A 55756-nucleotide genomic window follows, 5' to 3' on the forward strand; every position below is an offset into this window, starting at 1 on the left:
GCCTCGTCAGCGCCGCCGGTGAAGAGGGTTCTAAGGTTATCACCCAATACCCGCAAGCAGATTCTGAAAGAAATGTGGAACTTTTCTGGTTATTTTGATTTATCTTTGTTTATCAGCATGATGCAGGTCCAGCTGAGGGAGCAAATCCCGCATTTTTAGCCGCTTGAGCGCACTTCCGTTGGGTAAGGATGGCGGGTTTTGCGGCACGACCCGAGTCGGATCGGGCCGATATGCCCGAATCCGCCGAGTCAGCTTTCGCCGCGCGCGGCCTGCAGGACCGCCGGGTTGGGCAAGCGCAGCGCGAGAAGGAACAGGATCGCGCCGAGATAAAGCAGCGGCTCGATCTGCCAGCCCTTCACCAGCATCACCCAATGCACCGCACCAAGCACCACCGATACATAGACCAGCTTGTGCAGCCGCTGCCACGCCTTGGGCCCCAGCCGGCGGATCGACCAGGTATTGGATGTCACGGCCAGCGGGATCAGCAGCAGGAACGCCGCCATGCCCACCGTGATATAGGGCCGTTTGACGATGTCGGCCCAGATCTGGCCCGGCAACTGGACGTCCAGCACCAGCCAGACCAACAGGTGCAGAGAGATCAGGTAGAACACCATCAAGCCCAGCGCGCGGCGAAACTTGATGAGGTGTATGCCGAAAAAGCGGCGAAGCGGTGTGATGCAAAGCGATGCGATCAGCACCTGCAAGCCCAGCTCGCCCAAGCGATGTTCGAGGGCGCGAATGGGTTCGACCCCCAGGCCGCCGGTGAACCCGAGATAAAGCCACCAGAACGGCACCGCCCCCAGCACGACATAGATGGGCCATGTCGGCAGGGGTCGCAGCGCGCCGTTTATGCGTCGCGCCAGCGCCATCAGAAGTTGGCCCGAAGATCCATGCCGTCATAAAGCGACGCCACCTGGTCGCCATAGCCGTTGAACTTCTGCGTCTCGACCCGCTTGGCGAAGAACCCGCCACCGACCTTGCGTTCGGTCGCCTGGCTCCAGCGGGGATGGTCGACTTCGGGGTTCACGTTGCTGTAAAACCCGTATTCGCGGGCATTGGCCATGTTCCAGCTTGTCGGCGGCTCGGTCTCGGTGACGGAAATCCGCACGATCGACTTGATCGACTTGAAACCGTACTTCCACGGCACCACCAGGCGCAGGGGCGCGCCGTTCTGGTTGGGCATCGGTTCGTCATACAGGCCGGTGGCCAGAATCGTCAGCGGGTTCATCGCTTCGTCCAGCCGCAAGCCCTCGCGATAGGGCCAGTCGAGATAGCCGCGCGCCAATCCCGGCATCACGTCGGGCAGAACCGCGGTTTCGAAGGCGACGTATTTGCCCGCGGGCTGCACGCCGACCCGATTCAGCAGGTCGGCCAGTTCGAATCCGATCCACGGCACGACCATCGACCACGCCTCGACACAGCGGAGGCGATAGATCCGCTCTTCCAGATCGACGCCCTTCATGATGTCGTCGAAGCCGTAATCACCCGGCTTGTCGACCAGACCGTCGATCTTTACCGTCCACGGATCGGTCACCATCTTGCCGGCATAGCGCGCGGGATCTTCCTTGCCGGTGCCGAACTCGTAGAAGTTGTTATAGTTCGTGATCTCTTCCAGCGTGTTCAGCGGCGCATCCGTGGAATATGCCGACGGGCTTGCGTTCAACTGGGCCAACGCCGGACTGGCGATCGCCCCGAGTCCCGCGGCACCCGCACCGGCCATCCATTGACGCCGGTTCATGAACACGGATTTCGGGGTCACGTCGGACCAGTTCAGGTCACTCTTGTATCGTCCGGCCATGGTGGCTCCTTCTCTGAACAGTGATGCCTTCTGGTAACCTATATCGCGCGCCTGGCGGCACAAACGATCCCGCCTCACGAAAGCGTTCCGGCCTGAAACACGTTGGTTTCGGCATCTTCCTTGAAGATACGTGGCCGCCGCCCCCGCGGTTTCGCGCCCAACAGATAAAACAATCGTGACTGGAAGCGCGAAACCGCCACGGCTTAGGCCGCGCGCCCCGCCGGTCAAGGCTTCAACATGGCGCAGTGGCGGATTTCGCCGGTGAACCGACGCGGTGAAACGACCGTAGAGAACCCGATGCCAACAACGGCAGCACCAAACGGGAGAAACACCATGATCCGCAGAACCTTTGTCGCACTTGCCACGGCCACCGCCCTTGCATCGCCTGCCTTCGCGGCCGGCGGCTCGATGGACATCGTCGATACCGCTGTCGACAACGGCAGCTTCACGACACTCGCGGCGGCGCTGGAAGCGGCTGGACTGGTCGAGACCCTGAAGGGCGATGGCCCGTTCACCGTGTTCGCACCGACCGATGACGCCTTTGCCGCCCTGCCCGAAGGCACCGTCGAAGACCTGCTGAAGCCCGAAAACAAGGACCAGCTGACGGCAATCCTGACCTATCATGTCGTTCCCGGCGCCGTCATGTCGGGTGACCTGAGCAATGGAATGATGGCCACCACGGTTCAGGGCGGCGACGTCACGATCAACACCGAAGGCGGCGTCACGGTGAACGAGGCGAACGTGACCGCGGCGGATATCGAAGCCAGCAACGGCGTGATCCACGTCATCGACGCGGTGCTGATGCCCCCGATGTGATCACCACGCCTGCGAATGCAGATCGCGCGCCCCTTTGGCCGCGTTGCGCACGATGAGGAAAACGGGCGGTCGTTCTGCGGCCGCCCGTTGCCGTTCCACCGGCGGGACGCTGAGGTAAACCGCGCCCCGACCGGCAATCGGTTCAGGTATCGCCGCGCCAGATGTCCTTGTGAATGATCACGTCACAGCGCGGATATTGCGTCAGGATGGCCCGGCGCAGCGCCGCGCCGATGGCATGGGCCTCTTCCAGGCTTTGGTGTCCGTCCAACTCGATATGCAGATTGACGAAGACGACGCTTCCCGCGGTGCGTGTCTTGAGATCGTGAAAGCCATGGACGCCGGGCCAGTCCCGCACGATTGCTTCGATCCCGGCAACCATGGACGGATCGGCGACCCGGTCCATCAGCGCGTCGCAGGCGCCGCGCCCGATCCGCACGGCACCGACGGCCAGAAAGATCGCCGCCCCCAGCGCAACGAGGGAATCGACCTGCGTCAGACCGAATGCCGACGACGCCCAGAGAGACAGAAGCGCGCCGACCGTCGGGATCAGGTCACCGAGATAATGCATCTGATCGGCGCGCACGACGCGGTTGGACGTGCGCCGCGCCACCCGCCCCTGCCAGAGGATCAGGCCAAGCGTCAGGATCAGCGACAGCACCATGACGATCATCCCGTCGCCCTCGCGCGTCAGCGGCGCGGGCGTGTCGCGCCAAAGCCGGACCAGGGCGGCGACCGCGATCAGCCCGGCGGACGTCAGGATGAACAGCGCCTGGACAAGCGCGGCCAGGTCTTCGGCCGACGTGTGACCGAACGCGTGATCCTCGTCGGGCGGGCGCGCGGCATAGGTGATCGCCGCAAGCGCGCCCAGCGACATGATCAGGTCCATCCCCGAATCCGCCAGTGACGCGGCGACCGACAACGACCCGGTGGTGGAAAACGCCCAAATCTTCGCAAGCACGAGAACAACCGCGACGGCGACCGCGGCAAGGCCGGCGGATTGGTTCAGGCGGGTATGGGCGGGATCGTTCGACATTCTGTGGTGCTAGCCTTTGCACCGGGGCGATACAAGACGGATGGTCAGTCGCGCACTTCGTCCGCCATCACACCCCACAGCGCGGTCTTCTGGACCCACCCCTTGTGGCCATCCTTGCGGATCTCGCACCATTCGACCGTGCAGGCGCCAAGCCGCGCGATCACGCCCTTTTCCGCAATCGCCTCGACGTGGGAATCGCTCTGCGGCCGGGCCATCAGATTCGTGCTCGCCGACTCGACGATCACGGTGCGCACCCCCGACAACAGCGAATAATGCACCCAGCCGCCGGCGCCGTCGATATCGCGCACCTGGCGCCAATGGCCGAATTCGGCGGTGATGCGCAACGGCAGATCCTTGCGCCGATAGACCCAGTCGATGCGATGCGACAGCGACGGCCCACGCCGCACGTTGCCTTCCGTCGCCTTCATCGAAACAAAGCGCGGAATCGGCAGGTTCGTCACCTGCCCCCGCTTCACTTCGGCATGTGCCGCGCCGCCGACAAGCGACACCATCAGCGCCACCAGCGGCACAAGTGTCGAGAAAGCGGCGGGAACCGCGCGAAAAACCGTTTGAATGTAGATCATGTCCACCTGCCCGTTCAAAGAACGACTTGCCTGATTTTGCCCCTTGGATCCGCCGGGATTTCCGGCGCCGGGATCTGTCAGCCGCACTTGCGGCCCGCCCCGTTACACGGCACCTTGCAAGGACTGCACAACGAAGAAAAGAATGGAGACCCGACCATGCCATCAAAGCGCCTGAGTGTTGTCGTTACGCGACGGTTGCCCGAGGTGGTGGAAACCCGGATGTCCGAACTTTTCGACGTCAAGCTGCGCTCAGACGACACGCCCATGGGGCGCGATGAACTGGCCGATGCGGTGCGCCATGCCGACGTTCTGGTGCCCACGGTGACCGACCGGATCGATGCCGCGCTGCTGGCTCAGACCGGCGAGCGGCTGAAGCTGATCGCCCATTACGGCGCGGGGGTCGACCGGCTGGACGTGGCGACCGCACGCCAACGGGGCATCCTGGTGTCGAACACGCCCGGCGTCGTCACCGACGATACCGCCGACATGACGCTGGCCCTGATCCTGGCGGTGACGCGGCGGATTCCCGAAGGCCTGGCCGCCATGCAATCGGGCGATTGGGGCGGCTGGGCGCCCACGGCGTTTCTGGGCGGGCGGATCGGCGGGCGGCGCCTGGGGATCCTGGGGATGGGACGGATCGGCCAGGCCGTCGCGCGACGGGCCAGCGCCTTCGGGATGCAGATCCATTACCACAACCGCAAGCGCCTGCGTTCCTCGGTCGAGGACGATCTGGGCGCGACCTATTGGGAAAGCCTGGACCAGATGGTCAGCCGGATGGACGTGCTTTCGGTCAACTGTCCGCATACGCCGTCCACGTTCCATCTGATGAACGCGCGCCGCCTGAAGCTGATGAAGCCGACCGCAGTGATCGTGAACACCTCGCGCGGCGAGGTGATCGACGAGAACGCACTGACCCGCGGCCTGCGCGCCGGCGAGATCGCGGGCGCCGGGCTGGACGTGTTCGAACGTGGCCACGAGATCAACCCGCAACTGCGCGCCCTGTCCAACGTCGTGCTGCTGCCGCACATGGGGTCTGCCACCGTGGAAGGGCGGATCGAGATGGGCGAGAAGGTGATCGTCAACATCAAGACCTTCGCCGACGGCCACCGCCCGCCGGACCTGGTGTTGCCAGGGATGTTGTGAGCGCCGGCTCAGAGGCCGAAGCGTTCGCTGACGTCGTCCAGCATCATCACGATTCCGGCGGTCGCACCGTCGCTTGCGCGCATTGGCGCCATCTCGCACTCCATCACCCTCAACCCGATCCCGGGCAGGTCGAGCGGATAGGTGTAAAGCTGCCGCTCGCCGCCCATCGCCCTTTCCATCCGGCCGCGCGCCCGCGTCAGGTACCGGTGGCTGCCGACGAGTTCAGCGATGTGGCGGCCGATGATCTTGCGCCGTGGCAGCGTATAGAAGATGGCGTTGGGACGTGAAAATGCCATGACTTGGTGATCCGGGCTGTACAGCGAACAGCGGATCGTCGCGCCGTTCACGATATCGCCGATCGCGGACGCATCGGTCGTCCGGTTCAGCATCCGGTCGATCAGTTCACGCTCGCGCGCGACGGCGGCCGGTTCACAACACGACCGCCTGATGCACTTGCCGGCCAGCAGGTCCAGCGCGATCCGCAAATCGCGAAATGCCTGCGATCCCGCCACCCGTGCGCGCGCCCGATGCAGGAAGAAATCGACCTTGGCGCGCAACTCGGCTTCGCATTCGGGCGCCAGGCCCTCGATACGGTCCATCAAATCGGACGCATGGCGCGTCAGGTGCACCGTTTGTTCCAAGGGTGCACCGAACGTCAGGCTTCGGTTCAGACGTAATTCAGTCAGCCGGAAATCGGCGATCAGGCGCACAATACGCATTCGTGAAATTCACTTTGGCTCTATTTTCATAACGGTACCGTTATACATTGATTCTCACAAGAAAAAGGATCGTCCGCCCGACGAATGTGTGGGGGAACCAAACACCGCACCGCGTGTTGATCGCCCAAGGACGCACCAGCGTCGAATTGACAAAGAGGAACGCGTTATGAATTGGGATCAAGTCAAAGGTAACTGGAAGGTCATGAAGGGCAGCGCCAAGGCGAAATGGGGCGAACTGACCGATGACGAACTGGACGAAGCCGCCGGCGAGCGTGACAAGCTGGAAGGCAAGATCCAAGCAAAGTACGGCAAGACCAAGGAACAGGCCCGTGACGAAGTCGACGCCTGGATGGCCGAAAACGACCGGTGATCGAAACAGACATCTGACGTGATACGATAGGGGGGCATTTGCCCCCCTTTTTCGTGGCCGCGATCAGGTTCAGGTCGGTTTTTGACGCTGTTGCGTCGGCACCTGCGCGCGCGCGTTCCATGCGTCCTGCACAGTGGCCGCAGTCGCGCGAAAGGATCCCGCCCATGAAGACCCATGTCAAAGCTCTGGTTGTCGGCGGCGGTGCTGTCGGGGCATCGGTGGCCTATCATCTGGCGAAGGCGGGATGGTCCGACGTGATGTTGCTGGAACGCGACGCGCTGACTGCGGGGTCGACGTGGCACGCGGCAGGCTTGCTGCCCTATTTCAACATGTCCTACGCCACGACGCATATCCACGACCGCTCGATCAAGCTCTACAAGACGCTTGAGGCCGAAACCGGGCTGAACGCCGGATTTTCGGTCGTCGGCAACCTACGCATGGCCCAAAGCACGGCGCGCATGGACGAATACATGCTCTATGCGACCACCGCCGAAACCTGCGGCGTGCCGTTCGAATGGCTGACCCCGGCGCAGATCAGGGACCGCTGGCCGCTGGTCAGGACCGAAGACCTGGAAGGCGCGATCTTCCACCCCACCGATGGCTATATCAACCCCGCCGACGTGACCGAGGCTATGGCCAAGGGCGCACGCCAGCACGGCGCCACCATCGAACGCCGCTGGCAGGTGGATGGATACGCATGGACCGGCGATCACTGGGACGTCACCGTGACGAAGATGGTGGAAAAGGGCGGCAACCTGGTGCCGTCCGAAGAAACGCAGGTGATCCACGCCGAACATGTCGTCACCTGCACCGGCAATCATGCGCAACGCACGGCGCGCCTGCTGGGCATCAAGATGCCCGCGATCCCGGTGGAACATCAGTTCATCGTCACCGAACCGGACCCCGCGCTGGTCGAATGGCGCAAGACCAATCCCCAGCATCCCGTCCTGCGCGACGCCGACGCCAAATGGTATGTGCGCGAAGAACGGGGCGGCTGGATCCTCGGCCCCTATGAGCGGAACGCGCCGGCGCGGTTCGCCTATGGCGTGCCCGACAGCTTCCGCGCCGATCTGTTCCCCCTCGATCTGGACCGGATCGAAGAGGAATACATGTCGATGATCCACCGCATCCCGTCATCGGAAAACTGCGGGCTGAAGGACGATTTCAACGGCCCGATCTGTTACACCCCCGATGGCAATCCGCTGGTGGGTCCGGCGCCGGGGCTGCGCAACATGTGGCTGGCCGAAGGGTTTTCCTTTGGCATCACTGCGGCGGGTGGCACCGGCCATTACCTAGCCCAACTGATGGTCGACGGCGAGGCCGAGATCGACATGGCGTCGCTGGATCCGAAACGGTTCGGTCAGGACTGGATGACCACCGAATACGCGGTGAAGAAGAACGAAGAGGCGTATAAACACGTCTATATCCTGCACCACCCGGACGAGGAACGCTCCGCCGCCCGGCCCCTGCGCACCTCGCCGGCCTATGACCGGCAGGCCGCCCGCGGCGCACAGTTCGGCCAGGTGAACGGTTGGGAGCGGCCGAATTACTTCGCCCCCGCCGGGTTCGACGACCACGCCGCGCGCAGCTTTCGCCATGGCGGCTGGTGGCCCCATGCGGTGGCCGAAGCCGAGGCGATCCGCACCGGCGCAGGGCTGATCGACGCCACGGCGTTTACCAAGCACCGGGTCAAGGGGCCGGGGGCGACCACGTTCCTCGACTGGTTCACCACCAACAGACTGCCCAAGGTGGGCCGGATCAACCTGACCTATGCCTTGACCGACGCCGGGACGACGCGCAGCGAATACACCATCGTCCGCCTGGCCGAGAACGATTATTACCTGATCTCGGCCGGCGCCTGGACGGCCTATGACGCCGATTACCTGCTGAAGGCGGTCGAGGATCGCGAACCCGATTTCGGCCGGATCGACGTTCAGGATGTCACAACGCAATGGGGCGTCTTCGCCATCGCCGGCCCGAAATCGCGCGCCGTGCTGAACGACCTGGTGCGCGACGCCGATCCCGCCACGGTCCTGTCGAACAAGCGGTTCCCTTGGCTGTCGATGCGCGACATCGAACTGGGCATGTGCCCCGTGCGCGCGATCCGCGTCGCCTATACCGGCGAGCTGGGATGGGAGCTGCACCATCCGATCGAGATGCAGAATTACCTGTTCGACCGGCTGATGAACGCGGGCGAACCCCACGGTCTGAAACTGGTCGGCGCGCGGGCGCAGAACTGGCTGAGGCAGGAAAAATCCTATCGCGCCTTCGGCACCGAACTGGGACGCGACGCGACCCCGCTCGAGGCCGGTCTGGATCGCTTCGTCGATCTGGCGAAGGACTTCCGGGGCAAGCAGGCGATGGCGGCGACCGGCATCCGCTCGCGCTGCGTGACGTTCCTGGTCGACGGGCCGGAAGGCGCCAGCCCCTGGGGGCGCGAGGCCTTGTATCGCGGTGATACCCGCGTCGGACGCCTGACATCGGGCGGCTGGTCGGTCGCCTTCGGGCGTTCGATCGCAATGGGATACGTCCGCCCCGATCTGGCGGAACCCGGCACGCGGCTAAAGGTGCGCATGTTCCGCGAGCTCTGGGACGCCGAGGTGACCGAAGACAGCCCCTATGACCCGACCAACGCCGCGATCCGGATCGACGGCTGACACCCGCCGGTGCGGGGCGTCGGCATCTTCCGCCGCCCCCCGCCCGCGTCTATGGTCCCGCAAAACAGGGGACCATGACCATGACCGACACCGCCCAGCCGCGTAAAACCCGCCTTGTCGTCGTGGCATTGATGCTGATCGGGCTGATCGCCGTGTCGGCTTGGGGCGCCGTCAGCTATCGCGACAACCCGCTGACCCGGCGCGCGCAAGACTATACCCAGACGGTCGCGACCACCGCGGCCGCCACGTATGTGACGCTCAGGACGCTGAATGCCTTCCTGTCCACCGCGCAGGAGCTTGAGGTCGGCGTCGGCTTCATTGCCTCGGGCTCGGCCCAACCGATGAAGGTGCTCGAGCCCATCGACGACACGATCGAACGCATCGCGGGCCTGGTGTTCGGCATCATGGTGACGACGGGAATCCTGTCGGTCGCGCTGGGCCCGGTCAGTGCGGTGGGGTTCGGGATGATGGGCGCGGCGGCCGCGCTCTGGCTGGTGGCGAATATCGCGCGGGGGCGGGCACGGCCGCGCGCGTTGCCCCGGCGGCTGGCGTGGTATGGCGCGTTCCTGGGACTTGCGCTGCCCATCGCACTGGTCGGGGCATCACAACTGGCCGGTCACCTGACCGACAACACCTATGCCGTGAACCGCGCCGTGATTGCCGAGATCACCCAAAGCCTTGATGCCGAGACGCCGGGCGATGAGGGCGGCGGCTTTTCCCTCTCCATCGGTGCCATCGACGATTACCGCCAACTGGCCGTCAACGTCTGGAACCGGGCCGACGACCTGATTTCGGCGCTGGTCGCCCTGCTGGCCGTGTTCGTGTTCAACATCTTCATTCTGCCGGGGATGCTGATCGGCGGGCTGTTCATGACGGTGCGGTATTTCGCGCGCGCCGCCCCCGCACATCCGGCCGGATGATCGAGATCATCGTGCGTCATGACAGCACCCGACCGGCAGCCTTCGTAGCCGGGACCACATGAAAAAGGCCCGGACACTTCGGTGTCCGGGCCCGTGAAATCAGTGAACGCTGACCGGTGCCATGTCGTTCTGACGGGCAACGATGAATGCAAGCTGGCGATCGCGCACAAGGGCCAATCGATCGCCCTCGGTGTTGTGGACCGCATAGATATGATCCAGTCCGGCGGCCTGCTCCTGAACATCGTCGGGCAGTTCGTCGACCTTGACGGACCGGACATAGACGATGTTGTCCACACCGTCGTGCATCGGCATCTGTTGTTCGTTTTCCATTTCCCTTACCCCTTTCATGTCCGGCCCTTCGAGATTTCTATTGTTCGAACGACCGGTTCGGGCACCTCTCGGTTGAGATCAACGTGCAAGAGCCCGTTTTCGATCCGTGCACCGGCAATTTCGACACCGTCGGCCAGCACGAAGGTGCGCTGGAACTGACGGGCCGCGATACCGCGGTGCAGGAAAATCCTGTCATCGTCGCATTCGTCCTGACGGCCTCTGACCACCAGCTGGCGGTCCTCGACGGTGATCGACAGATCATCCTCGCCGAACCCGGCCACGGCCAACGTGATCCGGTATCCCGTCGCGCTGGTCTGTTCGATGTTATAGGGCGGATACCCGCCGGTATCTGATTTCGCCGTGCGCTCGACCAACCGTTCAAGCTGTTCGAACCCGAGCAGGAAGGGATGGGACCCCAAGGTCATCTTTGTCATCGACACGTCCTTCATGAAGCGACTGTGCTGTATAATTGCGGCCCCGTTATGGCGACCGTCCACAAGGATATGGGTAACTTGTCGCGTATGTGCAAGGTTGTCGGCGCTGCATGCTTGCGCTTGTCCGCAAACCCGCTAGCCTGCGGCAACCCCGGCGCATCGACGAAAGAACGTCCGACATGAATGCCTCTGCCAAGATGGAAACAGCCGAGATCCTGCGCATCAGGCTTGGCGTGTTGCAGCGCGAACACCGCGATCTGGACCTGGCAATCGCCGCCATCGAGGATCGGGGGTTGCCCGAACCGCTGACCATCCGGCGTCTGAAGAAACAGAAACTGGCCCTGAAGGACCGGATCGCGCGGATCGAGGACGAGCTGACCCCGGACATCATCGCCTGACGCAAAGGGCGGATGAGTATTTGGAGCAAGAAAAAGCGGGCGGTCCGCTTGCGGCCGCGCCGCTGTGGCACCCCCTTGCGCGCGAGCCGGAAGGTTTGCACGGCTCCGGACCGGGTGGGCTGAAGCCGCGCCGTTGACATTGCATTGCCAGATCCGGCAACCCCCCTATAGTGCCGCCGACAAAGAGGAGCGGGTATGACGATCGAGGTCGGGATAATCATGGGCAGCCAGTCGGACTGGCCGACGCTGCGGGCAGCGGCGGACCTGCTGGACGAACTGGCGATCGGCCACGATGCGCGGATCGTATCGGCCCACCGCACGCCCGACCGGCTTTGGGACTATGGCAGGACAGCGGTCGAGCGCGGGTTGAAGGTAATCATTGCCGGTGCGGGCGGTGCGGCACACCTGCCCGGGATGATGGCCAGCAAGACGCGGCTGCCGGTGATCGGCGTGCCGATCCGGACCCGGGCGCTGAGCGGGGTCGATTCGCTGTATTCCATCGTCCAGATGCCGCGCGGATTTCCCGTGGCGACCATGGCCATCGGCGAGGCGGGCGCTGCGAATGCCGCCTTGATGGCCGCCGGGATTTTGGCGCTGAACGATCCAGCACTGGCCGCCCGGCTGGACGACTGGCGCGCCGCCCTGTCGGCCTCGATTCCCGAAAGGCCGAGTGATGAGTGATGTCCTGCAGCCCGGCGCCGTGATCGGTATTCTCGGCGGTGGCCAACTGGGCCGGATGCTGGCCCTTGCCGCCGCCCGCCTGGGGTTCAAGGTCTGCGTCTATGACCCGGCCGGCGATTGTCCGGCCAGCCACGTGTCGAACTTTCACGTCAGGGCAGGCTATGACGATGCGGATGCCCTGTACCGGTTTGCCGATGCCGTCGATGTCGTCACCTATGAATTCGAGAACATCCCGACATCGGCCCTGGACCTGATCGAGGCGCAGCGCCCGATCCGCCCCGGCCGCGAGGCGCTGCGCGTGTCGCAGGATCGGCTGACGGAAAAGACCTTTCTGAACGGCCTGGGCCTGGCGACGGCGCCCTTTGCGCCGGTGACCACCGCCGATGACTTGGACGCCGCCCTGGGCGCGATCGGCACACCATCGATTCTGAAGACGCGGCGCCTGGGCTATGACGGCAAGGGGCAGGCGCGGCTGCACGCCGCCGGTGACGCCGCCGACGCCCTGTCGGCCATGCAAGGCGCCGACGCGATCCTGGAAGGGTTCGTCGATTTCAGCCACGAGGTTTCCGTGATCGGCGCGCGGGGTATCGATGGGCAAGTCGCCTGTTTCGATCCGGGCGAGAACGTGCATCGCGATGGCATATTGCACACCACCACCCTGCCCGCGCGGCTGAGCACGGCGCAACTGACCGATGCCGTGTTGCTTGCCGGGCGCATACTGAATGCGCTGGACTATGTCGGGGTTCTGGGGGTCGAATTGTTCGTGACACCCGCGGGTCTGATCGTGAACGAGATCGCGCCGCGGGTGCACAACTCGGGCCATTGGACCCAGGACGGCTGCGTGATCGACCAGTTCGAACAGCACATCCGCGCCGTCGCCGGCTGGCCGCTGGGCGATGCGCGGCGCCACTCCGATATCGTGATGACCAATCTGCTGGGCGATGACGTCGCACAGATCGCCGATCTGGCGCGTGATCCGGCCAATGCGATTCATCTCTATGGCAAGGCCGAGGCACGGACGGGCCGCAAGATGGCCCACGTCAACCGGTGGATCCGCCCTGCCTAGGGGTGCGAGCGGTCGAAACGGCCGTTCTTCAGGAAATATATCGCCTGCCGGATGACTTCCGAGTTCATCATCATGAAGGTGTGGGTCACCGGCAGCACGATATGATCGTCCATCCCCTGCAGCCGCGTCGATTCGACCGACACCTTGCCGTCATCCGGCCCCGGGATCAGCCTGGAATACAGCGGGTTGAAGGATGAGCTTCCGGCAATCACGCCCAGTTCGAACCGCGGCAGGCCAAGGACATTGGGAACCGAATCGGGATCGGTCCCAAGTTGCAGGCCGGCGGGTCCGTTCAACCATTCGAACGGCTCGAGGTCTCCGAACGCATCGACCAGTTCGGAGCCGTGATTTGGCGGCCCCATCATCACCACCCGCCCCATATGTGCCGGGCGATTGTCCTGCAGCCAGGCGCGCACCAGGATGCCGCCCATGGAATGGGTGATGAAATGCACCCGCGCGTCGCCACAACGCGCCACGGCCTTGGGCAGGATGCGCGGCACCAGTTCGGCAATCGTCGCCTCGGTGGAGGGATACGAGGTGTTCACCACGGCATATCCCGCGGTCCGCAACTGCCCCGCCAACACCGACATCGATCCCGCGCCGCGGGCCAGACCATGCAGCAGCACAACGCAATCGGCCCGCGCAAGGGCGGGCGTCAGCAGCAGGGCAAGGAGAAGGATCAAACGCATGGGGATGGGTATAGCGCATCCGGGCGGCGCCGCATCCCCTCTTGCGGCATCCCCGACGCAGCGGCACAGTGGGTGGATGTCCCGTTCCCCCCGCCTTGCCGTCCGCGCGCTGCTTTTGCACGAGGATCGGCTGTTGCTGGTCAACGCCTTTCCCGGCCGGCAGAGCGATCTGTGGTGCGCGCCGGGCGGCGGGGTCGAAACCGGCGCATCCCTGCCCGACAACCTGAAACGCGAGATCTTCGAGGAAACCGGCCTGACCGTCGCCGTCGGAGCCCCGGCATTGGTCAACGAGTTTCACGAACCGCGGCGCGGCTTTCATCAGGTCGACGTCTATTTCCGCTGCACGCTGGTGGCGGGGGTGCTGGACGATGGGTGGCGCGACCCCGAAGGGGTCGTCAACCGGCGCCGGTGGGTCACCCGCGACGACATCCGCGCGCTGCGCTTCAAGCCGGACAGTTTGGCCGACGCGGCCTGGGCGGCGACCGGCGCGCCGCTCTACGATCCGCTGGAGCTTCTGGTGCGCTGAGTTTTGCGCGCCTCCCCCCGACACGGCGGCGGCCCGCATGAAAATGATCTAAGTCGGGCATCGCACCGGCCGAACGCAAACGGGGGCGCCCTTTCGGACGCCCCCGCGATGTCTCGCGAAGCCGGGCTGGCTTACATCATGCCGCCCATGCCGCCCATGCCGCCCATGTCGCCGCCGCCATGGCCGCCACCATCCTTCTGCGGCTTGTCGGCCACCATCGCTTCGGTGGTGATCAGCAGACCCGCGATCGACGCGGCGTCCTGCAGCGCATGACGCACCACCTTGGCCGGGTCGATGACGCCGAACTTGAACATGTCGCCATATTCTTCGGTCTGTGCGTTGAAGCCGAACTTCAGATCGTCGCTTTCGCGGATCTTGCCGGCAACGACCGAACCGTCGACGCCCGAGTTTTCGGCGATCTGACGCAGCGGTGCTTCCAGGGCCTTGCGGACGATGGAAATGCCGATGTCCTGATCGTTGTTCTCACCCTTCAGACCGTCGAGCGATTTCGCACCCTGGACCAGGGCGACACCACCGCCGACAACGATACCTTCCTGAACCGCGGCGCGGGTTGCGTTCAGCGCGTCATCGACGCGGTCCTTACGCTCCTTCACTTCGGTTTCGGTCATGCCACCGACGCGGATGACAGCAACGCCGCCGGCCAGCTTGGCAACACGTTCCTGAAGCTTTTCCTTGTCGTAGTCCGACGTGGTTTCTTCGATCTGGTTGCGGATCTGGGCCACGCGGGCTTCGATCTCGGCCTTTTCGCCGGCGCCGTCGACGACGGTCGTCTCGTCCTTGCTGATCGTGACCTTCTTGGCGGTGCCCAGCATGTCCATCGTGACATTCTCGAGCTTCATGCCCAGGTCTTCCGAAATCACCTGGCCGCCGGTCAGGATCGCGATGTCCTGCAGCATGGCCTTGCGGCGATCACCAAAGCCCGGCGCCTTGACGGCAGCGATCTTCAGACCACCACGCAGCTTGTTGACCACGAGGGTCGCCAGCGCTTCGCCTTCGACGTCCTCGGCGATGATCAGCAGGGGCTTTTGCGACTGGATGACGGATTCCAGCAGCGGCACCATCGGCTGCAGCGACGAGAGCTTCTTCTCGTGCAGCAGGATCATGCAGTCTTCCAGTTCGGCAACCATCTTGTCGGGGTTGGTCACGAAATAGGGCGACAGGTAACCACGGTCGAACTGCATGCCTTCGACAACATCGGTCTCGGTCTCGAGGCCCTTGTTCTCCTCGACGGTGATGACACCCTCGTTGCCGACCTTCTGCATCGCGTCCGCAATCTGCTGACCGATTTCCTTCTCGCCGTTTGCCGAGATGGTGCCGACCTGCGCGACTTCCGCGCTGTCGTTGACGGGGCGTGCGGCGGATTTGATGTGCTCGACAACCTTGGCCACGGCCAGATCGATGCCGCGCTTCAGGTCCATCGGGTTCATGCCGGCGGCAACCGACTTCATGCCTTCGCGAATGATGGCCTGGGCCAGCACGGTCGCGGTGGTGGTGCCGTCGCCGGCTTCGTCGTTGGTGCGGGAAGCGACTTCCTTCACCATCTGGGCGCCCATGTTCTCGAACTTGTCCTCAAGCTCGATCTCTTTGGCGACCGACACACCGTCCTTGGTGATCCGGGGGGCACCGAACGATTTGTCCAGAACCACGTTGCGACCCTTGGGGCCCAGGGTCACCTTCACCGCATCGGCCAGAATGTTGACGCCCTTCAGCATCTTGTTCCGGGCTTCGGTGTTGAATTTCACGTCCTTGGCAGCCATGTTCAGCTTCTCCTTGGAATGTTCGTTGTTTCAGGGAAAGGGATCGACGACAGGCCTCAGGCGATGATGCCCAGGATGTCGGATTCCTTCATGATCAGAAGCTCTTCGCCATCCAGCGTGACTTCGGTGCCCGACCACTTGCCGAACAGGATCTTGTCACCCGTCTTGACGCCCATCTCGATCAGCTCGCCATTGTCCTTGCGCGCACCGGCGCCACAGGCAACGACTTCACCTTCGGCAGGCTTCTCTTTCGCGTTGTCGGGGATGATAAGACCGCCCTTGGTCTTTTCTTCGCCTTCGACACGGCGAACCAGCACACGGTCATGCAGCGGTGTGAATGCCATCTTTGAACGCTCCTTCGTTCGGGGTTGATAGGTTTGGCACTCACCCAAGGCGAGTGCCAACGAAAGGGCATCTAGTGAGCGTCACCGGATGTGTCAACAGGATTGAAGCGTGATCCCGATCGCTTTGTGCCGATCGCAAGGGTCCATTAACATCCCGGCGCTAAGACAGACCTGCCGGCCCTGTCGCCCGGCGCTGCCCCCGGTTCGCGCAATGTCGAAATCACCCGCCCCTGCCGCCCCAGACGACACCGTCGCCGCAATGCCGAACGCGACCCGGCACTTCGCGGATCTCGTCTTGGAACACACGACCGATGCGATCCTGTTCACCGATCCCGACGATACCGTCGTCTGGGTGAACGAAGGCTTCGTGCGGATGTATGGCTATCGCCTGGGCGACTTCGCGGGAAAGCGGCCCGAAGACCTGTTGAACGCCCCCGATACCGATCCGGCCGTGACCGCACAGGTCCTGCGCGCCCTCCGTGAACGGCGACCGCTGCAGGTCGAACTGCTGAACATGCGGAAATCCGGCAACCCGGTATGGGTCGAGAAAAAGCTGATCCCGCTGTTCGACGCCACGGGGCGGCACATCCACAACATGTCGATTTCGCGCGACATCACCGAACGCAAGGCGATGGAAGCGAACGCCTTGGAAATGACCGAGGCCGAAGCCCACCGACAGCACGAACGCCGCCTTCTCAGCCAGATCAGCGAATGGCTCTACTCTGCCAAGTCGCTGGATGAACTGCTGATGGTGGTCAAGAAATCGATGCAGACCCTCCTGCCCGAAGCCGAGGGACAGCTGTATATCTATTCGAACCTGCGCGACACGCTTGAACTGGCGACTCGCTGGGGCGATGGCCAGGCCCATGATCACATCGGCGCCGAGGATTGCTGGGCCCTGCGCCGCGGGCGCGCCTATGCGTTCGGCACGAAAGCCATCGAATTTGCCTGCTCTCATGTCGCGGGCGAAGAGGCGCCATATTTCTGTTTGCCGATCATCGCTCACGGCCAGACGATCGGCCTTCTGCATCTCTGCTTTTCCGCCTTCGACCGATCCATGGTGTCGCGCGAATCGATCCAGACATTCGTCCAGCAACGCTGGCAGGTCGGTCTGCTCTGCGCCGAGCAGATCAGCCTCGCGGTCGCCAACGTCCAGCTTCGCCATGAACTACAGGATCAATCCATGCGCGATCCGCTGACCAACCTTTGGAACCGCCGATGGTTCATGGAGGCGTCGCAACGTGAGCTGAACCGCGCCCGCTCGACCGCCGGGGCGCTCTCGATCGTGTCGTTCGACGTCGATCACTTCAAGACGTTCAACGATGCCCATGGTCATGACGCGGGCGATCATGTCCTGCGCGAAGTCGCCATGCTGCTCGACGTCCAGTTCACCGGCGCCTGCGCACCGGCCCGGATCGGCGGCGAGGAATTCGTCGCCCTCTGTCCCGGCCTGTCACTCGCCGATGCGACCCGGGCCGCGGAACGGTTCATCGAATCGCTGGCGGTCCTCGAACTGGCCCATGGCGGCACCGTCCTGCCCCGAATCACGGCCTCGGCCGGTGTGGCCGCCTTCCCCGAAGATGGCGACAAGGTTGACCGACTGATGAAAGTTGCCGACGAGGCGCTGTATCGCGCCAAGGAACAGGGCCGCAATCGCGTGATTGCCAGCAACCATTCTGCCCCGCGCAAGGTTGCCTGAGCCGTGACAGCCCCGGCTGCCAGCCATCGCATTCCTGACTCGGGCGGACCCGGCAACACCGCCCCCGTCCTGTCCGGCTGCCAACCTTCCGGCTTCTTACCGACCGAAATACTCCCGCCGGAGGCTCCCGCCGGAGGCTCCCGCCCCAACGTTCCGCGCGTCGCCCGATCCGGCACGCCTGCTTCAAACCCGCTGGCGTTCTTCTTCCAGGGTCGTGATGAACGTCTCGGCGCCGCATTCGCGGAAGGCCCCGTCGGCGCCGGGGCAGACCGCGATCTTGATGGCGGCATCCGCCAGATCCCACAGCCATTCCGCGCGGAAGGTTTCGATCTCCATCTCGGACGCCATCGCACCCGGGTGGTTCAGATCCGCCATGGCCTGTGCCAATCCGCGATCCGGCCAGACCGGCAGGTATTCGAAGCCGTCGGGCGACACCGGCATCAAGACGCCATCGTCACCCTGGATCACCCACATCCGATCGTGTTCGGCAATGCGCGCAAGCGAGAACCAGTACCGGTCCTCGGGATCCAGCCCCAGAACCTCTGCCATCCGCGCCGCGTCCATGTCAGCCATCCCCGTGTCCTTCCTGTGCCGCTGCTGCCCGCCCATTCGGCGTCAGCGTGTAAACGCCGGTCGAAACCCGTTCGAACCAGCCGTAATGATCGTCGGCCATCAGCCGCGTCGCCCGCTCGACCCCGGTCGCCGCCGCGACCACCGCGCCCTTGGCCGCGCCCGCCCGCAGGTATCGCGCACAGGCCAATGCATCCTGGCGATAGGCCGTCACCACGCCGACACGCGTCGACCCGCCGACGTTCGGATCGCCCGTCCGCCGCGCGAATTCGCGCAACAGGCGCCCCAGGCGCGGTTTTTGCGGGCGCGGACGATAGGGCGCCGGATCGCAGTGCACCTCGATCAGCCCGTCCCGCAAACGCACGCTGAGAAATCCCAGCCCGAGCCGGCGGCAAAGCGCGGTGTTGTCCTTCACCGCCCGCCCGCCGGCCCGCCCCTTGCCGCGCGGCACCGCCAGGTACACCCAATCGCTCAGGCCCTGGCGGGCGATTCCCTGGTGCACCAGCGACAGGGTGAATCCGGTCTTCAGCTCGACGAACACCGGGTCTTCATCGCCGCGCACCGCCATCACGTCGGCCGGACCGACCTCGGCCTTCACCTCGTATCCCTGCCCTTCCAGAAAGGTCTTCACGGGCGCGTAAAGTTCGGTTTCCTTCGGACGGGTCATGGCGTCGCTGATAGCGCGGGTGGCGGTCGCAAGCCAGTCGCGAAAATCCGCTTTCGGCTCGGGTGACAACCGCCCCGCACCTGCCTATAAGGCGCGGACCTTCTGCAACACAGGATCGTGACGCATGACCACCCTCGTTTTCGGCCACAAATCCCCCGACACCGATTCCACCGGATCGCCCATCATCTGGGCCTGGTACATGTCCGAAGTGCTGGGCCTGCCGGCCGAGGCACGCCTGCTGGGCGAGCCGAACACCGAAGCCGCCTTTGTCGTGGACCGCTGGGATCTGGACAAGCCGGCGTTGCTGGAAACGCTCGCGGCCGATACCGACGTGGTGATCGTGGACACCAACAACCCCGCCGAACTGCCCGATGGCATCAATGACGCCAACATCACCGCGATCATCGACCATCACCGCCTGGTCGCCGGCCTGGAAACGCGCGCGCCGATCGACATCACGATCCGCCCGCTGGCCTGCACCGCCACCATCATGCACGAGCTCATGGGCGCCGACGCCGCCAAGATGCCCGGCAAGATCAAGGGTGCGATGCTGTCGTGCATCCTGTCCGACACGCTGGAATTCCGCAGCCCGACCACCACGGCCCGCGACCGCGAGCTTGCCGAACAGCTGGCCGAGGAGCTGGAGATCACCATCCCCGCCTATGCCGCCGAAATGTTCGCCGCCAAGTCCGACGTATCGGCGTTTTCCGACGCCGAGCTGCTGCGGATGGATTCCAAGGAATTCGCGCTGGGCGAAACGAAGTTCCGCGTCTCGGTTCTGGAAACCACGTCGCCCGACACCGTGCTGGCCCGCAAGGACGGCCTGATGAAGACGATGGAAACCGTGGCCCGCGAAGACGGCGTCGATCAGGTTCTGCTGTTTGTCGTCGATATCTTGGAAGAACAGGCAACGCTGCTGGTGCCAAACGATCTGGTGCGCAAACTGGCCGAAGCCAGCTTTTCCACCGTATGCGGTGAAGACAGCGTCATCCTGCCCGGCATCGTGTCGCGCAAGAAGCAGATCATCCCGAATCTGACCATGTGAACGTCACGGCGGCGGCTTTCAGCGACGCCCGCCGCCAGTATCGCAAAGGCGCCCGGCACCCCCGACCCCCGAGCAGAAGGGCCGGGGGCGCCAAGCCTCCCCTCTTCGCCCGCCCCGCGGGGAGCGTCAAAGCCACGCGGCACACCATCCACCTGCCGCGGCCCCGCTGACATAAATATGTCACGCCGCCGAATTCCGGCCCCGCCGGAGTGCGACAGTATGCCGGCCCCATCGCATTGCCCGCCCAGCCCGATCGACCTAGGTTCAGGTCAACCGAAGGACAGGAGCACGCGATGTTCGGCATAGAAGCACTGGATCTTGCAAGGTTTCAATTCGCCTTCACGGTGGCGTTTCACATCATCTTTCCGGCGTTTTCCATTGGCCTGGCCAGCTATCTCGCGGTGTTGAACGGATTGCATCTGTTCACCGGCAAGGCGGTTTACCTGCGCGTGTTCCAGTTCTGGAAAAAGATCTTTGCCGTCGCCTTCGGCATGGGCGTCGTGTCGGGCATCGTCATGTCGTATCAGTTCGGCACGAACTGGAGCGTGTTTTCGGACAAGACCGGCCCGATCCTCGGCCCGTTGATGGCCTATGAGGTGCTGAGCGCGTTCTTCCTCGAAGCGGGGTTCCTCGGCGTGATGCTGTTCGGGCGCGAAAAGGTGGGCCCCAAGCTGCACTTCTTCGCCACCTTGATGGTCGCGGTCGGCACCTTGATGTCGGCGACATGGATCCTGTCGGTGAACAGCTGGATGCAGACGCCGGTGGGTTACGCCATGAATGCCGATGGTCAGTTCGTTCCCGAAGACTGGTGGCAGATCGTCTTCAATCCGTCGTTCCCCTATCGCCTGACGCACATGGTTCTGGCCGCGTTCCTGACAACGGCGCTGGTCGTCGGGGCGACCGGGGCGTATCATCTGCTGCGCGACACGGCGAACAAGACCGCGCGCCTGATGTTCTCCATGGCGATGTGGATGATCGTGATCACCGCACCGTTGCAGATCACGGCCGGCGATTTTCACGGCATCAACACGTTGGAACACCAGCCCGCCAAGGTCATGGCGATGGAGGGGCATTACGACAGCCACCCCGACGGCGCGCCGCTGATCCTGTTCGGCATTCCCAACCCGGACGAAAAGCGCGTCGATTACGCCGTTCAGATTCCCAAGCTGTCGTCGCTGATCCTGAAACACGACCTGAACGCACCGCTGGACGGTCTGGATACCATCGACGACGACAAGGAACCGCCGGTCACCTTGGTTTTCTTCAGCTTCCGCGTCATGGTCGGTCTTGGTTTCGCGATGCTGGCGCTGGGCATCTGGGGCACGGTGCAGCGGTTTCGCGGGCGGCTGTATGTTTCCGAATGGCTGCAACGCGCAGCGATCGTCATGGGGCCCATGGGGTTCGTCGCGGTTGTCGCCGGCTGGATCACGACCGAGGTGGGGCGCCAGCCCTATACCGTCTATGGCCTGCTGACGACGGCCGAAAGCGCATCACCCTTGCAGGCGTCGGCGGTGGCGTCATCGCTGGTGGCGTTCATCCTGGTCTATTTCGCGGTGTTCGGCGCGGGCACCTATTACATCCTGCGCCTGATGGTGCGCGAACCCGAAACGGCCCAGGGCAACCTGCGCGAAGGTCCGATCCGCACGGCCGGCATCACCCCGGCGCCCGGCGTCGCCCAGGCGCGGCAACCGGCCGAATAAGGAGAACCGACCATGATCTTCGACCTCGCCTTCATCTGGGCCGGCCTGATCGCCTTCGCGGTGCTGGCCTATGTCATCCTCGACGGGTTCGACCTGGGGATCGGGATCCTGTTTCCGTTCCTGAAGGAAAACCACGAAAAGGATCTGGCGATGAACACCGTCGCGCCCGTCTGGGACGGAAACGAGACATGGCTGGTTCTGGGCGGCGGCGGGTTGTTCGCGGTCTTCCCGCTGGCCTATGCGGTGGTGATGCCCGCGCTCTATGCGCCGATCATCGCCATGCTGATCGGGCTGATCTTTCGCGGTGTCGCCTTTGAATATCGCTGGCGCACCAAGCGGGCCCAGTGGTTCTGGAACTGGGCGTTCTTCGGTGGCTCGACCGTGGCGGCCCTGGCACAGGGCATCGCGCTGGGCGCGCTGGTGCAGGGGATCGAGGTTGAGAACCGCGCCTATGCCGGCGGCAACTGGGATTGGCTGACGCCGTTTTCGCTGCTGACGGGGCTGGCGGTGGTGGTCGGCTATGCCTTGCTGGGCGCGACATGGTTGCTGCTGAAAACCGAAGGTGCGGTCAACAATCATGCCCGCCGCATGGCCTGGCCGCTGGCGGTGGTCACACTGGCGCTGATCGGCGCGGTCAGCCTGTGGACCCCGTTCATCGACATCGAGTATTTCAACCGGTGGTTCAACAACTGGACGATGGTGTTCACCTTTGCCGTGCCGCTGCTGGTGGCCGGTGCGGCCTTCGTGATGTTCTGGGGCTTGAAGTCGGGCCACGACAGCTGGCCGTTCCTGTCGGCGCTGGCGATCTTCGTGCTCAGCTTCGTGGGAATCGGTATCAGCTTCTATCCCAACATCGTGCCGCCCTCGCTGACCATCTGGGAGGCGGCGGCGCCGGACAGCAGCCTGTGGTTCGTGCTGGTCGGTGCCATGGTCCTGATCCCCCTGATCCTGATGTACACGGCCTATGCGTATTGGGTGTTCCGCGGCAAGATGGACCCCGACGAAGGCTATCACTGAGGGGGCCGGCATGGGGCGCAAACTGATCTGGTTCGCGGCCTATTGGCTGCTGGGCGTCGCCGCGGTCGGGGCACTGGCCTATGCGATCCGGCTGGCCATCCTGTGATGGCCCGCTGATCGGCAGGGCTTGCAAGAACAGCCGATCGCGCGCACCATCCGCGCCGACACCACGGTGGAGCGTCCGATGAACAAGCCCTTCCAGTCCAACGATCCGCGCAGCGTCATCGAAGCCGACCGCGCCCATGTCTGGCACCACCTGATCCAGCACAAGCCGTTCGAAACCGTCGATCCGCGGATCATCGTCGAAGGCAAGGGGATCAAGGTCTGGGATATCAACGGTCGCGAACATCTGGATGCCGTGTCGGGCGGGGTTTGGACGGTGAACGTCGGCTATGGCCGCGAACGCATCGCCAACGCCGTGCGCGACCAGTTGATCAAGCTGAACTATTTCGCCGGCTCGGCGGGGTCGATTCCGGGTGCCATGTGGTCGCAGCGCCTGATCGAAAAGATGCCCGGCCTGTCGCGCGTCTATTTCGCCAGCTCGGGGTCCGAAGCGAACGAGAAGGCGTTCAAGATGATCCGCCAGATCGCGTGGAAACGCCATGGCGGGCGCAAGCACAAGATCCTGTATCGCGCGCGTGACTATCACGGCACCACCATCGCCTGCCTGTCGGCCGGCGGCCAGCCCGAGCGCAACGCGCAATACGGCCCGATGACCCCGGCGTTCGTCCCGGTGCCCCATTGCCTGGAATACCGCGCCCACGAACAGGGCTGGGGCGATCTGTCGGGCGAAGCTTACGGCGTGCGCGCGGCACGGGCCATCGAAGAGGTGATCCTGCGCGAAGGCCCCGACACCGTGGGCGGCCTGTGCCTTGAACCCGTGACCGCCGGCGGCGGTGTCATCCCGCCCCCGCCCGGATACTGGGAAACGGTGCAGCAGATCTGTCGGAAATACGACATCCTGCTTCATATCGACGAGGTTGTCTGCGGCCTCGGGCGCACCGGTGCATGGTTCGGATACCAGAATTACGACATCCAGCCCGATTTCGTGACCATGGCCAAGGGCGTTGCCTCGGGCTATGCCGCGATTTCGTGCTGTGTGACGACCGAGGCGGTGTTCGAGATGTTCAAGGACGATTCGGACGATCCGATGAACTATTTCCGCGACATCTCGACCTTCGGCGGCTGCACGGCCGGCCCGGCCGCGGCGCTGGAAAACATGGCGATCATCGAGGAAGAAGGGTTGCTGGACAATACGCTGGTCATGGGCGAACGCCTGATGGACAACCTGCGCGCACTGGCCGAAAAGCACGCCGTCATCGGCGATGTGCGCGGTGCGGGCCTGTTCTGTGGTGCCGAACTGGTCAGCGACCGCGACACCAAAGAACCGATGGCGGAAAAACGCGTCGCCGCGGTGGTCGCCGAGTGCATGGCCCGGGGCGTGATCATCGGCATGACCAACCGGTCGCTTCCCGGCTACAACAACACGCTGTGCCTGTCGCCCGCGCTGATCGCGACGAAAGACGATATCGACCACATCACCGATACCATGGACGTCGCGTTGCAGCACGTCTTCGGCTAGGCGCCCGGCCCGCGATCGAAGAACACCGCCGCGTCCCGCGCGATCCGCCGCAATCTGGCGGCCTCGCACTTCAGAACCACTTCCAGTGACCAGGGCTCGGGCGTCACGGTATCGAACAGAAGGGCCTTGATGCGGACGCCGCCACCTTGGTCGCAGTCCGCCTCAAGCATGAAATCCCCTTCAAGCGAGACCCAGCATATATCGCCCTCCCAAGGCACCGGTGCCACGGCCAGACGATAGAAATAGCGTGCAATCGCGTGGATTTCGGCCGTCGACCGTTCATAGACCGCTTTGCGCGCGCCCACGGCGGGTGTCGAGATGTCGATCACGAAACTGTCGCCATCCGCGAGGTGAAATTCCAGCGACGCCGCCGACAGGGCCGACTTCACCACGAACACATCCATTGTCGGCCCTTCCCTGATGCGACCGCGTGCCACCCTGCGCGTGCATACCCAAAGCGCGACCGGACACAACACCTCATCCCGCCGGCATGATGCCGTCAAGGGCCGCGCGCGCACACAAAGCCCGCCTGTTTCGCGCGATTATCCCTTGGCAAACCGGCGCTGACGTCCGACACCTTGACCCTGACGGAACGTTACCCGAAGATTCACGGCCTGACCCTGCCGTGGACGTTTCCCCTTTCCATCCGGGTCATCGAAGGAGAGCAGGCATGACCGCACGTTTCCCCGACCTCGAAGGCGCATCGGTTTTCATAACCGGCGGCGGATCCGGCATCGGCGCCGCGATCACCGACGCCTTCCTCGGACAGGGCGCAAACGTCGCCTTCGTGCAGCGCTCGGACCCCACCGCGTTCCTGAACGAGATGGAGGAAAAGCACGGCCGCCGCCCCTGGCACCGCCAGTGCGACATCACCGACACCGGCGCGCTGAAGGCCGCCATCGACGCCGCCGCCCGCACCCATGGCGCGATTCGCGTGCTGGTGAACAACGCCGCCAACGACAAGCGGCACACCACCGACGAAGTCACCCAGGACTTCTGGGATTCGATGATCGCCATCAACCTGCGCGCTTATTTCTTCGCGGTGCAGGCCGTGGTGCCGGGCATGCGCGAAGCGGGCGGCGGTTCGATCGTCAACTTTTCCTCGATCAGCTACATGATGGGGCACGCCGAAATGCCGATCTACACCACCGCCAATTCCGGCATCAACGGCATGACCCGCAGCCACGCGCGCGAATTCGGCCCCGACCGGATCCGCGTCAATGCCATCGCGCCCGGCTGGGTGCTGACCGAACGGCAGAAGCGCGAGGTGGTGGTTCAGGAAACACTCGACGCGCATCTGGCGCGCCAGTGCCTCAAGGATTTCATGGCGCCCGAGGACATCGGCGAACCCGTGCTGTTTCTCGCCTCGGACGCCTCGCGCATGATGACCGGTCAATCGCTGGTGGTCGACGCGGGCGTGGTGACGACAGGATGACCGGCACCACCACGAAAGCCGACTGGATCGCGGTGGATTGGGGCACCACGAACGCGCGCGCCTGGGCCATGGGCGGTGCCAACACCGTGCTGGCCGAAGCACTCTCCGACATGGGAATGGCCCGCCTCGATCCCTCGCAATACGAAGCGGTGCTGCTCGACATGATCGGCGACTGGCTGGGCGACGGCACGACCCCGGTCATCATCTGCGGCATGGCCGGGGCGCGCCAGGGCTGGATCGAAGCCGCCTATGCCGCCGTGCCCTGCCCCGCGCTGTCGGCCGATCTGACGCCGGTGCCGACCGACGATGCCCGGCTGCAGGTCTCGATCATTCCCGGCCTGAAACAGGATCACCCGGCCGACGTGATGCGGGGCGAGGAAACCCAGATCGCCGGCTTCCTGTCGCTGAACCCGCGATTCGACGGCGTGGTCTGCCTGCCGGGCACCCACACCAAATGGGCCCACGTCAGCGCCTCCGAAGTCGTCAGCTTCCAGACCGCCATGACCGGCGACGTCTTCGCCGCAATCGCCGGCCACACGGTGCTACGCCATTCGACCACCACCGATGGCTGGGACGACGACGCCTTCGCGACCGCCCTCACCGAGGCGCAGACACGCCCCGAAACGTTGGCGGCGCACCTGTTCGGCATCCGCGCCGAGGGGTTGCTGCACGGCATGGGCAACGAAACCGCGCGCGCCCGCCTCTCGGGCCTGCTGATCGGCATCGAACTGGCCGCGACCAAACCCTACTGGCTGGGCCGTGACGTGGCTCTGATCGGCGCGCCCAGGCTCTGCGCGCTCTACGAAACGGCGCTGGCGGCACAGGGCATCACTGCAATCCGCACCAAGGGCGACGGCATGACGCGCGCCGGATTATGCGCCGCCCGCGCCCTGACCAAACCCGCAAAGGACTGACCCCCATGAGCAGACCCCTCATCGCCATCCTGCGCGGCATCACCCCAGCCGAAGCGGTGGATGTCGCAGCCGCCCTGATCGACGCCGGGATCGACCGGATCGAGGTGCCGCTGAACTCGCCCGATCCCTTCGACAGCATCGAAAAGATGGTCGAAGCCCACGGCGACCGCGCGCTGATCGGCGCGGGAACCGTGCTGACGGCCGAACAGGTCGCCCATGTCTATCGGGCGGGTGGCCGCCTGGTGGTATCACCCAACTGCGACACCGAGGTGATCCGCGCCACCCGCGCCCTGGACATGCAGAGCTTTCCGGGCATCGTCACGCCGTCCGAATGCTTCGCGGCGCTGAAGGCGGGGGCGAACGGCGTCAAGGTGTTCCCGGCGATGCAGATGGGGGTCGAGGGGCTGAAGGCCCTGCGCGCCGTCCTGCCGGCGGAGACCGGGGTTTACATGGTCGGCGGCGTCGGCCCCGAGAACTTCGCCGAATGGACGGCAGCCGGCGCCACGGGCTTCGGCATCGGCTCCGCCCTCTACAAACCCGGCGTCACGGTGGATCAGATCGCCAAGCGCGCCGCCGCCATGGTCGCCGCCTTCGACAAGACCGCGGCATGAGCATCGCGGTCTTCGATCCCACCCCGTGCGCCTTGGGCGAGGGGCCCCTGTGGCACCCCGAACGCGAACAATTGTTCTGGTTCGACATCATCGGCAAACGCCTGCTGACGCGCGATGGCGATGCCGCCCGCCATTGGCAGTTCGACGAACACGTCTCGGCCGGCGGATGGATCGACCGCGACACCCTGCTGATCGCATCCGAAACCGCGCTGTCACGCTTCGACCTTGTCAGCGGCAAAAGCACGGCACTCTGCGCGCTGGACGCCGACAGCCAGACCACGCGCTCGAACGACGGGCGCGCCGACCCCCAGGGCGGATTCTGGATCGGCACCATGGCCAAGGACGAGACGCCCGGCGCCGGCGCGATCCATCGCTTTTACAGGGGCGAGCTGCGCCGTCTGTTCGCGGGCATCTCGATCCCCAACGCGATCTGCTTCCCCCCCGACGGCGCCGCCGCCTGCTACGCCGACACCGCGATGCGCAAGGTCATGTCCGTCACCCTCGACAGCGACGGCTGGCCCACCGGCGATCCCCGGGTCGCGGTGGACCTGACGGCCGACGCCCTGAACCCGGACGGCGCGGTGATCGACACCGACGGCAACATCTGGATCGCCCAATGGGGCGCAGGCCGCGTGGCCTGTCACGCCCCCGATGGCAGCTTCCTGCATGCGATCGACGTTCCCGCCGCCCAGACGACCTGTCCCGCCCTGGCCCCCGACGGGACCCTCTACATCACCTCTGCCGCCAGGGGCGACGACGGCCCCTGCGCCGGCCAGACCTTCGCGATCGCCACGACGGCAAGAGGCCAGCCGGAACACCGCATCACGCTCTGACTTTTTCTTGCTTCAAATACTCGAAACACCACAGCTGCCAAAGGCGCGGACGCCCGATGACCAGACATGCCCCCGAAATCTGTTGCCACGGCGTACACGCCCCGGCCACCACAGGTCCGACCACGACATGACACCCTTCGGTATCCTGAAGGACGGTCAACCCGTTCACTCCATCACCCTGGAAAACGGTACCCTGACCGCCCGTATTCTGACCTATGGCGCGATCCTTCAGGATTTGCGCCTTGCGGGCATTCCCTATCCGCTGACCCTCGGGTTCGCCGAAATCGCCGCCTACGAAAACGATCCGGCCTATTTCGGCGCGCTCATCGCGCCCGTTGTGAACCGGATCGCCGGCGGTCAATGCGACATCGACGGCAAGAGATGGGAATTCGCCAGGAACGAGGGCACCACCACGTTGCACAGCGGCCCCACCGGCAGCCACGCCGCGATCTGGACCGTCGCCGGTCAAACCGCCACTTCGCTCACCCTGACGCTCGATCAGGCCGCCGGCCAAGGCGGCTTTCCCGGCAACCGGTCGCTCACCGCGACCTATGCCCTGGCGGACAGCACACTGTCGCTGACCATCGAGGCCACGACCGACGCGACCACCCTGATGAACCCGGCGCACCACGGCTATTGGAACCTCGACGGCACGCCGACGTGGGAGGGGCACGTCCTGCGGATCATGGCCGACAGGTATCTGCCCACCACCGACGACAACCTGCCCACGGGCGCCATCGCGCCGGTTGACGGCACCGCCTGGGACATGCGCGCCGGCGTCACCCTCGCCCGGGCCGGCGCACCGAAACTCGACACGAACTTCTGCCTTGCAGATGCGCGCGGCCCGCTGCGTGATGCCGTCCGCCTCACCGGCACCTCTGGCGTCACCCTCGACATCGCCACGACCGAATCCGGCGTGCAGATCTTCGACGCGGCACCGATCGACACCGGCCCGGCGCCTACGATCCACGGTCACCCGTACGGGGCGCGCTGCGGCATCGCGATCGAACCGCAGGGCTGGCCCGATGCGCCGCACAACCCGGCGTTCCCCTCGATCGTGCTGCGTCCCGACACGCCCTATCGCCAGCAAACGACGTTCCGCTTCAGCCGCCGGTAATCGCGCCGCCCGGCTTTTTCTTGCCGGAAATACTCACGCCGCAGGCGACCGCCCTCGGGGCGGTTCCTGGCGCACCGCCTGCCACAACCACGCGCCATCGGCCCGCCTTCGCCGCGTGACGCGCCCCGCGTGCCACAGGTGCATGCAGTGGGCCATCGCCTCGACCAGGGCCAGACCGTATTCACCCGGCCCGATGCTCCGCTTGAACAGCACGGTGAAACAGGCGGCGGCCGTGGCGGGGGTGGACAGGAACGCCTCAAGCCGCGTCAGCGCGCCGTGGTGGTTGTCGATCAACTGGCGCAGCCGCAGCGGCAATCCCGTGAACGGCAGCTTGTGACCCGGCAGGACAAGCTGGCGATCGGTGGCGAAATCCGACAACCGAACGCAGGCCGCCAGCCAATCGGCCACCGGATCGGCCTCGGGTTCCGTCGCATAGACGCCGAGGTTGGGGGAAATCGTCGCCAGCAACTGATCGCCACCGATCACCAGATCGCCGTCCTGCGACCACAGGGTCGCATGCTCGGGGGCATGGCCATTGCCGATCCGCACGTCCCAGTCGCGTCCGCCGATCCGCAGCACCGATCCTTCGGCGATCCGGCTAAACCCCAAAGGCAACGGTGCAACGACATCGGCAAAGTTGAACGGCCGTTCCGCCTGCCGCTGGGCCAGGATGTCGGCGTCCATCCCGGCGGATCGCCAGAACGCGACGGTTTCGGGCGCCGGGACATCCTGTTCGTCCAGCGTCAGCATCCGCGCCATCAACCAAGCCGTACGGGTCGTCACCAACGCCGCGCCTTTCGACTGAAACCACCCGGCAAGGCCGATGTGGTCGGGATGGTGATGCGTGATCACGACCTGCGTCACCGGCTTGCCCCGCAGCGGGCCGGTCAGAAGCGTTTCCCAGATCGCCCGCGTCCTGCGGCTGTCGAACCCGGTGTCGATGACCGTCCAGCCATCGCCGTCGTCCAGCGCATAGACATTGACGTGATCCAGCGCCATGGGCAGCGGCAGGCGCGCCCAGAGGATCCCCTCGGCCACCTCGATCATTTCGCCGGATGCCGGCGGATCGGCGAACGGAAACCGCAGGCCGGCTGGCCCGCTCACGCCGCGAGGTCGTCGACGCCCAGCGCGAACAGGCCGTCAGCGCCCTCGCGGACCTGGGTCAGCAACCCGATATGTTCGGGCAGCATCCGACGGATATAGAAGGCGGCCAGCGCGACACGTGCTGCATCCCCCGCCAGCGCCCCCTTCAGGTGGTAATGGGCACCCAGCACCCGGGCAAAGGCCCGCAGGTATGGCACCGCCCCGGCGAAACGGTCGGTCATTTCCTGCGCGATCAGCCATTCGGTGGCCTCGCGCAGGGTTTCGGCGGCGTCCCACACGTTCTGTGCCAGACCGGGATGGTCGGCCTTGGCCGCTTCGGCGCCGCGCACGACCTCGTCGATCAGGGCAAAGGCGGCATTGCCGCTGTCGGCCATCTTGCGTGCCACCAGATCCATCGCCTGGATGCCGTTGGTGCCTTCATAGATCGCGGTGACGCGGACGTCGCGGTAATACTGGGCGGCGCCGGTTTCCTCGATGAAGCCCATGCCACCGTGCACCTGCACGCCCATCTGCGCGACCTCCATGCCGGTGTCGGTGCCGAACGCCTTGGCGATGGGGGTCAGGAACGCGGCGCGCGCGCTCCACTCGGCGTCATCCGTCGCCTTCGCCATGTCGATGGCCACGGCACAAGCCAGCGCGATGCAGCGCGCCGCCTGCGTCTCGGCCTTCATCGTCGTCAGCATCCGGCGCACGTCGGCGTGTTCGACGATGGTGCCGGTTCCGCCCGCGCGCCCCTGCTTGCGGTCCAGCGCATAGGCCAGCGCGTGCTGATACGCGCCTTCGGCCACGCCGATCCCCTGCACGCCGACGCCAAGACGGGCGTTGTTCATCATCGTGAACATCGCCGCCATGCCGCCATGTTCCGGCCCGATCAGCCATCCCGTCGCGCCGTCATATTGCATCACCGCCGTGGGCGAGCCGTGCAGGCCCATCTTGTGTTCCAGCGACACGACGCTCAGGCTGTTGCGCCTGCCCGGATTTCCGGCGTCGTCGGGAATGAACTTGGGCACCATGAACAGGGAAATCCCCTTGGTCCCCGGCACCGCATCGGGCAGACGCGCCAGCACCAGGTGGCACACGTTTTCGGTGAAATCGTTGTCGCCCCACGAGATATAGATCTTCTGCCCCGTCACGGCATAGGTGCCGTCGCCGTTCGGTTCGGCCCGGGTGCGCAGCGCGCCGACGTCGGATCCGGCCTGTGGTTCGGTCAGGTTCATCGTGCCGCACCACTCGCCCGAGATCAGCTTGGGGATGTACAGCGCCTGGATCTCGGCGGGCGCATGGTGTTCCAGCGCCTCGATCTGGCCCTGGGTCATCAGCGGGTTCAGTTGCAGCGACAGGCAGGCCGACGACATCATCTCGTTCACCGCGGTCGTCACCGTCATCGGCAAGCCCATGCCGCCATGATCCTGCGCCGCCGACATTCCGATCCAGCCGCCCTCGGCAATTGCGCGGTAGCCTTCGGCAAAGCCCGGCGATGTCCGCACGACGCCGTTTTCCAGAACCGCGCCCTGTTGATCGCCGGGACGTTGCAGGGGGGCCAGTACGGTTTCGCACATCCTTCCCGCTTCGGTCAGGATCGCTTCGGTCACGTCCGGTGTCGCCTCGGCGAACATGTCGGTGGACGTGACATCAGCCAGACCGACAACGTGATCGAACAGGAACGCGAATTCACGGGCCGGAGCACGATAGGGCATCAGATCCTCCAATTGGTTCGCGGAACGCCCGAGCTTGGCATTTCCGTCAACAGCGATTATAGCCGCATCGGTCAACAGTCTGGAGCCGGTCCCGGCGTTCGGCAACCCCAACGCAGCGTCAGAAGTGTCATGTCGCAGATCACCACGGCCACATTGACGACAGACGATGCCGGTATCGCGCGTGCGGGCCGCCTGTTGCGCGACGGTGCGCTGGTCGCCTTTCCGACCGAAACGGTTTACGGGCTGGGTGGCGATGCGACGAACCCCGACGCAGTGGCCGCTATCTTCACCGCAAAGGGCCGGCCTCAGACGAACCCGCTGATCGTGCATGTCGACAGCATCGATGCCGCCCGCGCCATCGCCGAATTTCCGCCCGCCGCCGAACGTCTGGCCGCCGCGTTCTGGCCCGGCCCCCTGACCATGGTGCTGCCGCTGTTGGCGGATCACGGATTGGCGGCCGGGGTCACTGCGGGGCTGAACACCGTGGCGATCCGGATGCCGGGGGGTGACCTGGCACGCCGCATCATCGCCGCCGCCGGCGTGCCGGTCGCCGCGCCCTCGGCCAATCCGTCAGGCCGGATCAGCCCGACCGACGCCACCCACGTGATCGCGGGCCTGTCGGGGCGGATCGCGGCGGTGGTCGATGGCGGACCCTGCCCGCTTGGGGTGGAATCCACCATCGTCGGCGTCACCCCCGACCCCGTGCTGCTGCGCCCCGGCGCCCTGCCCGCCGAAGCCATCGCCGCCTGCCTTGGCGCCCTGGCCGACACGCCCGCCCCGACCGGCCAGATCACCGCACCAGGCCAGCTTGCGTCGCATTACGCGCCGAAAGCCAGCCTGCGGCTGGACGTGATCACACCGGACCCCGGCGAGGTGCTGTTGGGCTTCGGCCCCGTCATCGCGCCGTTCCATCTGTCTGAATCGGGCGATCTGCACGAGGCCGCGGCAAACCTGTTCCGCCTGCTGCACGCGCTCGACGCCGAGGGGGCCGCGCGTATCGCCGTCTCGCCGATCCCCGATGTCGGGATCGGACGGGCGATCAACGACCGGCTGAAACGGGCCGCCGCCCCGCGCCCCTGACGGGCCGAGATCCCTTGCCCATCTGGCGCTGACGCGATATTCCGTTGGCCATGAGACGCATCTTCGACATGGACGACCGCGCGCGCCTGCCCTGGCGGTTTTTCGGGGCGGCGCTGGGCGTTTTCTCGCGACTATGACGCGGCGCTGACGCGCGGTGCGGGACCGCGCCGGCCGCCGCCCGTCCCGCAAGGTTTTCACGACGACACTTCATCAAGGGAGAGGACCGCATGTCCCCCAAGACGCTCTATGACAAGATCTGGGATGCCCACCTGGTTCACGAGGCCGATGACGGCACCTGTCTTCTGTATATCGACCGCCACCTGGTTCACGAGGTCACCAGCCCGCAGGCCTTCGAAGGGCTGCGCATGGCCGGACGCACGGTGCATGCGCCGGACAAGACCATCGGCGTGCCGGATCACAACGTGCCCACCACGCTGGACCGCGCCAACGCGGCAACCATGACCGAAGACAGCCGCATCCAGGTCGAGGCGCTGGACAAGAACGCCAAGGACTTCGGCATTCATTACTACCCCGTGTCCGACGTCCGCCAGGGCATCGTGCATATCGTCGGCCCCGAACAGGGCTGGACCCTGCCCGGCATGACCGTCGTCTGCGGCGACAGCCACACCGCCACCCACGGCGCGTTCGGCGCACTGGCCCACGGCATCGGCACGTCCGAGGTCGAACACGTCCTGGCCACCCAGACGCTTATTCAGCGCAAGGGCAAGAACATGAAGGTGGAAATCACCGGCAAGTTGGCGCCGGGCGTCACCGCCAAGGACATCACCCTTTCGGTGATCGGCAAGACCGGCACCGCCGGCGGCACCGGCTATGTGATCGAATACTGCGGCGAAGCGATCCGCGACCTGTCGATGGAAGGGCGGATGACCGTCTGCAACATGGCCATCGAAGGCGGCGCGCGCGCCGGCCTGATCGCGCCCGACGAAAAGACCTTCGAATACTGCAAGGGCCGGCCCCACGCGCCCAAGGGCGCGCAATGGGAAGCGGCGATGACCTGGTGGAAGACCCTGTTCTCGGACGAAGACGCCCATTGGGACAAGGTCGTGACGATCCGCGGCGAAGACATCGCGCCGGTCGTCACCTGGGGCACCTCGCCCGAGGACGTGCTGCCGATCACCGCATCCGTGCCCGCGCCCAGCGACTTTAAGGGTGGCAAGGTCGACGCGGCGCGACGCTCGCTCGATTACATGGGTCTGACCGCGGGCACACCGTTGGCCGAGGTTCCCATCGACACCGTGTTCATCGGGTCCTGCACCAACGGCCGGATCGAGGATCTGCGCGCCGCCGCCGCGATCCTGAAGGGCAAGAAGATCAAGGACGGGTTGCGCGCCATGGTCGTTCCCGGCTCGGGGCTGGTCCGTGCCCAGGCGGAAGAGGAAGGCCTGGCGCAGATCTTCATCGACGCCGGGTTCGAATGGCGTTTGGCGGGCTGTTCCATGTGCCTGGCCATGAACCCCGATCAACTGGCGCCCGGCGAACGCTGTGCCGCCACGTCCAACCGCAACTTCGAAGGCCGGCAGGGCAAGGGCGGGCGCACCCACCTGATGAGCCCGGCCATGGCGGCCGCCGCCGCCGTCACCGGCCGTCTGACCGACGTTCGCGAAATGATGTGACCGCATCCTCCGGTCATCAGAAGTGGAAGGAAACGCCATGAAAGACTGGCTCAAATGGCTCATTCTGGGGGTGTTGTCGATCGTGTTCGGCCTGTTCGCCCTGGGCAACGCGGTCGCCGCATCGCTGGCGGTGACCACGGTGACGGGCATCCTGTTCCTGGTCGCGGGCGGATTTCAGGTCGCCGCGGGCTGGGTTCAGGAGGGCGCGGGACACAAGACGCTGTCGATCGTTCTGGGATTGCTGATGATCCTGATCGGGCTGTCCTTCGTCATCAACCCGCTTGAGGGCACCATATCGCTGGCCATGCTGGTGACCATCCTGATCGCTGCCAGCGGCATCACCCGACTGATTTTCGCATTCCGCATGAAGCAGACACGGTATTTCTGGCCGATGCTGATCTCGGGTGCGGTATCGGCCCTGCTGGCCGGTTATATCGTCGCCAACTTCGGCGTCGCCTCGATCTCGCTTCTGGGGATCCTCCTGGGGATCGAGCTGCTGTTCAACGGCATCGGCCTGACGATCCTGGCCTTCTTCATGAAAACAAATACCACGCCGCCGCGCCGCTGAGCGGTCCGCAGCACCGGAGATGACAATGGAAAAATTTGAGAAACTGACGGGCATTGCCGCGCCGATGGACATGATCAACATCGACACCGACATGATCATCCCCAAGCAATTCCTGAAAACGATCAAGCGCTCGGGCCTTGGCGTGAACCTGTTCGACGAGATGCGGTATCTGGACGACGGATCGGAGAACCCCGATTTCGTGCTGAACAAGCCGGCCTATCGCAACGCCGAGATCCTGGTGACGGGCGACAACTTCGGCTGCGGATCGTCGCGCGAACACGCCCCCTGGGCGATCAAGGATTTCGGCATTCGCTGCGTGATCGCGCCGGGCTTTGCCGACATCTTCTTCAACAACTGCTTCAAGAACGGCATCCTGCCCGTCGTATTGCCGCAAGAGCAGGTCGATGTGCTGATGAAGGACGCGGAAAAGGGCGCCAACGCGCGCATGACCGTCGATCTGGACGCGCAGACGATCACCACGTCGGACGGCGAGACGATTTCGTTCGAGGTCGACGCCTTTCGCAAGCATTGCCTGATGAACGGTCTGGACGACATCGGCCTGACGCTGGAAAAGGCCCCCGCCATCGAAACCTTCGAGGCGCAGGCGGCAACTTCGCGGCCCTGGGTCTGAACCGCGCCCCTCTTGTGGGGGGACACCGAACAACCACCAGATGATGGGGCGGCCTTTGGGGCCGCCCTTTTTTTGCTCAATATTTGATGCAAACCCGCACCAGTTCCTCCACGAAAACACCGGAAACATTAATCAAGGTAACCAAGACGTTGAGCTACGAAGTGAAAGTAGGCAAAACTTGGGCAAGAATGAGGCAGCCGGTCACAATGACCGCAGGCACGACGGAACAGGGCGCGGCACAGCATCGCGCCCAGCCGGGTTGAGGTAGTATGGCAGTGATTTCGCGGCTTTTCGGCGCGGCAATACGTGGTGTCCTGATCCTTTTGCTGATCGTGACGCCCGCATTGCTTTTGCCGGGCACATCCCAGGACACGGCGCAGATCGTCATGCTTCTGGGGCTGTTCGCTGCCGCGTTGACGTTCACGGAATACGCGTCGGCCTATCCCTGCCTGTTCGAATTTCGCGACGCCCCGCCGTTCAACCGGCTGCGCTTTGTCAGCCTGTTCATCACCCTGACCACCCTTTCGATCATGGCCCGTGTCACCATCGATCCGACCGGCACGCCGCAACTGCTGCAGGGGATCGGGCTGTTGTTCGGCGACCTGATCGATTTTCCCTACAGCCCGGTCCGGCTGGCCGTCCTGATGTTGCCGGAACAGGCGCCGATGCAGAAGCTGACCCTGCTGCGCGCTTCGGCCGGCCTTGCCTATCTGATCTCAATCCTGGCGCTGGTGGTGTTCTATGTCACCCTGCGCCTGCGCAAGTGGCCGCTTCACAACGGCAGCTTCAACGTCTGGGTCAACCTGCCAACCTTCGATCCGACCAGCGGCGGCGACGTCGTTTCGCGCCTGCGGCGCGATTCCCGGATCAACATCGGCCTGGGTGCGGCCTTGCCGTTCATGATGCCCACCGCCGTCAGCGCGGCATCGGGGCTGTTCGGCGCCGTCTCGCTGGAAAACCCGCAAACCTTGATCTGGACCGTTGCGGCCTGGGCGTTCCTGCCCGCGTCGCTGGTCATGCGCGGCCTCGCCATGGGGCGCATCGCCGCGATGATCGCCGACAAGCGTAAAAGCATGACCGTGACCAGCGCGGGCATGCTGCCGGCGTGACGCGCAGGGCGGTCGCAGCCCTCGCGGCGGGCATCGCAATCGCCTGGTGCAACATCGCGATGGCCGAGCCGATCCGCGTCGCCACGTTCAATACAGGTCTTGATCGCAAGGGCCCCGGCCTTTTGTTGCGCGACCTGGAACGCGGCGATGCGCCCGACGTCGCCCGTGTGGTCCGGACGGTGACGCGCAATGCCCCCGATATCCTGGTGCTTCAGAACGTCGATTGGGATCTCGACGGTCTTGCGCTGAACGCGCTGGCCGACCGCATCGCGGCGGCCGGTCACCCCATGCCGCACAGGTTTGCCGCACGCCCCAACGCGGGCATGGCCACCGGGCACGACATGGATGGTGACGGACGGCGCGGCCGCGCGCGCGATGCCCAGGGCTATGGCCGGTTCGCCGGTCAGGGCGCCATGGCGGTGCTGTCGCGCTTTCCCATCGATGCGGCGGCGACACGGGATTTCACCGATTTCCCCTGGGCCGACCTGCCCGGCGCAATCCCGCCCTTGAACGACGACGGCACGCCGTTTCCCGATGCCGAACGCTTTGCCCTGCAACGCCTGTCATCGGTGGCGCATTGGGACGTGGCCGTTGATCTGCCCGGACAGCGGCGCATCCACATCCTGACATGGCACGCCACGCCGCCGGTGTTCGACGGCCCCGAGGATCGCAACGGCCGGCGCAACCATGACGAAACGGCGTTCTGGCTGCGCTATCTCGACGGCGATCTTCCCTTTGCCCCACCCGAGGCGCCGTTCATCCTGATGGGCGACGCCAACCTGGACCCGGTCGACGGCGAGGGGCGGCGCGCGGCGCTGGAAGCCCTGCTGACCCACCCGCGGCTTCAGGATGCCCGCCCCGACTCGCCCGGCGGCGTCGCGGCGGCGAAGGCCCAGGGCGGCGTGAACCTTCGCCACAGTGGGGATCCGGCGCACGACACCGCGGATTGGCGCGACGCGCCCGGCGATCCGGGGAACCGGCGGGTCGACTATATCCTGCCCTCCACCGACTGGCGCATCCTCGGCGCCGGTGTCGACTGGCCGCTGAGCGATGTGACCGCCGTGACCGAAGCCACGCGCCATCATCTGGTCTGGATCGATCTGGAACCGATCTACCCGGCAGCACGGGCATATTGACGCGGCATCCCCTGCGGGCTAGGCCGATGCCGATTGTTTGCAAGGAGCGCCCGATGTCCAACCCCTCCATCCTCATCCTGCCCGGTGACGGCATCGGCCCCGAGGTCATGACCGAGGTCCGCCGCGTCATCGACTGGTTCGGCGAAAAGCGGGATCTGCATTTCGACGTGAGCGAAGACCTTGTCGGCGGCTGCGCCTATGACAAGCACGGCACGCCCCTGACCGACGAAACGATGGCCAAGGCGCAGGAGGTCGATGCCGTCCTGCTGGGCGCCGTGGGCGGGCCGCAATACGACAACCTGGATTTCAGCGTGAAACCCGAACGCGGGTTGCTGCGCCTGCGCAAGGAAATGGACCTCTATTCCAACCTGCGCCCGGCCCAGTGCTTCGACGCGCTGGCGGATTTCTCGTCGCTGAAACGCGATATCGTCGCGGGACTTGATATCGTCATCATCCGCGAACTGACGTCGGGCGTGTATTTCGGTGAACCGCGCGGGGTCTTCAAGGAAGGCAACGAACGGGTCGGCGTCAACACCCAGCGTTATACCGAATCCGAAATCGCGCGCGTTGCCCGCTCGGCCTTTGAACTGGCCCGTAAGCGCAACAACAAGGTCTGCTCGATGGAGAAGGCCAACGTGATGGAATCCGGCGTGCTGTGGCGCGACGTGGTGACCGAGATCCACCAGGCGGAATACCCGGATGTCGAGCTGTCGCACATGTATGCCGACGCCGGCGCCATGCAGCTGACCCGCTGGCCCAAGCAGTTCGACGTCATCGTGACCGACAACCTGTTCGGGGACCTGCTGTCGGATCTGGCCGCCATGCTGACCGGATCGCTGGGCATGCTGCCCTCGGCGTCGCTGGGCAAGCCGATGGAGAATGGCCGGCCCAAGGCGCTGTATGAACCCGTCCACGGATCGGCCCCCGACATCGCAGGAACCGGCAAGGCGAACCCCTGCGCTTGCATCCTGTCATTCGCCATGGCGCTGCGGTATTCCTTCGACCTCGGCGACGAGGCGACCCGCGTGGAACGCGCCGTCGAAAAGGTGCTGGCCGATGGCGTGCGCACGGCCGACCTGATGCAATCGGGCGGCGGCACCCCTGCCACCACGACCGAAATGGGCCAGGCGATCATCGCCGCGCTGGACGCCGGCCTGTAATCCTGCGCGGGGGGCCGTTCGCGCGGCCCCCTGCGATCCGGGCATCGGGACACGATGCCCAAGGTCAACCCCGCATGATCCGGACGGAGCCCCCATGATCGAATCCGCCAGATCCAACGTGCAGGGCGCATTGCTTGCCCTGCTGGCCTTCGGCATCTTCGCCACCCACGACGTGGTGGTAAAGATCGTCGGCGCGACCTATGCGCCGTTTCAGATTATCTTCTTTTCGGTCCTGTTCAGCTTTCCGCTGGCGACCATCATGCTGATGCGCGACCCGACCGAAGGACACCTTCGCCCGGTCCATCCGTGGTGGACGGCCTTGCGCACCACCGCGATCGTGTTGAACGGGTTTTCCGGCTTCTACGCCTTTTCCGTGCTGCCGCTGGCGGAAACCTATGCGATTCTGTTCATCGCGCCGATGATCATCACCGTCCTGTCGATTCCGGTGCTGGGTGAAAGGGTCGGCGGCCATCGCTGGGCCGCCATCGTCGTCGGGCTGATCGGCGTCATGGTGGTGCTGCGGCCGGGCGGATCGTCGTTCTCGCTGGGGCATCTGGCCGCGCTGACCTCGGCCGTGGGCAGCGCCACGGCATCGGTCGTCGTGCGCAAGATCGGGCGCGAGGAGCGCAGCGTCGTCCTGTTGCTGTATCCGTTGATCGCGAGTTTCGTGATCATGGCCTGCATCCTGCCGTTCGTCTACAAACCCATGCCGCTGACCGATCTCGGCCTGGTCGGCATCATATCGCTGTTCAGCTTTGTCGCCGGCCTGGTGATGATCTGGGCATACCGGCGGGGTGATGCGACCGTCGTGGCGCCGATGCATTACTCCCAGATCCTGTGGGCGGCCGGTTTCGGCTATTTCATCTTCGGCGAAACGCCGGACGTTCTGACCTGGGTCGGCGCCGCGATCATCATCGCCAGCGGTCTATATATCGTCCTGCGCGAAACATCGGGACGATCACGCACCACCCCGGTGCTGCGCAACCGGTCGCCGCGCGAAACCGGGTCGGCCCCCCGTATCGCCGCCATGTTGCGGGAACGTGCAGAACGCACGCCAGCGGGCTATCAAGCCCTTGCCAAACGCGGCCCGACGCCGTAAGTCGCACCCACGGTCGGGCTGTAGCGCAGCCTGGTAGCGCACCTGCTTCGGGAGCAGGGGGTCGGAGGTTCGAATCCTCTCAGCCCGACCAGTAAACCTTTACCACATCCGAGTGCGGCCAATGGATATTGGCGATGGCCTTGCGGGTTGTCGGTGCCCTTTGGCGCCGGTGTGTCGGGCAAAGGGGCACCGGGTTCGGTCACATTCCTGCCCCGCAGATGATTCGCGGCGTTCGAACGACACGGGCCGCGGACAAGCGGCCGGCCCGCGGACAAGGGCCCGGCCCGCAGGCGCGAATCACCGACATCCCGCCCCCGGACGGATCACCGCCGGCCGAACAGCTTCTCGATATCGTCCAGCGCCAGTTCGACATAGGTCGGACGGCCGTGGTTGCACTGACCGGAGTGGGGCGTCGCCTCCATCTCGCGCAGCAGGGCGTTCATCTCTTCGGGGCGCATCCGGCGGCCCGACCGGATCGATCCGTGACAGGCCACACGGCTCAACACCGCCTCGATGCGTTCCTTGACCGACTGGCTCTCGCCCAGATCGTCCAGCTCGTCCAGGATGTCGCGCAGCATCGCCTTGGCGTTCACCTCGCCCAGGATCGCGGGGGTTTCGCGCACGGCCACGGCCCCGTTGCCGAAGGGTTCGATGCCCAGCCCCAGCCGCGCCAGGTCGGGCGCAAGATCCATCAGGCGGGCGCAATCGGCCTCGCTCAACTCCACGATCTCGGGGATCAGAAGCGCCTGCGCCGCCACCGTATTTTCAGCCATCTGGCGTTTCAGTTTCTCGTAAACCAGCCGTTCGTGCGCCGCGTGCTGATCGACGATGACCATGCCCGTCGCCGTCTGGGCGATGATGTAATTCTCGTGCACCTGACCGCGCGCGGCGCCCAGCGGGTAATCCTGCGTGCCGGCAGGCTCGTCCACCACCTCTGGGGTGCGCCCCACCATCGGCATGGCTTCGGCGAAACCCGGCGCCTGTGCGGCAAAGGATGCGCGCAACGCCGCCGGTGACGGGCGGTCCATCTGATAGACGCGCGGCGCACCTGCGGGTTCCGGCCGCATGGCGCCCAGCACACCCGCGCCCACGGTGGTCGAGGCGCGGTGGCCCGCATCGGCCAGCGCATGGCGCAGGGCCGACACGATCAGACCCCGCGCCAGGCCGGGATCGCGAAACCGCACTTCGGACTTGGCCGGATGCACGTTGACGTCCACCAGGTGCGGCGCGCATTCCAGGAACAACGCCGCTGCCGGGTGCCGGTCGCGCGACAGGAAATCGGCATAGGCGCCGCGCAACGCCCCATACAGCAGCTTGTCACGCACGGGCCGCCCGTTGACGAACAGGTATTGCGTGACTGCCGATCCGCGCGAATAGGTCGGCAGCGCCGCGTATCCGGTCAGCATGATCCCCTCACGCTCGGCGTCGATGCGCAGCGCGTTGTCGGCAAAATCGGTGCCGATCACCCCCGCCAGACGACGGTGCAGCGCATCGAACAGGTCGCCGCCGCAGGCATCGGCGCGGAAGGTCACGCGCCCTTCGCCGCCGCCCGATACGTCGCGCAGGGTGAAGCCGACATAGGGTTCGGCCATGGCAAGGCGTTTCACGATGTCGCTGATCGCCTGTGCCTCGGCCCGATCCGAGCACATGAATTTCAGACGCGCGGGCGTGGCGTGGAACAGGTCGCGCAGCTCGGCCATGGTGCCGCCGTTGATCGCCGCAGGGCGCACCGGATCGACACGCCCGCCCGAGACGCGCAGACAGGCGCCCGCCTCGCCCGCCACGCGCGAGGTCAGCGTCAACCGCCCGACCGCGCCCAGCGACGGCAGCGCCTCGCCGCGAAAGCCGAAGGTGTGGATGTTCAGCAGATCGGTGCCGTCGATCTTCGACGTGGCATGGCGCGACATCGCCAGCGGAAGGTCGTCGGGCGCAATCCCGCACCCATCGTCGGTGACGCGGATCAGGGTCTTGCCCCCGTCCGCATAGGCGACTTCGATCCGCCGTGCCCCGGCGTCCAGCGCGTTTTCCACCAACTCCTTGACCGCGGAAGCCGGGCGTTCGACGACTTCGCCCGCCGCGATGCGGTTGATCGCGGCATCGTCAAGCTGACGAATGACCGGTCGGGATTGGCTTATCTGGGGGGATGATGTGGACATGCCACAAGCCTTAGCATGGACAAATATGATTCGCGCGGGCAAAAACCGCTGTGGCCCCGAAAACCACGCGCCAATGGCTTGACCCGTCGCGCCGCTTGCCGCTCCATGCGCCCAAGCCCGAAAGGAATAGCGATGAGCGTCGAGACAGAACACTGGAGCGTCACCAAATCCGCCGTCACCGCCGCCGACGGCATGGTGGCGGCCCAGCATCATCTGGCGGCGCGCGCCGGGGCCGACGTGCTGCACCGGGGCGGCAACGCTGTGGATGCCGCGATCGGTGCGGCGCTGGCCCTTGGCGTTGTCGAGCCGTGGATGTGCGGCCTTGGCGGCAGCGGCGTGATGACCGTCTGGCTGGCCGATGAAGGCCGGGCGATGACGCTGGATTTTCAGGGTGTTCTGGCGGACGCGACCGATCCGGCGGATTACCCGGTGGACGCGGACCTGCCGATGACGCTGATGGGCTTTCCCACGGTGCAAGGGAATGCCAACGTCGAAGGATACCGGTCGATCACCGTGCCGGGCGCGGCGGCAGGGTTCGATCGCGCGCGGCGCCGTTGGGGCACGATGGCCATGGCCGATATCGCCGCGCCGGCCATCGAACTGGCCGAACGGGGGGTGCCCGCGGACTGGTTCACGACGTTGCAATGTGCGCTGGCGATGGAGGTGTTGCAGAGGGATCCGGTGTCGGCGGCCATCTATCTGCCCGGCGGGCGGCCGATCCAGCCCGAGGCGGAATTGAAAATCCCGAACCTCGCCGAGACCCTGCATCGTTTCGCCGTCGGTGGCGCCGAAGCCTTCTATGCGGGCGCACTGGCGGAACTGCTCGCGCGGGATCTGGCGGCCGGCGGTTCGGTCATTCGGGCGGGGGATCTGAACGCCTATGCCGCGCTTGAGGCCGAGGCCGAAACCGGCACCCACCGCGGCGCGACGCTGCACACGCCGGGGACCAACAGCGGCGGCACCCGCCTGCGCGATTTCCTGGGCGGCGTGGCAGACGCGATGGCCGAGCCACCCCAGCGCCCCGACCCCGAAAGCTGGGCAACCTATGCCCATGCCATGAACATCGCATGGCGGGCGCACAACGCGCGCATCGGGCGCGGCACGGAAATGGGGGCCTGCACGTCGCACCTGTCGACCGCCGATGACCAAGGCAACATGGTGGCGCTGACGCATACCCTGCTGAACCGGTTCGGATCGGGCGTCACCCTGCCCGCCACCGGCCTTCTGATGAACAACGCGGTCAGCTATTTCGACCCGCGCCCCGGCTTTCCCACCACCATGGCGGGGGGCAAGCGGATCAACGCGTCGAACATGTGCCCCACTGTCGCCACCCGCGGCGGGGGCGCGATCTTTGCGCTGGGGGCATCCGGGGGCAACCACATCATGCCGGCCGTGGCACAGGTGGCGGCGCTGATGCTGGACTTCGGCATGACGCTGGAACAGGCGATGAACCATCCCCGGCTGGATGCGTCCGACCGCGGATCGGTGCGGGCCGATCCGATGCTGGGGCACGCCGTGCTGGACCGGCTGGCCCGGGAACACGTCCTGGAGATCGCCCAGCGCCTGACCTTCCCGAAACTCTATGCCTGCGTGTCGGGCGTGGCGATGGAAAACGGCCGGTTTTCCGGCCTGAACGACCCGTCACAACCCGTGGGCGGGGCCAGCGGGCCGGGCGCCATGGTCAAACCGACCAGCGGACCGGAACGGAGCCTGCCCCATGCCTGATCCCGTCATTGCATTGTCGATGCCCCGCCCCGACCGGATGATCGCGTGGCGGGACGAGTTGCAACGCCATCTTCCCGGCTTTCGCGTTGCGGGAACCGATGACATCACCGATCCCGAAACCGTGCGTTATGCCGTGGTGTGGAAACCGCCGACCGGCCTGATCGCCGGATATCCGAACCTGCGCGCGGTGGTGTCTATCGGCGCCGGGATCGACCATGTGGCGGCGGATTCGCGGTATCCGACCCATGTTCCGGTGATCAAGACGATCGGCCCCAACATGACCCAGCGGATGCGCGAATACATCGCGCTGCACGTGTTGCGCCACCACCGCGAACAGCCGGCCGTCGCGGCGGCGCAGGCCCGGCGCGAATGGGACCAACGGGTGATTCCCCCCGCAACCCGGCGGCGCGTCGGCATCCTTGGCATGGGGCACCTGGGGCGCGCGGCGGCGCAGACCCTGCGCGCGCTGGGGTTCGACGTGGCCGGATGGTCGCGCAGCGGTGCGGGCGCCGACGGTGTGCCGGGATACGCCCAAGACCGGCTGGACGAGTTCCTGGGCCGCAGTGAAATCCTGGTCTGTCTGCTGCCGCTGACCGACGACACGCGGGGGATCCTCAACGCTGCCACCCTCGGGAAACTGCCGAAAGAGGCCAGCATCATCAACGCCGCGCGGGGCGATCACGTGATCGAAGACGATCTGCTGGCGGGGCTGGAGTCGGGGCACCTGTCACACGCCACGCTGGACGTGTTCGCCACCGAACCCCTGCCGCGGGACCATCCGTTCTGGACTCATCCGAAGGTCACGGTCACCCCCCATGTCGCGTCGCTGATCGACCCCGCTTCGGGGGGCCGCGTCATCGCCGACAACATCAAGGCGTTCGAGGCCGGACAGCATGTGCCCGACCTGACCCGCATCGATCGCGGTTACTGAGCCGCGGTGCCGACCAATCCGTCAGGCTGGCCGACCACCACGAAATGCAGATCCTCGGGGCGATAGATCCGTTTCGCCACCCGGTTGGCTTCTTCCAGCGTGACCGCGTTCACCTTGTCGTTGCGGGTGGCGATATAGTCGATGGGCAGGTCTTCCATCTGCATACCGACCATCTGGCTGGCGATGGTGGAATTGCCGTCGAAACGCAGGGGATAGGCGCCTGTCAGATAGGTCTTGGCATCCTCAAGCTCCTGCGCGGTGATCCCCTCGTTGGCGATACGGGCCCATTCGTCGCGCACCACCTGAACGGTTTCGGCAGCGCGGGCATTGGCCGTGGCCGCCTGCCCCATGATCAGTTCGGCGTGTTCATAGGGTGCAAGGTAGGTGCCGATGCCATAGGTCAGTCCGCGTTTTTCGCGCACTTCCGTCATCAGGCGGGACGAAAAGTTCCCGCCGCCGAAGATCTGGTTGACCACATAGGCCGCGAAGAAATCCGGATCGTCGCGAGTGATCCCCTCATGGCCGAACAGGATCACCGACTGCGGCGTGTCGAACGGCACGACCGTTACCCCGGCCTCCAGATCATAAGGGGCGCGCCCCGGCAGAGCGGCGCCGGTTTCGGGCAACCCGCCCAACAGGTCGTCCAGCAGGGTGCCCAGCGCATCGGGCGTGATGTCGCCCACGGCCGCGACATACAACCGCTCCTTGACCAGCACATCCTTCCACGCCTGCACGATATCGTCGCGCGTCAGGGCGTTCACCGATTCGATGGTGCCGCTGCCGTCCGAGCCATAGGGGTGATCGCCGAAGATCCGGCCGCGCAGCGCCGCCTGCCCCAGTTCGCCGGGATCCTGCGCGTCCGAGCGGATGTTGGACAACACCTGATCGCGCACGCGGTCGATGGCGTCCTGATCGAACCGCGGTTCGATCAGCGCGGAGCGCAACAGCTCGACCGCCTCGGCCCGGTTTTCGGTCAGGAACTGCGCCGAAACCGAGAAGCCGTCGTTGTAGCTGTCGAACCCATAGGAGGCCGCCAGCCGTTCGCGCGCGGCGGCAAAACCCTGCGCATCCAGATCGCCGGCGCCTTCCTCGATCAGGCCGGTCATCAGGTTGACCGCGCCGCGCTTGCCGTCGCGATCCAATGACTGACCGCCCTTGAAGCGGATCTGCAACGCGGTGAACGGGATTGAATGTTCCTCGACCAGCCAGGCCGTGATGCCGCCGGGCGACGTGACTTCCTGGATGGCGATCTCGGCCCGCAGGGGCAGCGCCGCGAACAGGGCCACGGCGGCGGGAATGACGAAACGGATCATTGGACGATCTCCTTGTCGGTGTCGTCGGAGGGCGCACGCAGCCATCCGGTCACGGCCTTGTCACGGTCGAACACCATGCGCCCGGCGGCGATGATGTCTTCGCCGGTCACCGCCTGAAGGATATCGGGCCAGGCCTTCACATCCTCCAGCGTCAGGCCCGATGTCAGGGCATCGCCATAGACCCGCGCCCGCGCCTGCACCGAATCCTGGGCATAGATCCGCGAGGCGCGCAGCTGCATCTTGATCCGCTCGAGCTGTTCGGGGTCCACGCCGCGATCAAGGAACGCGGCGATTTCCCGGTCCAGCGCCGCCTCGGCCTGCTCCAGCGTCTGGCCCGGTGCGGGTGCGATGGCCAGCCCGAACGTCGTGTCGTCATAGGACGTGCCGTTGTAGAACGCCGTCACCCACAGCGCTTCCTGCGTGTCGAACTGCAACCTGCGCGCCAGTTCGGACGTCTGCGCCGATCCGCCCAGAACCGCCGCCAGCAATTCCAGCGCCGCGGCGGTTTCCTGATCGCCCGGATCGCGTTCGGGCGCCAGGTAGCTGCGGATCACATAGGGTTGCGCCACGCGCGGATCCTCCAACACCATGCGCCGTTCGGCGCGCTGGGGCGGCTCCTGCGGGCGCATCCGCGCCGGCAGATCCTCGGTCGGCTCAAGCGGGCCATAGTGGGTTTCGGCCAACGCCTTCACCTCGGCCGGATCGACATCGCCCGCCACGATCAGGATCGCGTTGTTCGGGGCATAATAGGTGCGATAGAATTTCATCGCGTTGTCCAGCGTCAGCGCCTCGATCTCGTGCTTCCAGCCGATGACGGGGATGCCGTAGGGCGAATTCAGGAACTGCGCCGCCGACATCTGTTCGCGGAACAACGCCTGCGGATCGCTTTCCGTGCGCTGGTTGCGTTCTTCCAGAACGACCTGGCGTTCGGTCAGGATGTCGGTCCCGTCCAGCTTCAGATTGCGCATCCGGTCGGCTTCCATCTGCATCATCAGGCCCAGCCGGTTCGCCGCGACCCGTTGGTAATACGCCGTCTGATCCTGGCTGGTGAACGCATTGTCCGAACCGCCGTTGGCCGCCACGACCTTGGAAAATTCGCCCGGCGCCATTGTGTCGGTGCCCTTGAACATCAGGTGTTCGAAATAATGCGCGATGCCGGACGCGCCGGGCGGCTCATCGGCGGCGCCGGTGCGATACCACACCATCTGCACCACCACCGGCGCGCGGTGGTCTTCCAGAACGACAACCTCAAGCCCGTTGTCCAGCGTGAACGTGGTCAGCTTGTCCTCGCCCTGTGCCGCACCGGCCAGGCCAAGGGTGACGGCCAACAGGGCGGCAAGACGTCGGAACGAAACAAGGGCATCGGGCATGGGAACTCCTGCGTGGCATGACGGACAAGTGGCATGTGTGCCGGACAGCCGCAGGTTCAAGCGGGATTACAAAACTGTAATCCTACGCGCCTTTTTATTGCGGCTTCGGCGGAACGGCAGGGGTGCGCACACCGGCACGGCGGAACCGCTCAAGCTCGCGATACTGGTCCAGTTCCTGCTTCTTGTAGGCGCGGTAGTAGACGTTCACATCGAACAGCCGCTCAAGCACCCGGCCATCGTTGCGGCGGCGGAACTCCAGGTCTGCGGCCGCCAGTGTCTGGCGGATTCCCGGCGTCACCCCGAACCGCGTGGTGTGCGAGATCAGCGCAGCATCGCGCGCCCCCCCGCCCGACGCCAGGGCCGCGGGATTGCCCCCCAGTGCGGCGACAGCATCGGCCTGTGGCGTGGCGTCGGCCCGGTTGGCCATACCCGGTGTCGGCGCCGGCAGGGCGTCATAGCTTTCGGGCGATTGCAGCGGCTTGGTCGGCAGGATCGAGAACTCGTCCGGCCCCGGCCCCGGCGCGCTGAGGTTCAGAAGCCTGGGATTTTTCGGCGTGCAGGCGACGAGCGCGCCAAGACACAGGGTCAGACACAGCGCACGCGCCCCGAACCGGTTCGTCTTGCCAAGCATCATTGCCGTCTCCCGTCGTGCGTTCCTTGCATCGTTTAGCCGATCCCGGGCCGGTCGTCACGGCCTCTTTGCGCCGCGCCGACCCGATTTCCTGGCGCCTGCGCTGTCGCTGCCCGTGAACAGCAGCAATCCGATGGCCCCGGCGAAGATCGCGATGTCGGCGACGTTGAAGGCATAGGGATTGTCGATGCCGCAGCATGACATGTTCAGGAAATCCGCAACCGCCCCATAGAACAGCCGGTCGATCACGTTGCCCAGGGCACCGCCCACCAGGAACCCGGCGCTGATGCGCGCCATGACGCCCGGTTTCTCGCGCCGCATCCACCAGACCACCCAGCCCGAGATCACCAGCGCGATCGCGATCAGGATCCACCGGGTCAGATCGGTATCGCCGGCGAACAGGCCAAAGTTGATGCCCCGGTTCCACGCCATGGCGAAGGTCAGATAGGGGGGCCAGACCTCGATCTGGCCAACGCTCGACAGGCGCATCCAATGCACGACGATATACTTGCTGACCTGATCCAGCAGGAAGATCGCAAGGGCGGAATACCACAAAACCCGCATGTCAGTGCCGGAAGTGGCGCATGCCGGTGAACACCATGGCCAGCCCCGCCTCGTTCGCCGCCGCGATCACCGCATCGTCGCGCATGGACCCACCGGGCTGGATCACCGCCCGCGCCCCCGCCTCGGCCAGCGTCAGCAGGCCATCGGGAAACGGAAAGAACGCATCCGACGCCGCGACCGCGCCCTCGGTCAACGGCGCGTCCAGCCCCAGTACCTCGGCCATGTCCTGCGCCTTGCGCGCCGCGATCCGGGTCGAATCGACGCGGCTCATCTGGCCGGCACCCACCCCCACCGTCGCGCCGTCCCTGGCGAAGACGATGGCGTTGGACTTGACGTGCTTGGCGACGCTCCAGGCAAACAGCAGATCGGCCATCTCGGCGTCGCTGGGCTGGCGGTCGGTCACGACCTTCAGATCGGCGCGGGCAAGGCGTCCGTTGTCCCGGTCCTGCAGCAGGAATCCGCCCGACACCTGCCTGACGATCCGCCCCGCCGCCGCGGGATCGCCCAGCCCCGAGGTTGTCAACAGACGCAGGTTCTTTTTCTTGCTGAAAATACTCATTGCGGCGTCGTCCGCCCCGGGCGCGACGACCACTTCGGTGAACACCGCTGAAATCGCCTCGGCCGTTTCGGCGTCCAGCGGGCGGTTCAGCGCGACGATTCCGCCGAAGGCCGACGTGCGGTCGCAATCGAACGCGGCGCGGTAAGCGTCCAGCAAGGTCGCACCCCGGGCGACGCCACAGGGATTGGCGTGCTTGATGATGGCGCAGGCGGCGCCGTCTTCGGCCGGAAATTCCGAAATCAGCTCGAACGCCGCGTCGGTGTCGTTGATGTTGTTATAGGACAGCGCCTTGCCTTGGTGTTGCACCGCCGTGGCGACGCCGGGGCGGTCCGAGCCATCGGTGTAGAACGCCGCGCCCTGATGGGGGTTTTCGCCGTACCGCATGGTCTGCACCAGACGCCCGGCCATGGCATGGCGGCGCGGCGCCTCGATGTTCAGCGCCCCCGCCATCCAGCCCGACACCGCCGCGTCATAGGCCGCCGTGCGAGCATAGGCCGTCTGCGCCAACCCCTGCCGGAACGCCAGGGTCGTCGCACCGTCGTGCGCCTCCAGTTCCGCCAGCAGCGGCGCGTAATCCTCGACGTCCACCACCACGTTGACGAAACCGTGGTTCTTGGCGGCGGCGCGGATCATCGCCGGGCCGCCGATGTCGATGTTTTCGACGCAGGTGGCATAATCGGCGCCCGCCGCCACCGTCGCCTCGAACGGATAGAGATTGACCACCAGCAGGTCGATCGCGCCGATCCCGTGGTCCTTCATCGCGGCGACATGGCTTTCGTCGTCGCGCAGCGCCAGCAATCCGCCATGCACCGCCGGGTGCAGTGTCTTCACCCGCCCGTCCATCATTTCCGGAAAGCCGGTCACATCCGCCACATCGCGCACGTCAAGACCGGCCTCGCGCAGCGCCTTGGCCGATCCGCCGGTGGACAGCAACTCGACCCCGCGTTCGGCAAGGGCGCGGCCCAGGTCGATCAGGCCGGTCTTGTCGGAAACGGACAACAGGGCGCGGCGGACGGGGTGCAGGTCGGTCATGGGATATTCCTTGCGGCTGGCGTTCGGGCGCGGCATCGGACCCACGGCACGGACAGACCGCGCCCCATGCCTCACTCCTGAAGCATCAGATCCTCGCGCTGGAGGTCGCGCACCGTATCGGGCGTATCCTGGGCCTTGGCAAGGGTCCAGGCGATGCGGGTGGCATGTTCCAGCGCCAGCATGCTCAGCACGATCTGGCGTGTGGCGCGTGGGGCCAGCCGGCCCTTTTCCAGGTAAACCGACGGCTCCAGCGTCATCTTCGCGCCGCCGGAATAGCGGAACACCCATATTTCTCCGCTTTTCAGCACCATGGACACGGCGGTGCCACCCATGTCCTGTTCGGCGTCCACGTCCGGGTGCAGATGAAAGCGCAGCTTGAACGGTATTCCCTTCAGGCCGGTGCGATCCAGCGCCCGGTCGAAGGTGCGTTCATCCTGGCGCTCGACGGTGGCCAGAACGTCCTCGCCCTGGAGCCCGCGCCCGTCCAGCCCGAGGTACAACTGTCGCACATGGGTCAGCCCGTGGGTCGCGAGATATCCGTCGTGGCCCGCGATCAACCCCGTCGAATGGTCGCTTTGCCGGGTTTCGATCCGCACGTCCCTGGGCGCGTCCACCAGAAGTTCGGCGTTTTGTCCGCCGATGATGCCCGCCACGCCCAGACGCGACGACGAGAACCCTTCGATCGCCAGGGTCGAATGTGATGGCGTCGCGCGCCCCGCACGGCGCCACTTCTCGCCAAACGTCCGCCCCGATCCGCAATTCACGATCAACGGGCGGCGTCCGGATGTCAGTTCGAACGCCAAGGTCGAGGCATGGGCCTGCGCCGACGCGTCGCGCTCGGGCGGTGGCGCCGCGTCCAGGATGATCGAGGTGCGCCCGTGTGCCAGGCGATAGAACCCCATGGCCAACCCTTCGCGGCGCGCGGTCTTGATCCCCGAGGCCGACAGCGCCTGATCCAGCCATCCTTCGGCACCCCGCCCGCCGCCATGAAACCGTGCGAGGCTGCCATCGCTGTGGCGCAGGGCGCGCAAACAGGGCGCAATCCGTTCCAGCGCGTCCAGATGCGCCCGTCCCGGCAAGCGGTCGCTTTCGCGCAGCGCGCTTGCGGCCCAACTGAGAAGGGTAAACACCTCCATCAGTTCTTCGGGATTGCGGGTGGGGATTCCACCTTCGGCATCTATTCGGGTTTCACATTCGCGGTTCAGCGCCTTGATCGCAGGCACCAGGTGCCGGTCCATCCCCGTCAGCGCGATTCCGGCATAGATCAGCCCGACCAGCGCCTGGAACCGGGCCAGCCCCGGCGACGCCGCATGCCAGCGGTGCGACAGAAAATTGGCCTGTTGCCCGAGCGAGCGATAGAAGGCATCGCTGACCGGTTGGTCCTGGCCGTTCAGCAGGGTGATCGCGTGGTGGATCCAGCGGATCAACCGTCGGCCGGTCAGATCGGGCGTCCAGCCCGGCCCCGTGCCGCGCCCGAACCGCCCGATCCAGGCATGGGTCCAGGTCCGCATCCGCAGGTTCGCCGCCCCGTCGCCCACGGCGGCCAGATCGTCGATCCAGGCAAAGCCATGCAATTCCTGTTCGAACGCCAGATCGGGCATCGGCAGGTCCCAGATCGCGGTATCGGGCGCCTCGACCAGAAACCCCGCGAACAGGAAATTGCCCGACGACAACTGCCGCCCGCGCGCGAAACTGCCGATGGTGCGCGGTTCGGGATGCGAGACGAAGCCTGTCGCAGGCTGCGACAGGGTGCTGGCGCGCGCGTGCAGCCGGTTCATCCAGCGCAAGCGGCGCGCTGACCAGGGTTCGGATCGGGACACTTGCCTGTAAGCCTCGCTGATCTCTGCGGAGTGCGGGGTCTGATTGTTGCCACGATACCGCAAAACCCGCCCGCGTGTCATGGCAAAAAACCGGTGCGGCTCTGGCTTGCCGGCGGGACCGGATTTGCGCAACACGGGAATCCGGGCGACGTGTCAGGCGGGCTTTGTCAGGGCCGCGATGAAAAACCCGTCCATGCCGCCCAGATCGGCCCAGTAATCGGGGCGCAGGCGCAGGCCGCCTTCGGGCGTGATCCATGCCGGATCGATGCCGGGACTCTCCAGCGCCGCGCGATCGACGGTCAAACCCGGATGGCGCCCGAGCGCCGCGAGCAGTTGATCCTCGCCCTCTGCCCGCAGCAACGAACAGGTGCAGAACACGACCCGCCCGCCCGGTTTCACCATCTCCAGCGCGGCATCCAGGATCGCCGCCTGAAGCGCGATCAATTCGTCCAGCCCGCTGCCGTCCTTGATGCGCGGCAGTTCGGGGTGGCGGCGCACGGTGCCGGTGGCCGAACAGGGTGCGTCGACCAACGCCGCATCGAAGGGGGTATCGGGCCGCCAGCGCAGGGCATCGGCGGCGATCACGTCTGCGGTCAACCCGCACCGCGCGAGGTTCTCGCGCACCCGCTCCAACCGTTTCACCGACTGGTCCAGCGCGGTGACTTCCGCCCCCGTCGCCGCCAGTTGCAGGGTCTTGCCGCCCGGCGCAGCGCACAGGTCGATCACCCGTTCGCCCGGGCGCGCCGCAAGCAAGCGGCCGGCCACGGCGGCGGCGCCGTCCTGCACCCACCAATCCCCCGTGTCGTATCCCGGCAGGGCCGACACCTGGCCCGCACCGGCCAGTCGCACCGATCCCGTCGCCAACACCGTGCCGCCCACGGCCTGCGCCACCGCGGCCGGGTCCGACTTCGCGCTCAGGTCCAACGGGGGCACTGTGGCGAACACCGCCTCCATCGCGGCGACCGCCGGCTTGCCGTGGTCCGCGGTCAACCGCTTGCGCAGCCATTTCGCCAGGCGCGGCACCGGCAGGGCGGCCCAGGCTTCGGGCCCCTGGCGCAGGATGTTGCGCAGCACCGCATTGGTCAGACCCGCCTGCGACGCGGTGTCGCCCCCCTCGCGCACCAGCGACACGGCGTCGTTCACCGCCCCGTGGTCGGCCGTGCCTTCGACGTAGATCTCGAACAGGGCCAGGCGCAGGGCGTTCAGCACCCGCAGATGCGGCTTGTTGCGCAGGAACGGGCCCAGCGCGCGGTCCGACCGATCCATCCAGCGCAGGGTTCCGGCCGCCAGCCGCTGGGCACGGGCGCGCGCCGGTCCGTCCAGTTTGGACGGCAGGCGCAACGCCGCATCGCCCAGCGGCGTGTTGTTTTCCAGAACGTCAGCCAACAGCGACAAGGCGGCGCGACGCGAGGGATCGGGAGAAGTTGCCATGGTTCACCGCTTGAGGGTTGGTCAAGGCGACGTATATCATGGAAGGATCGGGAAAAAGGAACCCCGCGATGCAGGATCAAGACAAACAGGACGACACCATGCCCGCCGCCGCCCGGCGCGCGCTGGCCGAGGCCGAGGAACGCCGCAAGAACCGCAAGCCGCTGGATCTGCCGGTCGAGCTGGGCGGGCGCGACGGCCCCGAAGCGGTGCGGTTCGGCGATTGGGAAAAGAAGGGGATCGCGATCGACTTCTGATCGCGCCAGAGGGTCAGCGGATCGTCAGGTCGGCCGTATCGCCCGCACCACGATCCGCGGTAAAGCGGATCGTCGCGCCGCTGACCGCGACCGTCTGGCAATTATCGGCAAGCTGCTTGTTGCCATACTTCAGGCTGCGGCAGAAATAATCGCCCGACCACGTCCAGCTCCCCGTGACATCTGCGGTAAAGGCGGTGCCCGTGATGGCGCCGCCCGGCGACACCGACAACCGGATGCCGAACCGCGTCAACTCGCGCCCGTTTATCAGGTTCACGAAATCGCTCTTGTCCGTCACGGCGCGAAACTGCTGCGCCGCGACGGGCGCGCCCCACGCAACGGCAAGGCAGGCGGCGGCAAGGGAAAGGCGGGTCGCGGTCATGGTCTGTGCTCCGGGCTGATCCGATGGGTCACCGTTTCTTACGGCGCCCGCGGTCAACCGGATCGTGTCAAGCCCAGAACATCCACCATATCATAGGCGCCCGGCGGCTGGCCATGGCCCCACAGCGCGGCGCGCAACGCGCCCCGGGCGAACAGCGCGCGGTCGGTGGCGCGGTGGCGCAGCACGATCTGTTCGCCTTCGGTGGCAAACAGCACATCGTGTTCGCCGATGATGTCACCGCCCCGGATCGCGGAAAAGCCGATATCGCCCGGCGTGCGTGCCCCGGTGATGCCGTCGCGCCCCCGGTCCGACACATCGTCCAACGCGACGCCGCGCCCGTCTGCAGCGGCCTGGCCCAGCATCAGCGCGGTGCCCGACGGCGCGTCGACCTTGTGGCGGTGGTGCGCCTCGATCACCTCGATGTCCCACGCGGGGTCCAGCGCCTCGGCCACCTGCTTCACCAGGGTCATCAACAGGTTGACCCCAAGGCTCATGTTGCCCGCGCGCACGATGACGGTGTCGCGTCCGGCGCCGTCGATGGTGGCGATGTCGGCATCGGACAGGCCGGTTGTGCCGACCACATGGACGACGCCCGCCTTCGCCGCGTCCTGCGCAAAGCCCACGCTGGCCGCCGGCGAGGTGAAGTCGATCACCACGTCGGCGTCGGCAAGGACCGCGCCGGCATCGTCGCCCACGATCACGCCGGTTTCCGCGCCGCCCAGCATCGCCCCCAGGTCGCGGCCGATCCAGTCGTGGCCCGACCGCTCCAGCGCGCCGGCCAGCCGGGCGTCGTCGCTTTCGTTGATCACCTGCACCAGCATCCGGCCCATCCGGCCCGACACGCCCGTCACAACGATTCGCGGCTGCCCTGTCATCTCCGTCTCCCGTCTGGATTTC

56 protein-coding genes and 1 tRNA gene are annotated in these 55756 nt (G+C 65.7%); 32 read left to right on the forward strand and 25 right to left on the reverse strand.

Annotation, left to right across the window (positions count from 1 at the left end):
* Positions 1 to 248: 248 nt before the first annotated feature.
* Positions 249 to 869 carry a protein-methionine-sulfoxide reductase heme-binding subunit MsrQ gene (msrQ, locus tag CFP68_RS14715; RefSeq protein WP_099827707.1) on the reverse strand — a complete coding sequence of 207 codons (621 nt, stop codon included), beginning with the start codon at positions 867 to 869 and terminating at the stop codon, positions 249 to 251.
* The gene (gene msrP, locus CFP68_RS14720) at positions 869 to 1798 is read right to left on the reverse strand and encodes a protein-methionine-sulfoxide reductase catalytic subunit MsrP (RefSeq protein ID WP_099827708.1); all 930 of its coding nucleotides are present in this window, start codon (positions 1796 to 1798) and stop codon (positions 869 to 871) included. The genes msrQ and msrP overlap by 1 nt, the downstream gene beginning before the upstream one ends.
* 333 nt (positions 1799 to 2131) lie before the next feature.
* Between msrP and CFP68_RS14725 the strand changes: the two genes are divergently transcribed.
* Positions 2132 to 2614 carry a fasciclin domain-containing protein gene (locus tag CFP68_RS14725; protein WP_099827709.1) on the forward strand — a complete coding sequence of 161 codons (483 nt, stop codon included), beginning with the start codon at positions 2132 to 2134 and terminating at the stop codon, positions 2612 to 2614.
* 142 nt (positions 2615 to 2756) lie between these two features.
* Here CFP68_RS14725 and CFP68_RS14730 read toward each other — a convergent pair whose 3' ends face one another.
* Together CFP68_RS14730 and CFP68_RS14735 are read right to left on the reverse strand one after the other, a co-directional pair.
* Positions 2757 to 3647, reverse strand: a complete 891-nt coding sequence (locus CFP68_RS14730) for a cation diffusion facilitator family transporter (RefSeq protein WP_099827710.1) — start codon at positions 3645 to 3647, stop codon at positions 2757 to 2759.
* 44 nt (positions 3648 to 3691) lie between these two features.
* A complete protein-coding gene (locus tag CFP68_RS14735; RefSeq protein ID WP_169961481.1) occupies positions 3692 to 4231 on the reverse strand; it encodes an SH3 domain-containing protein in 540 nt (179 codons plus the stop codon).
* Positions 4232 to 4387: 156 nt separating this feature from the next.
* Between CFP68_RS14735 and CFP68_RS14740 the strand changes: the two genes are divergently transcribed.
* Positions 4388 to 5374, forward strand: a complete 987-nt coding sequence (locus tag CFP68_RS14740; protein ID WP_099827847.1) for a 2-hydroxyacid dehydrogenase — start codon at positions 4388 to 4390, stop codon at positions 5372 to 5374.
* A gap of 8 nt (positions 5375 to 5382) precedes the next feature.
* Here the strand turns inward: CFP68_RS14740 and CFP68_RS14745 are convergent, their stop codons facing one another.
* Positions 5383 to 6093, reverse strand: a complete 711-nt coding sequence (locus CFP68_RS14745) for a PAS domain-containing protein (protein WP_099827711.1) — start codon at positions 6091 to 6093, stop codon at positions 5383 to 5385.
* A gap of 166 nt (positions 6094 to 6259) precedes the next feature.
* On the opposite strand from CFP68_RS14745, the gene CFP68_RS14750 reads away from it, so the two are divergent.
* From CFP68_RS14750 to CFP68_RS14760, 3 genes are all read left to right on the forward strand, one after another.
* Complete coding sequence (locus CFP68_RS14750) at positions 6260 to 6463, forward strand: CsbD family protein (protein ID WP_099827712.1); 204 nt, start codon at positions 6260 to 6262, stop codon at positions 6461 to 6463.
* Between the two features lie 164 nt (positions 6464 to 6627).
* On the forward strand, positions 6628 to 9120 hold the full coding sequence (locus tag CFP68_RS14755) for a GcvT family protein (protein WP_099827713.1): 2493 nt from the start codon (positions 6628 to 6630) through the stop codon (positions 9118 to 9120).
* Positions 9121 to 9194: 74 nt separating this feature from the next.
* Positions 9195 to 10040 (forward strand): hypothetical protein, encoded by an 846-nt coding sequence (locus CFP68_RS14760; RefSeq protein WP_099827714.1) that lies wholly within the window; start codon positions 9195 to 9197, stop codon positions 10038 to 10040.
* Between the two features lie 99 nt (positions 10041 to 10139).
* On the opposite strand, the gene CFP68_RS14765 is transcribed toward CFP68_RS14760, so the two are convergent.
* Together CFP68_RS14765 and CFP68_RS14770 are read right to left on the reverse strand one after the other, a co-directional pair.
* Positions 10140 to 10370, reverse strand: coding sequence for a DUF1150 family protein (locus CFP68_RS14765; RefSeq protein WP_241524111.1), 231 nt, complete (start codon positions 10368 to 10370; stop codon positions 10140 to 10142).
* A 14-nt stretch (positions 10371 to 10384) separates the two neighbouring features.
* Complete coding sequence (locus CFP68_RS14770) at positions 10385 to 10804, reverse strand: Hsp20 family protein (RefSeq protein WP_099827849.1); 420 nt, start codon at positions 10802 to 10804, stop codon at positions 10385 to 10387.
* Positions 10805 to 10983: 179 nt separating this feature from the next.
* Here CFP68_RS14770 and CFP68_RS14775 point away from each other — a divergent pair, with 179 nt between their 5' ends.
* The 3 genes from CFP68_RS14775 to CFP68_RS14785 all read left to right on the forward strand — a co-directional run bounded on the left by CFP68_RS14775 (position 10984) and on the right by CFP68_RS14785 (position 12949).
* Positions 10984 to 11202, forward strand: a complete 219-nt coding sequence (locus CFP68_RS14775) for a YdcH family protein (RefSeq protein WP_099827715.1) — start codon at positions 10984 to 10986, stop codon at positions 11200 to 11202.
* A gap of 195 nt (positions 11203 to 11397) precedes the next feature.
* The gene (gene purE / locus CFP68_RS14780; protein WP_099827716.1) at positions 11398 to 11883 is read left to right on the forward strand and encodes a 5-(carboxyamino)imidazole ribonucleotide mutase; all 486 of its coding nucleotides are present in this window, start codon (positions 11398 to 11400) and stop codon (positions 11881 to 11883) included.
* Positions 11876 to 12949: a 5-(carboxyamino)imidazole ribonucleotide synthase gene (locus CFP68_RS14785; RefSeq protein ID WP_099827717.1), complete on the forward strand. Its 1074-nt coding sequence runs from the start codon at positions 11876 to 11878 to the stop codon at positions 12947 to 12949. Before purE ends, CFP68_RS14785 begins: the two co-directional genes overlap by 8 nt.
* Here the strand turns inward: CFP68_RS14785 and CFP68_RS14790 are convergent.
* Positions 12946 to 13638 (reverse strand): esterase/lipase family protein, encoded by a 693-nt coding sequence (locus CFP68_RS14790; RefSeq protein ID WP_099827718.1) that lies wholly within the window; start codon positions 13636 to 13638, stop codon positions 12946 to 12948. The genes CFP68_RS14785 and CFP68_RS14790 overlap by 4 nt on opposite strands.
* 76 nt (positions 13639 to 13714) lie before the next feature.
* Between CFP68_RS14790 and CFP68_RS14795 the strand changes: the two genes are divergently transcribed.
* The gene (locus CFP68_RS14795) at positions 13715 to 14164 is read left to right on the forward strand and encodes an NUDIX domain-containing protein (protein ID WP_099827719.1); all 450 of its coding nucleotides are present in this window, start codon (positions 13715 to 13717) and stop codon (positions 14162 to 14164) included.
* 131 nt (positions 14165 to 14295) lie between these two features.
* On the opposite strand, the gene groL is transcribed toward CFP68_RS14795, so the two are convergent.
* Positions 14296 to 15942 carry a chaperonin GroEL gene (gene groL, locus CFP68_RS14800; protein WP_099827720.1) on the reverse strand — a complete coding sequence of 549 codons (1647 nt, stop codon included), beginning with the start codon at positions 15940 to 15942 and terminating at the stop codon, positions 14296 to 14298.
* A 56-nt stretch (positions 15943 to 15998) separates the two neighbouring features.
* On the reverse strand, positions 15999 to 16286 hold the full coding sequence (locus CFP68_RS14805) for a co-chaperone GroES (RefSeq protein ID WP_099827721.1): 288 nt from the start codon (positions 16284 to 16286) through the stop codon (positions 15999 to 16001).
* A gap of 295 nt (positions 16287 to 16581) precedes the next feature.
* Between CFP68_RS14805 and CFP68_RS14810 the strand changes: the two genes are divergently transcribed.
* Entirely contained in the window at positions 16582 to 17985 is a 1404-nt protein-coding gene (locus CFP68_RS14810) for a sensor domain-containing diguanylate cyclase (RefSeq protein ID WP_158234182.1), read from the forward strand.
* A 183-nt stretch (positions 17986 to 18168) separates the two neighbouring features.
* Here the strand turns inward: CFP68_RS14810 and CFP68_RS14815 are convergent, their stop codons facing one another.
* The gene (locus tag CFP68_RS14815) at positions 18169 to 18558 is read right to left on the reverse strand and encodes a DUF2750 domain-containing protein (protein ID WP_158234183.1); all 390 of its coding nucleotides are present in this window, start codon (positions 18556 to 18558) and stop codon (positions 18169 to 18171) included.
* Complete coding sequence (locus tag CFP68_RS14820; protein WP_099827850.1) at positions 18551 to 19222, reverse strand: DUF2161 domain-containing phosphodiesterase; 672 nt, start codon at positions 19220 to 19222, stop codon at positions 18551 to 18553. The genes CFP68_RS14815 and CFP68_RS14820 overlap by 8 nt, the downstream gene beginning before the upstream one ends.
* 124 nt (positions 19223 to 19346) lie before the next feature.
* Here CFP68_RS14820 and CFP68_RS14825 point away from each other — a divergent pair, with 124 nt between their 5' ends.
* The 5 genes from CFP68_RS14825 (at position 19347) to CFP68_RS14845 (ending at position 24566) form a co-directional block, all read left to right on the forward strand.
* Complete coding sequence (locus CFP68_RS14825) at positions 19347 to 20267, forward strand: manganese-dependent inorganic pyrophosphatase (protein WP_099827724.1); 921 nt, start codon at positions 19347 to 19349, stop codon at positions 20265 to 20267.
* A gap of 293 nt (positions 20268 to 20560) precedes the next feature.
* Positions 20561 to 21967: a cytochrome ubiquinol oxidase subunit I gene (locus tag CFP68_RS14830; RefSeq protein WP_099827725.1), complete on the forward strand. Its 1407-nt coding sequence runs from the start codon at positions 20561 to 20563 to the stop codon at positions 21965 to 21967.
* 12 nt (positions 21968 to 21979) lie between these two features.
* On the forward strand, positions 21980 to 22984 hold the full coding sequence (gene cydB, locus CFP68_RS14835) for a cytochrome d ubiquinol oxidase subunit II (protein ID WP_099827726.1): 1005 nt from the start codon (positions 21980 to 21982) through the stop codon (positions 22982 to 22984).
* A gap of 10 nt (positions 22985 to 22994) precedes the next feature.
* Positions 22995 to 23090, forward strand: coding sequence for a DUF2474 domain-containing protein (locus CFP68_RS14840; protein WP_206601921.1), 96 nt, complete (start codon positions 22995 to 22997; stop codon positions 23088 to 23090).
* 78 nt (positions 23091 to 23168) lie between these two features.
* Complete coding sequence (locus tag CFP68_RS14845) at positions 23169 to 24566, forward strand: aminotransferase family protein (RefSeq protein WP_099827852.1); 1398 nt, start codon at positions 23169 to 23171, stop codon at positions 24564 to 24566.
* Here CFP68_RS14845 and CFP68_RS14850 read toward each other — a convergent pair.
* Positions 24563 to 24970 carry a DUF6228 family protein gene (locus tag CFP68_RS14850; RefSeq protein ID WP_099827727.1) on the reverse strand — a complete coding sequence of 136 codons (408 nt, stop codon included), beginning with the start codon at positions 24968 to 24970 and terminating at the stop codon, positions 24563 to 24565. The genes CFP68_RS14845 and CFP68_RS14850 overlap by 4 nt on opposite strands.
* A 266-nt stretch (positions 24971 to 25236) precedes the next feature.
* Here CFP68_RS14850 and CFP68_RS14855 point away from each other — a divergent pair, with 266 nt between their 5' ends.
* The 5 genes from CFP68_RS14855 to CFP68_RS14875 all read left to right on the forward strand — a co-directional run bounded on the left by CFP68_RS14855 (position 25237) and on the right by CFP68_RS14875 (position 29476).
* Complete coding sequence (locus CFP68_RS14855) at positions 25237 to 26001, forward strand: SDR family NAD(P)-dependent oxidoreductase (protein WP_099827728.1); 765 nt, start codon at positions 25237 to 25239, stop codon at positions 25999 to 26001.
* Entirely contained in the window at positions 25998 to 26915 is a 918-nt protein-coding gene (locus CFP68_RS14860; protein WP_099827729.1) for a 2-dehydro-3-deoxygalactonokinase, read from the forward strand. Before CFP68_RS14855 ends, CFP68_RS14860 begins: the two co-directional genes overlap by 4 nt.
* 5 nt (positions 26916 to 26920) lie before the next feature.
* Entirely contained in the window at positions 26921 to 27526 is a 606-nt protein-coding gene (locus CFP68_RS14865) for a 2-dehydro-3-deoxy-6-phosphogalactonate aldolase (RefSeq protein ID WP_099827853.1), read from the forward strand.
* Complete coding sequence (locus CFP68_RS14870; protein WP_099827730.1) at positions 27523 to 28359, forward strand: SMP-30/gluconolactonase/LRE family protein; 837 nt, start codon at positions 27523 to 27525, stop codon at positions 28357 to 28359. Before CFP68_RS14865 ends, CFP68_RS14870 begins: the two co-directional genes overlap by 4 nt.
* A 127-nt stretch (positions 28360 to 28486) precedes the next feature.
* Positions 28487 to 29476: an aldose epimerase family protein gene (locus CFP68_RS14875; RefSeq protein ID WP_099827731.1), complete on the forward strand. Its 990-nt coding sequence runs from the start codon at positions 28487 to 28489 to the stop codon at positions 29474 to 29476.
* 33 nt (positions 29477 to 29509) lie between these two features.
* Here CFP68_RS14875 and CFP68_RS14880 read toward each other — a convergent pair whose 3' ends face one another.
* Together CFP68_RS14880 and CFP68_RS14885 are read right to left on the reverse strand one after the other, a co-directional pair.
* Entirely contained in the window at positions 29510 to 30523 is a 1014-nt protein-coding gene (locus CFP68_RS14880; RefSeq protein ID WP_099827854.1) for an MBL fold metallo-hydrolase, read from the reverse strand.
* A 53-nt stretch (positions 30524 to 30576) separates the two neighbouring features.
* On the reverse strand, positions 30577 to 32277 hold the full coding sequence (locus CFP68_RS14885; RefSeq protein ID WP_099827855.1) for an acyl-CoA dehydrogenase family protein: 1701 nt from the start codon (positions 32275 to 32277) through the stop codon (positions 30577 to 30579).
* A gap of 129 nt (positions 32278 to 32406) precedes the next feature.
* On the opposite strand from CFP68_RS14885, the gene CFP68_RS14890 reads away from it, so the two are divergent.
* From CFP68_RS14890 to CFP68_RS14935, 9 genes are all read left to right on the forward strand, one after another.
* Positions 32407 to 33357, forward strand: a complete 951-nt coding sequence (locus CFP68_RS14890) for an L-threonylcarbamoyladenylate synthase (RefSeq protein WP_099827732.1) — start codon at positions 32407 to 32409, stop codon at positions 33355 to 33357.
* A 227-nt stretch (positions 33358 to 33584) separates the two neighbouring features.
* Positions 33585 to 34991, forward strand: a complete 1407-nt coding sequence (leuC, locus tag CFP68_RS14900) for a 3-isopropylmalate dehydratase large subunit (RefSeq protein WP_099827734.1) — start codon at positions 33585 to 33587, stop codon at positions 34989 to 34991.
* A 37-nt stretch (positions 34992 to 35028) separates the two neighbouring features.
* Positions 35029 to 35559, forward strand: a complete 531-nt coding sequence (locus tag CFP68_RS14905; protein WP_099827735.1) for an HdeD family acid-resistance protein — start codon at positions 35029 to 35031, stop codon at positions 35557 to 35559.
* A 25-nt stretch (positions 35560 to 35584) separates the two neighbouring features.
* Positions 35585 to 36190, forward strand: a complete 606-nt coding sequence (gene leuD, locus CFP68_RS14910; protein ID WP_099827736.1) for a 3-isopropylmalate dehydratase small subunit — start codon at positions 35585 to 35587, stop codon at positions 36188 to 36190.
* 269 nt (positions 36191 to 36459) lie between these two features.
* Positions 36460 to 37299, forward strand: a complete 840-nt coding sequence (locus tag CFP68_RS14915; protein WP_338152819.1) for a hypothetical protein — start codon at positions 36460 to 36462, stop codon at positions 37297 to 37299.
* Positions 37296 to 38435, forward strand: coding sequence for an endonuclease/exonuclease/phosphatase family protein (locus tag CFP68_RS14920; protein ID WP_241524112.1), 1140 nt, complete (start codon positions 37296 to 37298; stop codon positions 38433 to 38435). The genes CFP68_RS14915 and CFP68_RS14920 overlap by 4 nt, the downstream gene beginning before the upstream one ends.
* A gap of 53 nt (positions 38436 to 38488) precedes the next feature.
* Positions 38489 to 39595: a 3-isopropylmalate dehydrogenase gene (gene leuB, locus CFP68_RS14925; protein ID WP_099827858.1), complete on the forward strand. Its 1107-nt coding sequence runs from the start codon at positions 38489 to 38491 to the stop codon at positions 39593 to 39595.
* A 94-nt stretch (positions 39596 to 39689) separates the two neighbouring features.
* Positions 39690 to 40694, forward strand: a complete 1005-nt coding sequence (locus CFP68_RS14930) for a DMT family transporter (protein ID WP_099827737.1) — start codon at positions 39690 to 39692, stop codon at positions 40692 to 40694.
* Between the two features lie 14 nt (positions 40695 to 40708).
* Positions 40709 to 40785, forward strand: a tRNA-Pro gene (locus CFP68_RS14935).
* A gap of 232 nt (positions 40786 to 41017) precedes the next feature.
* On the opposite strand, the gene mutL is transcribed toward CFP68_RS14935, so the two are convergent.
* Entirely contained in the window at positions 41018 to 42850 is a 1833-nt protein-coding gene (mutL, locus tag CFP68_RS14940) for a DNA mismatch repair endonuclease MutL (RefSeq protein WP_099827738.1), read from the reverse strand.
* 132 nt (positions 42851 to 42982) lie between these two features.
* Between mutL and CFP68_RS14945 the strand changes: the two genes are divergently transcribed.
* Both CFP68_RS14945 and CFP68_RS14950 read left to right on the forward strand, forming a co-directional pair.
* A complete protein-coding gene (locus CFP68_RS14945; protein WP_241524113.1) occupies positions 42983 to 44575 on the forward strand; it encodes a gamma-glutamyltransferase in 1593 nt (530 codons plus the stop codon).
* A complete protein-coding gene (locus CFP68_RS14950) occupies positions 44568 to 45506 on the forward strand; it encodes a 2-hydroxyacid dehydrogenase (RefSeq protein WP_099827739.1) in 939 nt (312 codons plus the stop codon). Before CFP68_RS14945 ends, CFP68_RS14950 begins: the two co-directional genes overlap by 8 nt.
* Here the strand turns inward: CFP68_RS14950 and CFP68_RS14955 are convergent.
* From CFP68_RS14955 to CFP68_RS14985, 7 genes are all read right to left on the reverse strand, one after another.
* Positions 45500 to 46819, reverse strand: a complete 1320-nt coding sequence (locus CFP68_RS14955; RefSeq protein WP_099827740.1) for a M16 family metallopeptidase — start codon at positions 46817 to 46819, stop codon at positions 45500 to 45502. The two genes, CFP68_RS14950 and CFP68_RS14955, sit on opposite strands and share 7 nt — an antisense overlap.
* Complete coding sequence (locus CFP68_RS14960; protein WP_099827741.1) at positions 46816 to 48189, reverse strand: M16 family metallopeptidase; 1374 nt, start codon at positions 48187 to 48189, stop codon at positions 46816 to 46818. The genes CFP68_RS14955 and CFP68_RS14960 overlap by 4 nt, the downstream gene beginning before the upstream one ends.
* A gap of 94 nt (positions 48190 to 48283) precedes the next feature.
* The gene (locus tag CFP68_RS14965; protein ID WP_099827860.1) at positions 48284 to 48820 is read right to left on the reverse strand and encodes a DUF3035 domain-containing protein; all 537 of its coding nucleotides are present in this window, start codon (positions 48818 to 48820) and stop codon (positions 48284 to 48286) included.
* Positions 48821 to 48877: 57 nt separating this feature from the next.
* Complete coding sequence (lspA, locus tag CFP68_RS14970; RefSeq protein ID WP_099827742.1) at positions 48878 to 49384, reverse strand: signal peptidase II; 507 nt, start codon at positions 49382 to 49384, stop codon at positions 48878 to 48880.
* Between the two features lies 1 nt (position 49385).
* Positions 49386 to 50975 (reverse strand): bifunctional phosphoribosylaminoimidazolecarboxamide formyltransferase/IMP cyclohydrolase, encoded by a 1590-nt coding sequence (purH, locus tag CFP68_RS14975; RefSeq protein ID WP_099827861.1) that lies wholly within the window; start codon positions 50973 to 50975, stop codon positions 49386 to 49388.
* A gap of 71 nt (positions 50976 to 51046) precedes the next feature.
* Positions 51047 to 52753, reverse strand: coding sequence for a heparinase II/III family protein (locus CFP68_RS14980; RefSeq protein ID WP_099827743.1), 1707 nt, complete (start codon positions 52751 to 52753; stop codon positions 51047 to 51049).
* A 195-nt stretch (positions 52754 to 52948) separates the two neighbouring features.
* Complete coding sequence (locus tag CFP68_RS14985) at positions 52949 to 54226, reverse strand: RsmB/NOP family class I SAM-dependent RNA methyltransferase (RefSeq protein WP_099827744.1); 1278 nt, start codon at positions 54224 to 54226, stop codon at positions 52949 to 52951.
* Positions 54227 to 54294: 68 nt separating this feature from the next.
* Here CFP68_RS14985 and CFP68_RS14990 point away from each other — a divergent pair, with 68 nt between their 5' ends.
* Positions 54295 to 54480: a DUF1674 domain-containing protein gene (locus CFP68_RS14990; protein ID WP_099827862.1), complete on the forward strand. Its 186-nt coding sequence runs from the start codon at positions 54295 to 54297 to the stop codon at positions 54478 to 54480.
* A gap of 13 nt (positions 54481 to 54493) precedes the next feature.
* Here the strand turns inward: CFP68_RS14990 and CFP68_RS14995 are convergent, their stop codons facing one another.
* Both CFP68_RS14995 and dapB read right to left on the reverse strand, forming a co-directional pair.
* Entirely contained in the window at positions 54494 to 54859 is a 366-nt protein-coding gene (locus CFP68_RS14995) for a dihydrodipicolinate reductase (RefSeq protein ID WP_099827745.1), read from the reverse strand.
* A gap of 53 nt (positions 54860 to 54912) precedes the next feature.
* Positions 54913 to 55734 carry a 4-hydroxy-tetrahydrodipicolinate reductase gene (gene dapB, locus CFP68_RS15000; protein ID WP_099827746.1) on the reverse strand — a complete coding sequence of 274 codons (822 nt, stop codon included), beginning with the start codon at positions 55732 to 55734 and terminating at the stop codon, positions 54913 to 54915.
* Between the last annotated feature and the right edge of the window lie 22 nt (positions 55735 to 55756).

Source organism: Oceaniglobus indicus, assembly GCF_002751875.1.
Lineage (GTDB): Bacteria > Pseudomonadota > Alphaproteobacteria > Rhodobacterales > Rhodobacteraceae > Oceaniglobus > Oceaniglobus indicus.

Coding starts and splice junctions, on each gene's coding strand:
- msrQ (WP_099827707.1), bottom strand. CDS start 869: ATGGCGCTGGCGCGACGCATAAACGGCGCGCTGCGACCCCTGCCGACA.
- msrP (WP_099827708.1), bottom strand. CDS start 1,798: ATGGCCGGACGATACAAGAGTGACCTGAACTGGTCCGACGTGACCCCG.
- CFP68_RS14725 (WP_099827709.1), top strand. CDS start 2,132: ATGATCCGCAGAACCTTTGTCGCACTTGCCACGGCCACCGCCCTTGCA.
- CFP68_RS14730 (WP_099827710.1), bottom strand. CDS start 3,647: ATGTCGAACGATCCCGCCCATACCCGCCTGAACCAATCCGCCGGCCTT.
- CFP68_RS14735 (WP_169961481.1), bottom strand. CDS start 4,231: ATGATCTACATTCAAACGGTTTTTCGCGCGGTTCCCGCCGCTTTCTCG.
- CFP68_RS14740 (WP_099827847.1), top strand. CDS start 4,388: ATGCCATCAAAGCGCCTGAGTGTTGTCGTTACGCGACGGTTGCCCGAG.
- CFP68_RS14745 (WP_099827711.1), bottom strand. CDS start 6,093: ATGCGTATTGTGCGCCTGATCGCCGATTTCCGGCTGACTGAATTACGT.
- CFP68_RS14750 (WP_099827712.1), top strand. CDS start 6,260: ATGAATTGGGATCAAGTCAAAGGTAACTGGAAGGTCATGAAGGGCAGC.
- CFP68_RS14755 (WP_099827713.1), top strand. CDS start 6,628: ATGAAGACCCATGTCAAAGCTCTGGTTGTCGGCGGCGGTGCTGTCGGG.
- CFP68_RS14760 (WP_099827714.1), top strand. CDS start 9,195: ATGACCATGACCGACACCGCCCAGCCGCGTAAAACCCGCCTTGTCGTC.
- CFP68_RS14765 (WP_241524111.1), bottom strand. CDS start 10,370: ATGGAAAACGAACAACAGATGCCGATGCACGACGGTGTGGACAACATC.
- CFP68_RS14770 (WP_099827849.1), bottom strand. CDS start 10,804: ATGACAAAGATGACCTTGGGGTCCCATCCCTTCCTGCTCGGGTTCGAA.
- CFP68_RS14775 (WP_099827715.1), top strand. CDS start 10,984: ATGAATGCCTCTGCCAAGATGGAAACAGCCGAGATCCTGCGCATCAGG.
- purE (WP_099827716.1), top strand. CDS start 11,398: ATGACGATCGAGGTCGGGATAATCATGGGCAGCCAGTCGGACTGGCCG.
- CFP68_RS14785 (WP_099827717.1), top strand. CDS start 11,876: ATGAGTGATGTCCTGCAGCCCGGCGCCGTGATCGGTATTCTCGGCGGT.
- CFP68_RS14790 (WP_099827718.1), bottom strand. CDS start 13,638: ATGCGTTTGATCCTTCTCCTTGCCCTGCTGCTGACGCCCGCCCTTGCG.
- CFP68_RS14795 (WP_099827719.1), top strand. CDS start 13,715: ATGTCCCGTTCCCCCCGCCTTGCCGTCCGCGCGCTGCTTTTGCACGAG.
- groL (WP_099827720.1), bottom strand. CDS start 15,942: ATGGCTGCCAAGGACGTGAAATTCAACACCGAAGCCCGGAACAAGATG.
- CFP68_RS14805 (WP_099827721.1), bottom strand. CDS start 16,286: ATGGCATTCACACCGCTGCATGACCGTGTGCTGGTTCGCCGTGTCGAA.
- CFP68_RS14815 (WP_158234183.1), bottom strand. CDS start 18,558: ATGGCTGACATGGACGCGGCGCGGATGGCAGAGGTTCTGGGGCTGGAT.
- CFP68_RS14820 (WP_099827850.1), bottom strand. CDS start 19,222: ATGACCCGTCCGAAGGAAACCGAACTTTACGCGCCCGTGAAGACCTTT.
- CFP68_RS14825 (WP_099827724.1), top strand. CDS start 19,347: ATGACCACCCTCGTTTTCGGCCACAAATCCCCCGACACCGATTCCACC.
- CFP68_RS14830 (WP_099827725.1), top strand. CDS start 20,561: ATGTTCGGCATAGAAGCACTGGATCTTGCAAGGTTTCAATTCGCCTTC.
- cydB (WP_099827726.1), top strand. CDS start 21,980: ATGATCTTCGACCTCGCCTTCATCTGGGCCGGCCTGATCGCCTTCGCG.
- CFP68_RS14840 (WP_206601921.1), top strand. CDS start 22,995: ATGGGGCGCAAACTGATCTGGTTCGCGGCCTATTGGCTGCTGGGCGTC.
- CFP68_RS14845 (WP_099827852.1), top strand. CDS start 23,169: ATGAACAAGCCCTTCCAGTCCAACGATCCGCGCAGCGTCATCGAAGCC.
- CFP68_RS14850 (WP_099827727.1), bottom strand. CDS start 24,970: ATGGATGTGTTCGTGGTGAAGTCGGCCCTGTCGGCGGCGTCGCTGGAA.
- CFP68_RS14855 (WP_099827728.1), top strand. CDS start 25,237: ATGACCGCACGTTTCCCCGACCTCGAAGGCGCATCGGTTTTCATAACC.
- CFP68_RS14860 (WP_099827729.1), top strand. CDS start 25,998: ATGACCGGCACCACCACGAAAGCCGACTGGATCGCGGTGGATTGGGGC.
- CFP68_RS14865 (WP_099827853.1), top strand. CDS start 26,921: ATGAGCAGACCCCTCATCGCCATCCTGCGCGGCATCACCCCAGCCGAA.
- CFP68_RS14870 (WP_099827730.1), top strand. CDS start 27,523: ATGAGCATCGCGGTCTTCGATCCCACCCCGTGCGCCTTGGGCGAGGGG.
- CFP68_RS14875 (WP_099827731.1), top strand. CDS start 28,487: ATGACACCCTTCGGTATCCTGAAGGACGGTCAACCCGTTCACTCCATC.
- CFP68_RS14880 (WP_099827854.1), bottom strand. CDS start 30,523: ATGATCGAGGTGGCCGAGGGGATCCTCTGGGCGCGCCTGCCGCTGCCC.
- CFP68_RS14885 (WP_099827855.1), bottom strand. CDS start 32,277: ATGCCCTATCGTGCTCCGGCCCGTGAATTCGCGTTCCTGTTCGATCAC.
- CFP68_RS14890 (WP_099827732.1), top strand. CDS start 32,407: ATGTCGCAGATCACCACGGCCACATTGACGACAGACGATGCCGGTATC.
- leuC (WP_099827734.1), top strand. CDS start 33,585: ATGTCCCCCAAGACGCTCTATGACAAGATCTGGGATGCCCACCTGGTT.
- CFP68_RS14905 (WP_099827735.1), top strand. CDS start 35,029: ATGAAAGACTGGCTCAAATGGCTCATTCTGGGGGTGTTGTCGATCGTG.
- leuD (WP_099827736.1), top strand. CDS start 35,585: ATGGAAAAATTTGAGAAACTGACGGGCATTGCCGCGCCGATGGACATG.
- CFP68_RS14915 (WP_338152819.1), top strand. CDS start 36,460: ATGGCAGTGATTTCGCGGCTTTTCGGCGCGGCAATACGTGGTGTCCTG.
- leuB (WP_099827858.1), top strand. CDS start 38,489: ATGTCCAACCCCTCCATCCTCATCCTGCCCGGTGACGGCATCGGCCCC.
- CFP68_RS14930 (WP_099827737.1), top strand. CDS start 39,690: ATGATCGAATCCGCCAGATCCAACGTGCAGGGCGCATTGCTTGCCCTG.
- mutL (WP_099827738.1), bottom strand. CDS start 42,850: ATGTCCACATCATCCCCCCAGATAAGCCAATCCCGACCGGTCATTCGT.
- CFP68_RS14945 (WP_241524113.1), top strand. CDS start 42,983: ATGAGCGTCGAGACAGAACACTGGAGCGTCACCAAATCCGCCGTCACC.
- CFP68_RS14950 (WP_099827739.1), top strand. CDS start 44,568: ATGCCTGATCCCGTCATTGCATTGTCGATGCCCCGCCCCGACCGGATG.
- CFP68_RS14955 (WP_099827740.1), bottom strand. CDS start 46,819: ATGATCCGTTTCGTCATTCCCGCCGCCGTGGCCCTGTTCGCGGCGCTG.
- CFP68_RS14960 (WP_099827741.1), bottom strand. CDS start 48,189: ATGCCCGATGCCCTTGTTTCGTTCCGACGTCTTGCCGCCCTGTTGGCC.
- CFP68_RS14965 (WP_099827860.1), bottom strand. CDS start 48,820: ATGCTTGGCAAGACGAACCGGTTCGGGGCGCGTGCGCTGTGTCTGACC.
- lspA (WP_099827742.1), bottom strand. CDS start 49,384: ATGCGGGTTTTGTGGTATTCCGCCCTTGCGATCTTCCTGCTGGATCAG.
- purH (WP_099827861.1), bottom strand. CDS start 50,975: ATGACCGACCTGCACCCCGTCCGCCGCGCCCTGTTGTCCGTTTCCGAC.
- CFP68_RS14980 (WP_099827743.1), bottom strand. CDS start 52,753: ATGAACCGGCTGCACGCGCGCGCCAGCACCCTGTCGCAGCCTGCGACA.
- CFP68_RS14985 (WP_099827744.1), bottom strand. CDS start 54,226: ATGGCAACTTCTCCCGATCCCTCGCGTCGCGCCGCCTTGTCGCTGTTG.
- CFP68_RS14990 (WP_099827862.1), top strand. CDS start 54,295: ATGCAGGATCAAGACAAACAGGACGACACCATGCCCGCCGCCGCCCGG.
- CFP68_RS14995 (WP_099827745.1), bottom strand. CDS start 54,859: ATGACCGCGACCCGCCTTTCCCTTGCCGCCGCCTGCCTTGCCGTTGCG.
- dapB (WP_099827746.1), bottom strand. CDS start 55,734: ATGACAGGGCAGCCGCGAATCGTTGTGACGGGCGTGTCGGGCCGGATG.